We start from the raw sequence: 54,074 nt of genomic DNA on the forward strand, positions 1-54,074 counted from the left end.
AAAACGAACAACTTTAATTGTAGGTATCTTTACTGTAGTTATTGCATGCTTCCCTTTTGTTTTCTCTAAAATGCTACCTATGCTTACCTATGCAGGATTACTTGTTGTACCTGTAGGAGCCATTGTTTTTGCGGAACACTTTATTTTTCCAAAAATCGGATTAACCAGATACTGGGCATACTACCAGAACATGATAACCAGTAAGCCAGCAATTATTGCCTGGATAGCAGGACTTACAGTAGGTTTTGGCTTAAATGCTCTGGATATTATATCATTCTATTACCTGTTTATTCCGACCTGGTTCTTTACACTTATCCTATACACTTTTATGGCAAGTAAAAGTGGAGCCCGAGAAGAGTACACTCAGGAAATTAAGGAAGAAAAACAATTACAAGAGGACATCAGAATTTTTCAGGAAGAAAAAGCCAAAACAGAAAAAGTTCAATACAAAGACGAATCTATATTTTCAAAAATACTCAACACTTTATCTGTAATATGCCTTATAATTATTACGGCCTTAGCAATTAACACCATGTTTGCCAGCCCCAATTTGGAAATTTACAATGTAAATAAAGCACTTTTCCATAAATACGCATTCATTTGCACCATTGGCTATTTTGCTTTTGCCTACTGGAGTCTTCGCAGAAAAAAAGCATTAATTAAATAAACCTGAACATTTAAATTCAGCACAAAAAATTTAGGATTGTGCCATTAAAAAATATAAACATGAAAACATCAGTTGCTTTAAATCAAGAGAATCTAAATATCATGCCCCCTAACGTAAAAACACCATCATACGACAGGGATAAAGTAAAAACAAGCATCGTACACATCGGAGTTGGAAATTTTCACCGATCACACGAGGCTTATTATACCAACGAATTAATGGAACGTTATGGTATACTAGATTATGGAATTTGCGGAATTGGACTTCTTGATTACGACCGTAAAATTTATAATATATTAAAAGATCAGGATGGACTTTACACTCTTATTACCAAAGAACTTGACGGATCGCTTAGTGCTAATATTATTGGATCGATTGTAGAGTACATTTTTGCTCCTGAGAATCAAATTGCCGTAATCGAAAAAATGACAAATCCCGATATCAAAATAATTTCTCTAACCATTACCGAAGGAGGTTACAATTTGAACGAAGCCACAGGCGAATTCGATTTCAGCAATCCGGTAATTATCGAGGATATGAAAAATCCAATGTCCCCTAAAACTGTATTTGGATATCTGGCTCAAGCCATGAAATTAAGAATGCAGCGCGGTATTGGCGGATGCACCATTCAATCGTGCGACAACATTCAAGGGAATGGAAATGTTGCTAAGAAATCTCTATTAAACTACGTCGAAAAAGCAGAACCTGAATTAATTTCATGGATTGAAGAAAATGTATCATTCCCTAATGCTATGGTAGACAGAATTACACCAGTAACTGTTGCCAGCGATATAGAAAAACTACAAGAAGAATTTCTAATCGACGATCAATGGCCAGTAGTATGCGAGCCTTTTATTCAGTGGGTAATTGAAGATAAATTTGCCAACGGAAGACCCGAATGGGAAAAAGTTGGTGCTCAGTTTACTGATAATGTTGTACCATTTGAAAACATGAAGTTACGTCTATTAAATGCCGGTCATACTGTTTTAGGTATGCTTGGTGCTCTTCATGGCTACAAAACAATTGATGAAGCTGCTCGCGACCAGGATTTTAGTACCTTCCTAAGAGCATTTATGGACCAAGAAGCTACACCTACACTTGGAAACCTAGGCGATATTAATCTGGAACAGTATAAAATGAGTTTAATTGAACGTTTCCAGAACATTTACATTAAAGACCTTGTGGCAAGAATTTGCCTTGAAAGCTCGGCAAAAATCCCAATTTTCCTGCTAACAACTGTTAAAGCACAACTGCAAGCAGATAAACACATCGAAAGAGCTGCATTTATTGTTGCTGCCTGGTGTAAATACAACGATGGAGTTGACGAAAACAACAACACTTACCCTATTGAGGATGCAATGAGTAACGAACTCATCCGCATGGCTGCATTATCGCATCAAACACCTATTCGTTTTCTTGAGATAGAGCCAATTTTTGGTGATTTGGTTAACAACAAAACTTTCGTTGATGCTTTCTTATCGTCTCTTGAAATGCTACGAAGTAAGAAAGTAAAAGACTGTGTAAAAGAAATGAACGAAAAATTAGCTTAGATATGAAACAGATAATATGCTTTGGTGAAGTATTATGGGACATACTACCAACAGGTAAAAAACTTGGTGGAGCTCCATTAAACGTAGCACTCCGAGCACAATGGTTCGGAAATAAAGCAAGCGTAATTAGTAGTATTGGCAAAGATAATATAGGCAAAGAACTTATCGGAGAAATGGAATCACATTCTGCCAATCTGGATCATATTCAGGTAAGTAAAAATTTTGAAACTAGTCAGGTATTGGTTCATCTTGACAGGAATGGTTCTGCCACTTACGAAATAAAAATGCCATGTGCCTGGGATGATATTGTATTATCAAAAAATGATTTAGATGCAGTAAAAAAATCCGATGCGTTTATTTACGGTAGCTTAGTTGCACGCAGCAATACTTCTCGACAAACACTTTTCGAGCTGCTTAACAATTCAAAGTTTAATGTTTTTGATGTGAATTTACGCCCTCCACATTACTCACAAAAAATTATTGAAAGCCTAATGCAACTGGCAGATTTTATAAAATTTAACGACGATGAAATTTTTGAAATTTGTGCAAACATGGGATGCAAGGATAAATCGCTAGAAGAGAGTATTCGGTTTATTTCCGAACGGACAAACACAAACCAAATTTGTATTACTCTAGGTGAAAATGGAGCTGCATTCTTTCACAGTAACAAGCTCTACTATAACAAAGGCTATAAAATTACAGTAGCAGATACCGTAGGAGCCGGCGATTCATTTCTTGCTTGTTTAATCAGTAAACTGGTAAACAATGCCAGTCCGCAGGAAGCAATCGATTTTGCCTGCGTAACGGGAGCCCTTGTTGCTTCAAAAGATGGTGCAAACCCTACTATTACAATTGAGGAAGTTGTAAACATGATGCAAACATCATAATTCTTTCATTAGGATATCAAAAACAAAGGCAGCCTAAACAGGCTGCCTTTATTTTATATTTAAATTTATATTTATTTCTCAATTTTCTCAAGCTCAACAGCCAGTTGATCCACCAACTGATCTAACTGATTGATGACGGCTAAAATTGGTTCTGGTTTAGACAAATCAACACCAGCTTTTTTCAATAGCTCCATTGGAAAATCATTACCTCCCGATTTTAACATTGTAAGATATCTTTCTAAAGCTTCTTTTTTCTCTTTCTTGCTACCTTCCGTTACATCTTTATACAATTTTGCCGACGAAGCAAAACAGGTTGCATATTGATATACATAGAAAGGCGAATTATAGAAGTGAGGAATACGAGTCCATGGATAGTTAGAATACTTTGTTTTCTCAGTTGCATTACCATAGTATTTGTCAGCAATATCACCCCAAATTTTAGTTAAAACTTCTGCATTTACTGGTCGTCCCTGCTCAGCCAATGAGTGTGCCTGATATTCGTAATCGGCAAACATAGTTTGAGCATAAAAAGTCCCGATAATAGCTTCGATAGACTGAGTTAACAAGGCAATACGTTCTTTAGGATCTTTTGTGTTATTCATCATGTAATCCAACAACAAACGCTCGTTAAAAGTAGAGGCTACTTCGGCAACAAAAATAGTATAAGCATGAGTTGCAAATGGCTGATTCTCGTTCGCTAAAGTTGTATGCATTGTGTGTCCCAGCTCATGAGCCAAGGTAAATACATAATCAAGCGTTCCATTATAATTTAAAAGCATATATGGATGTACTCCATAAACACCAGCAGAAAAAGCTCCACCTCTTTTACCAGGATTCTCATAAACATCTAACCATCCGCTTTCAGTAGCTTTCTTTAATTTAGCCTGATAATCTTTTCCTAGTGGAAGAACCGACTCTATTACCTCTTCAACAGCATCTTCGTAAGGATAGTTTTTAGTAAAATCAGTTAAACTAACAGACCCATCGAAACCATAATATTTATCAAGTCCCAACACTTTTTTACGAAGTTCGATATATTTTCGAACAGGAGCTGTATTCTCTTTAACAGTGTTAATTAAGTTCAAATATACATCCTTAGGAATATTATTTCCTTCCAGCTCTGCATCTAAACACGATTCATATTTTTTGGCACGAGCACCAGCCCAATCGGCCTGTACAATTCCATTATAAATGGCTGCGTAAGTATTTTTATTCTTATAATATACATCGTACATTGCTTCGTAAGCTTTTCTACGATCGTCCTGATTAGGATTATTTGTAACAATTTGAGAATATACGCCCGGAGTAACTTTTACTTTTTTGCCATCGGATAATACTATTTCCTCAAACTCCATATCGGCAGTTGATAACGCTTTAAAAACATTACCTGCTGTTCCGCTTACTTGTGAATAGTAAGAAAGCAATTTTTCCATTTCCTCTGATAATACATGTTTCTGAAGACGATACATGTCCATTAGATCGAATTTATGATCTTTTAAAGCTGGATTTGCAGCCACCCAATCTTTCATGGTTGCTTCGGGTATCTTAATCATTTCTGGAGATATCCATGCTGTTGTAACACCAAACTGTGCAAACATTAATTGTACCTTTTGTAATCTGGCCATCAAATCCATATTTTTCTGGTCGACCGTACTCTGAAAAGAAACAAACTGATAAACTTTGTAGGCTTTTTTCATTAAATCTTCCTGAATACTCAATAGTCCTGCAAGATTTTCTGAACTCTCTCCCAGCTTGCCTTTAAAAGTTTGAATTTTTTCCATATCCACCGATATGGCTTTAAAATCTGCTTCCCAAGCATCCCAACTTGTGTAGATATCGCTAAAGTTCCATTTGTATTTAGCAGGAATTTCATCTCTTGTTTTATAATTTTCCTGAGCTATAGCTTGTAAGCAGGAACATACAATAATAAGAGCTATTGCAAAAATTTTACTCATCTTTCTAATTTTAGTATTCATGTTGTTTAAAGTATTTATTAATTTACTTCTACAAATATATACGCATTACAAGTCAAATCGCACAAAATACAATCTATTCTAATAAAAATTAGATCAATTTTTAAAATTGCTCCTTATACATACCTATTCAACGGTTATACTCAAATCAATAACAATGGGGCTATCTCTATAAGATTAGTGTAAAAAACTGAAATTTAAAATTATAAAACAGGCAAGACTTAACTTCTGAAACAAAACATGCTAATAAACCTATAAAATAATAAACAAATTAGCCATCAAAAACTTAATATTGTAACAAAATCTACAATATTAAAATAAAATTATGTCTGAAAACTATAAATTTGTTCAAAATAGAAAATGTGAATACTTTCCATGTCATAAAGTAAAAAACGAAGATGAATTTAATTGTCTATTTTGCTTTTGCCCTTTATATATGCTTGGCGATAAATGTGGAGGAAATTTTACATACACCGAAAAAGGAATAAAAAACTGTAGCGAATGTACTCTTCCTCATTGCAAAGGTGCTTACGAACATGTAATGAGTAAAATGAAATTAGTTATGGAAATTAGCAGGGAAAAATAGATATTCAAAAACTAATAATATGGAAAAATCACCATCTTTTTCCAATCATTCTTAATTATCAGTATTTTTTTAAACCAAAACATCAAGCTAATCCCCTACTGTTAAAAGAAGTAGTTTGAAAAATAGAATCCAAAGAAAGCGTATAACTAATTTTTAGCCCTGTTAAAAAAGATATTAATTTTGGAAAACTACTTTAAACTGCTGCACCTAGTAATATTCATAACAATTATTCAGAAAAATATCAAAAGTTTTGAAACTAGAAATAGAACAGCATTACCATAAAGATAATTTGTACGAGAAAATTTTAAAAAAACTCTCAGAACAACAAAGCAATCTTAAAAATATTACAAGAAAAGACATTGCCAGCGTAGATGAATTTCACGTAAGAGGTGAAGAGGTAACAAGAGAACTAGCCAATACTGCAAATGTAAATTACTCTAAAGTTTTAGATATAGGATGTGGAATTGGAGGTCCCTGCAGACTATTAGCCGACGAATTTAATTGTTCAGTAACAGGTATCGATTTATCTGAAGAATATATAAAAACAGCAATATCTTTATCGAAACTTGTAGGCTTAAGCAATGCCACCAATTTTATAAAAGCAGACGCAAGCAACTTGCCATTCAACAATAATTATTTCGATGTAGTTTGGACTCAGCATTTACTTGTAAACATAAGCAACAGAGATAAGTTATTCCGCGAAATTGAAAGAGTACTTACTAATAATGGAACATTTGTTTATTATGATATATTTAAAAAAGGAAATAAAAAGATTCGCTATCCTATGCCATGGGCCAAAGAATCGAAAATAAGTTTTGTTGAATACACATCTGAAATGGACATTACTCTTAACCGATTAGGTTTTATGAAAATAGAAAGTACCGATCAAACACAAGTCGGAATTAAGTTCTTTGAAAAATTATTAAAAAGAATAGCTAAACATGGAATCCCCGAAATGGGTTTAAGTATTCTTATGGGCGACTATTTTTTCGAAAAAATCAGTAATTTTTTAGATGCACTAAAAAAAGAAAGTATAATTCTTGAAAGTGGTGTTTATAAAAAACAAATTATTCAGTAGAATTTTACTTAATAAAAGCATGGATTATGAAAGGCGAAAAAGATCTATCAATATTAATAAAAGAAATGACTCCCATATTAAATCAGGGAGAGTATGTTTTTTCAACAGTAAAGGATATAAATAAAATTGACAGAAAAGATACAATATGCGAATTTAAAGAGAAAGAAGGAACAACAATAGTACTAGAAAAAAACACAGCCGATAAATTGAATCTTAAATATGAATATATTGCATCCTGGATTAGCTTGATGATACATTCATCTCTAGAATCTGTGGGTTTAACCGCTTTATTTTCGGCCGAATTAGCAAAAAATAATATCAGCTGTAATGTTATTGCCGGATATTATCATGATCATATTTTTGTTGACAAAACTAATTCAGAAAAAGCAATAAGCGTACTAACAAAATTATCTAAAAACTACAAATGAATTATGATTGAGGAAACAATACTAAAAATGATTCAATATTATGGTAATGATACAAAACGCATCAACCATTCGTTAAAGGTATTTGCTTATGCTAGTAGTATTTCCAATGCCGAAAACTTACCTGAACCTCTTTTACAAACCATAAAACTTGCAGCTATTTTTCATGATATTGGGATTCCTGAAGCAGAAAAAAAATACAATTCCAGCGCAGGACATTTACAGGAAAAAGAAGGTCCTTCTGTTGCCCGAAAACTGCTTGCAGACACAAAAATTCCCAATAATATATTAGAACGTGTCTATTTTCTAATTGGAAATCATCACTCCTATCAAAAAATTGATGGTATTGATTTCCAAATTCTGGTAGAAGCTGACTTTTTAGTCAATATTAATGAAGACGAACTATCGAAAAAAGCAATTATGGCCTCAAAGCAAAATATATTTAAAACCGCTACCGGCATAAAAATGCTTAAAACTATGTATTTGTCTGAATCATAAACCTTGCTTATCAATAAATATTCACTCTATAACAAAGATTTAAAGTCCAGTAATCATAAACGGCATATTTTGTCCGCTTTATTATAAGCTCACAATAAAAGTAGACGTATTTTTACTATTTTAGTCTCATAATTAAAATGGAAATGTGAAAAATCTATATAAATACATAATACTCATAAGCTCCTTTTTTATGCTGAGCCTATATGCATATTCCCAAGAAAAAGAATTGCATCTTATTGATTCTCTTAAACAAGTAAACAGCAAACTTTCTAATACTAATGAACTTATTGATAATTGTAATGAAATAGCGATTCATTATGGAAGTTTAAATATTGACAGCTCTCTATATTATAGTAGTAAAGCAAAAAAAATTGCTACAGATATTGATTACAAAAAAGGTTTAGCAACCTCCTACTCCTATTCTGCTCGTGCTTATATTGACAAATCGGAATTTAAACTTGCCATCTCAAATTTTCACGAAGCACTTAATTTATTTAAAAACTTAAACGATTCGATTAACATATTAGACACCTACCGGGGATTAGGTTATGTTGCCTCATTTAGTGCAAGTCAGCTAAAAACTTTAAATTATAACCTGTCAGCTTTAAATTATGCCGAACAGCTTAAAGACACTACAAGCATATCAATTATTTTAAATAATATCGGATCAATTTATAAAAAACTTAATGACTATGAGTCTTCCCTGAGATATTTCACAAAAGCAATGGAATTCGTTCCAAAAGATAACATTGACGACATTGCTCTTGCTCATTCAAATATTGGTGTTCTAAAAATAGAAAATGGTAAAACTGAAGCTGCCATCAATAATTATCATGAGCTTCTTAAAATTATGCCAAAGGTTCAAAGCTCTTATCTTTTAGCTTACTTTCAACTTTCTATTGCAGGATATTACAATGCTATCAACGATTTTAAATCTTCGAGATACTATTTCGATAAAGCTTTTAAAATTAGCGATTCTCTTAATTACCAGCACATAAAAGTCAGGCTTCTGCGTAAGGAAGCAGAAATGTATCTTAAGCAAAAAAAATACAGAAACTGTGTAATAAATTTCAATAAATGCATCGCACTTTCTAACAAACTTGGCATAAGAGAAGAGTTTCCCAGGATCTATAAAATGAGAGCACAGGCCTATTTTAATCTCAATCAACCAGCTAAAGCTTATGCATCATCTATGCAAGCAATTAATTTTACCGATTCATTGCAACTCTCTAAAGTTTCAGGCTTTTTAGATGAGTTTGAAGAACAAAGAACTAAAGATGAAATGGAGCGTCTCCAATTACAGGAAGCACTTAAGGATCAGCAAATAGAAAATGGAGCCTACAAAATGAAAGTAAGAAGTTGGTTGGCTTTTATTGCAATTGTTCTGCTCATTTTAATAATTTGTCTTATTGCCTATTCTTTTTTTAAGAGTAAAAAGAAAAATAAAATATTAACAAGTCAACACGCAACCATTAAACAGCAAAAATTATTACTCGAAGAAAACATCCAAAAATTAAAAGTGAGTGAAATTAATCTTAAAAAACTAAATGCTACGAAAGATAAGTTTTTTTCAATTATTTCACACGACTTAAAAAGTCCATTCAACTCTATTATTGGCTTTAGTTCGGAGCTATCGGACTACTACGACTCTTACGACAATAAGGAGCGCAAAACAATGATAGATATGATAAAAGACACATCTCAGGCAACCCTAACCTTGCTTGAAAATTTACTAAGTTGGTCACAATCTCAATCGGGACACATAAAATTAAAACCAGAATCGTACAAATTAAAATCTTTAATTAAAAATGGAATATCAGCTTATCTTGGTTCTGCTGATATTAAAAATATAAAAGTAACTAACAATATTAATAAGGACATAAATGTTTTCACCGATAAAGAAACTGTAAAAATAATTATCTCTAACCTGTTTAACAATGCTATTAAGTACAGTAAAAATGGAGGAGAAATTACCCTTTCGAGTAAAAATATCCAAAATCAAAAAATTGAGGTTTGCATAGCAGATTCAGGAATCGGAATGAATGAATCTATTCTTAAGGGGCTATTTAATATCGAAGATAATGTTAGCCGCCCGGGAACAGCAGAAGAAAAAGGAACTGGTCTGGGTTTAATTTTATGCAAAGAATTTATCACCAAAAATGGCGGCGAAATACGTGTAGAAAGCGTTGTTGATAAAGGAAGTAAATTCTACTTTACTTTACCAATTAATAAAGCGTAATCGTACTTTCCTTATAGTTTCCTCGATTGATTGGACCAGAAAACCTTATTCTTTAGTTGAACTTAAGCAGCATTACAATAGATTAATGCTGGTTTGTTTCTACCGATTCATTGATGGTCACGATTGTGGTACCGTTCCATCCATTTTTTAATTCCTTAATAGAAATCTAAGCCATTATCTGAAGAATTAAAATAAATGTACTGGTATTCTTATTAATTCCGGGTATAGCTTTAAGTGTAAGAAGATTGCATGATACTGGTCGTAGTGGCTGATTTTTACTTTTAGGAGTAATACCTTTTGTAGCTGCTATTATTTTATTCGTTTTCTTTGCTACCGATAATGATACTTCGGATAACGAATACGTTACAAACCTAAAACTTGTAGCTTCGGCTGTATAATGCAGAAATATCTTCTATTTCAAATTAAGGAATCTTTAAGATTCCTTTTTTTTGCCATCGAGAAGAATTAGGTAAAAACCTCTAGACCTAAAAAACTAAAACAGACTCTATATTCTCTCCCCTCAACTCATCGAATAGCTTTGTTTCCTTCTTAAAATTTTCCCACTGTTTGCTAAGATCATCACTTAACATATACTGTTCACATTCTTTAAATTGGCTAATTACTGATTGTGGAATATTCTTTTTTTCAGCCCAATCGTAAAATCTATGGTATTGTGCTATTACCTTTTTTTTGTAGCTTTTAGGCAATGCTTTTGTATTGTAATGCAAAGGCCTATCGAGCATATTAATGTATAATCCTTTAGCTTCTATAATCTGCTCGAGCAAACAAGTTTGATACAACTGTGGCAAATTAAAAATCGAAAATACCGATATGGTTGGCGCAATTAAAAAGCGAATGTGCTTATGCGGGCGAATGAGCTCTCTGTTCGCTAAAAATTGCTCCCAATTAAAGCCTTTACGAATATACTCCCCCAATTTTCCTTGTGCATCGATACTTGCCAAAATTTCTACTTCGGAAAAATGCTTCCAATATTCTAAAACATCATAATCTCCCATTTTTAACTGTGAAAAATTAGTGTTGTACCTCAATCGCATATTCCTTGATTTGTTTTTCACCAGCCAATCGAGCAAAAGATAATGCTCTTTGGTTGCTAGTGGTTCACCACCAGCAAAATATATCTCCTGGGCCTGCAGCAATGCTTCGCCCATCTGATCAATAAACTGATCGAAATTGGTAATATTTTGAAGTAAAGCCTTTTCGCCCAAGTTCCTTTTTAACTGCCTGGCTTCAGGAAACCATGCCGAACTAGCCCCATGCCAACAAGTACGACAAGCAAAATTACAAGCATTAGAAAAGCGAATGTCGAAATAAACAGGCATAGGATTTTCCATTCGTGCAAAATAGGCTCCAAACTTCTCGTGAGTTTCTTGTCGAACACTCTTCCCTCCTGCCTTCTCTAATCGCTCACAAACTCCACATCTGGTATCTTTTTCGCCATTAGCAAATTTCAATCTAAGCTGATTAATGGCCTCACCATTCCAAATCTCGTTAAAAGATTGTGTATTACAATCGCCAAAAGGAATATTGGCAAGACAACAGGCTTTTACTTTTCCGGCATTTCCTACGTGGTAATGTATCCACGGCATTAAGCAGTATGGGGTTTGTTTTGGCATACTGCAAATATATAAATTAGATGCTAATGATTGGTTAGAATTAGGTATGCTATAAATACACAATCCCAAATATTAATCTGATTATACCGAATCTGGAAGAATAATTGATTGTTCGAAAAAATGCATTCGATTAAACTTATTTTTCACCAAATGTAATTTTTAATCGATTATTTTAAAAAATCCCTAAGTGTTACTCATAAACTACTATTTTTCATTTAAGGCAAAATCGCTTAATTGCAATAAAGAGATACGATAGGTTCGCATCTCTTTCATTATTCATTTATAATTCTTAATTGTTTTAATCTGCCATTAAAACAGATAAAGCAATACAATAAAATTTCGATTTTTCGCTTTCACTTCTCGACATTACCACAACTGGTTTTGTAGTTCCCTGAATTAGTCCGCCAAGCTCGCCACCGGCAAATAGCATTAATCCTTTATAAAAAGAATTACAAGCCTCCAACGATGGAAAAATTAAACAATCTGCTTCACCATTAATTGGAGTAGAAATCCCTTTTATCTCTACTGAGGCAGGATCGCAGGCTAGAAATACATCCAATGGTCCATCAACAATGCAATTTTTAATCTGACCGCGATCGGCCATTTTACAAATAATAGAATCATCAACCGATCCCTGAAAAGCAGGATTTGGCTTTTCTGTTGCCGATATCAAGGCCACTTTAGGTTTATCAATCCCAAATTTCCGTGCCATTTTTACCGAATAATTTACCATTTCAATTTTCTGATTCAAATCAGGATAAGGCAATACCGCAGTATCCGACACAAATAATAGTTTATTGTATTTTGGTAAATCCAGAGCGCAAACATAACTCATTACTGCTTTGGGAGGCAACAAACCTTTCTCTTTATTAAGTACTGCTTTCAGAAATTTATCGGTTCCAACTAAGCCTTTCATTACCACATCGGCCTCATTTTCACGAGCCAGACGAACAGCTTCTGCAGTTGCCTCTACATCGTTGAGAATGTGCACTATGGTAAAAATATCAGGATTTATTCCTTCGGTCTCGGCTTTAGAGCGAATTTCCTGCTCATCACCAATCATTACTGCCTCAACAAAACCTTCGTTTATGGCTTTTGCAATGGCACCAATAGTATTGGGATCCTGGGCGTAAGCAACAGCAATTTTCTTTTTCTTTCCGCTTTGGCGAAGATGATCGACCATTTGATCGAGAGAACAAATTGGGGACATATATTTTTTTATTAGGTATTGAGTAAAAAAGACGCACAAAAGTACGTCTCTTCAGGTATATTTATTTTGATGCAACAAGAGCAGCTAAAGCAATAGAATATAATTTTGTTTTAACACTATCGCCACGAGAAGAAAGTATTGCCGGACACTTGGCACCAACAACCATAGCTCCAAGCTCCGATTTAGCTAATTTTGTATTTGTTTTATAAAATACATTTCCCGATTCGATATTTGGAAATACCAGGCAATCGGCATCGCCAGCTACTTTAGAGTCTAATTTCTTAATTTCTGCTGATTCTCTATCAATGGCTACATCAATTGCCAAAGGACCATCAACAAAAGCATTTTTAATTTGTCCGCGATCGGCCATTTTAGAAATTATTGAAGCATCGATACAAGCCTGCATTTTTGGTAATACCTGCTCCGAAGCAGCTATCATTGCTACTTTTGGGGTTTCAATTCCTAAAGCACGTGCTACCGAAACAACATAATTAGTTAATGCAATTTTTTGATTCAAATCGGGCTGAGGTATAACTGCAACATCACTACAAACCAGTAATTTATGGTAATTTAAATTCTCCATAACAGTAACATGACTTAAAACAGCTTTTGGTGGCATTAATCCGCTTTCTTTATTAAGAATGGCTTTCATGTACTTATCGGTACTTACCAACCCTTTCATAATCATATCACCTTGTCCATTATTAATTAGCTCTACTGCCTTTTGAGCTGCTTTTAACTCATTGGGTTCATGAACAATTGTAAATTTGTTCACGTCAATATTATGATCGGCACAAGTTTTTCCTATGATATCCTTATCTCCCACCAAAGTAGCTACAACAATGTTTTTTTCTACTGCATTATTCACAGCCTCAATAGTATGAGCATCGTTAGCATAAGCAGCTACCAGACGTTTTTTATCGTTATTTTTAAGAACTTCAATGATTTGCTCCAAACGTGTAATCATTACTTTTTTATGTTTTAGTGTTTGTTTCAGGAAATAAAAATCCTGTTTTATTTAGTTGTAAGGCAAAAATATGAAATAATTACGAATCGTCTCTTAAACAAGACACAAAACTTTCATTTATTCACTAAATAATCAATAATAATTACAATGTGGAATTTTACGAATTAAATTAAAGAGCTAAAATTTGAGAAAATAATTAATGAAAATTAGCTACCAATAGAAAATGAAAAGCATCTACTTTTTAGAGAGAGGAATCGTAAAAAAGAAAGAAGTACCCTTATTCTTCTCACTTTTAACATAAATTTCTCCACCATTAAGCTCAACAAACTCTTTACTTAACATTAAACCAAAACCTGTTCCTGTTTCGTTTGCTGTTCCTTCGCTGGTAAATATACTATCTATTTTAAATAATTTATCGACTTGTGCTTTTGTCATTCCCATACCAGTGTCTTTCACTTCAAGTGTAGCAAAATCATCATTTTTAAAAACTAATAACTCAATCGTTTGTCCGGTAAAGGAATATTTAATTGCATTTGATAATAAATTTCGAATTATAGTATCTATCATTGCTTTATCGGCATCAACCAAAACTTTTTCAATCTTTCCAATAACTTTTATTCCTTTTAGCGAGGCAAGACTTTTATGAAGTTCTAAGTTACTTTGAATAACAACTGACAAATCAAATTTTTCCTTATTAATCTTAAAATTACCTTTCTGTACATTGGCCCATTCTAGCAAACTTTCTAAAAGCTTAAAAGTATCATCCGAACTTTTATAAATAGTTTCGAGCAGTTCTTTTTGCTCTTCTTCGCTTAGCATATCTGTATCATGAATCAGCATTTTAGAAAATCCCCTAATGGCGTTAAACGGATTTCTTAAGTCGTGACCTATTATCGATAAAAATTTATCTTTTGCTTTATTAGCCAATAATAAATTCTCATTTGCATTTTGTAACTGAACAGTACGCTGAGAAACTAACTCCTCTAACTTAAGCATTTGTTTTTTAGCTCTTTGCTTACTATAAATATTAGTTAAAAATATTAGAATCAGAACAATAATAAGTTCGCTTAATAAAATATACCATCGCAAATACCAAATCTGATTTACTTTTAAAGGAACAATTTTATGATTACTCCATAAATAATTTCCTTCATGCTTGCATCGAATACAAATTTTATAGTTCCCGGGCTCTAAATCTGAAACGATAACCTGATTTTTATTGGAAATATCATTCCAGTCTCTAATTTTTTCGACTCCACGAATAATACAATATTGAAATTGATTTTGTTTTTGCGGATAAATACTCGCTGTTACATCCAATAGTAACATAGAACCCTTAGTAACCTCTAACTGAGCATTTGGAGTAATAAAATAATTATTTTCATTTGCAATATGCACAAGGGGTTTTGGTGTAGTAGGAATAGAATCTCTTACTTTAGCAAAAGCAAGTCCATTAGATGTACCAACCCATAAAAAACCTCTGTTATCAACCACAAGATTCCCAACAGTAAATGTTTTTGATGGCAAGCCCTGATCCGGTGTAAACAAAGAAATATCATTTTTCCTTTTTCGGATTACTCCTTTACTCGTTGTTAACCAAATTGCATTATACTGATCGACAGCAACAGCACCTATCTCACCCTGACTTAATTCACCTAAATCTACTTTCTCAACTACTGAATCGTGATATTTATATAAACCTAAAGAGCATCCAATAAACAAACTGTCCTCAACAGGTTCTAGATCTCGAATCCAAAAATCACCCACATTTTCAAAAGGGCTTTCATCACTTATATTCCGAAATTTATTATTTTCTCTATCGTATTTATAGAGATACGAATGTTTATACTCACCTCCCACAAACAAGGTGTTCTTTTTATCTAGGCAAATATCCTGTACAATTCTTCTATTTTTAAACTGATCAAAATAGCTTTTAAGCTTAGCATCGTTCAAATCTAATTTAAACAATTCCTTATTAGCTACAAGCCATATCTCCTTTATGGATACTATTTCAATATCACTTATGGGTTGTTGACAAACAGGTATCTTTTTAATCAATTCATCAGCTACGTAAACGAGTAAGTTCCCCTGCTCTGTTCCAATAAATGTATAATTTTTAAAAGTTTTAATTACGTTTAAAGTTCCTGTAAAACTTATATTTTGTTTTTTTAAAGAATATTGATCTATTGATTTGTAAACATGATTTCGACTGGCCGAAATAAGCTCTCCTTTACTATTTTTTCGAATACAAGCTACATATTCCGAGTTTGTTGTTAAAAATTGAGAAGTGAAAAATTTAGGTTTCATTACAATTGCACCAGAATTTGTAGATACCCAGAATTTTCCAAATTCATCTTTAATTATTTCATTTACTGTAAAATAAGGAAATCCTCCTACAGGATAAAAATTATTTTTATCACCCAATTTTATTTCTACAAGCCCCTGATACCAGGTACCAGCTAAAATTCTATTCTGACTCAATCTTTCAAAACAAGATGCTATAACTCCTTCCGAAATCATTTCATTATGCACCACTCTTCCATTAAAATCTACTATTATTTTTATGATCCCAACTGAAGTGCCCAATAAAAATTCATTAGCCCCAATCTTAAAGGATGAATGAACCAAGAAATCTTGTTTGAAATTACACTCTTCAAATGAGTTAGACTCACTTTCAAATTTGTAAAACCATCCTTTTTGAGAAACAACAATTAAATTTCCATTATCGCACTCTAAAAATTGAAATGATCGGGCATAAGAACTAGTAAGGTTCTTTTCATCCATAACATATTTTTCAAGCACTTTTCCATTCATTCGAAAAATATGATTGTAATCGCTTATCCAAATTCTATGCTGTTTATCTTCATATACATGCTTTGGATACTTCGGTGCCGCAGGATCTTTATTACATTCTATTAATAATTCAATTTCATTTTTTTCAAATGATGGATTGATCTTGTATATTGCATCATCAGAAACAGCTAACAAACTACCATCATGCAGTCTGAACAACTCCTTAAAATACTTAGACTTACCCTCGGGCAATTGAAACAAGTTAAACTCATCATTTATTAAGGAAAAAACACCGCCATCGGTTGCAAAGTAATAAGTCCCATTAAAATCCTGATTTATAGACTTTACCAGCTCCTCACTTAATTTATTTTGTTTATTATATTCATGAATACGAAAATCGGTTCGCTGTGCATTTGCAAAATTCCCGAATGCAGATAACAGTATAAATAATAATATGGGCTTGTATATAGAAAATAATGTAAGCATAGTTAGTATCTTATATGATTCACGCTGATATGGTAAATCTTAGCAACTAAACGATAATAAAATATTTTTGTTACATCAAAATACTTAAAATACCTTATTATACAAACACAATGATCGCTTAATGATTAATTAAAATGCAAATAGATTATTTATATGATTAGAAAAACTAAAATTAATCCATAAAAAAAGGTCTGATTACAATGAGAACCAGACCTTTTAAAAATATTTACTAAACCTAAATTAGTACTTTTTTTTATTTTATTTCACTAACAATTCTCTGAGTATCAGAAGCAATCACCAACTCTTCGTTAGTTGTAATTACCATTGCCTTAACTTTTGAACCTTCTTTAGAAATCAGAGCATCCTTACCTCTTAAACCATCATTCTTTTCAGCATCAAAATCTAATCCTAAGTATCCAAAATCTTTAATAATTTTTTCACGAGAAGCACAATCATTCTCACCAATACCTCCAGTGAAAAGAATCAAATCAACTCCTCCCATTGAAGCAGAATATGAACCTACAAATTTTTTCACTCTGTAAGCAAACATATCCAAAGCCAATTGAGCTCTTTGATTGCCTTTTTCAGCAGCTGTTTCTAAATCTCTCATATCAGAAGAAATTCCAGAAATTCCAGACAATCCACTCTCCTTATTTATTAATTTATTAGCTTCTTCGATAGAAAGGTTTTTCTTTTCGGAAATATAAAGTAATGCACCTAAATCAAGGTTACCAGTACGAGTTCCCATTAATAAACCTTCGTTTGGAGTAAAACCCATTGAAGTTTCAACAGACTTACCGCCATTAATAGCACAAACCGAAGCTCCATTACCTAGGTGACAGCTAATAATTTTCTTATCAGCAATATTCCATCCTAAAATCTCACAAGCTCTATTTGCAACGAATTTATGACTGGTTCCGTGAAATCCATATTTACGTACACGAAGATCCTCATAACAATCATAAGGTAATCCATACATAAATGCTTCAGCAGGAAGTGTTTGATGGAAAGATGTATCGAAAACAGCTACCTGAGGAAGACCTGGAAGCAACTTTTCAATTGATAAAATTCCTTCTAAATTTGCTGGATTATGAAGAGGAGCCAACTCGCAACAAGTAGAAATATTTTCTTTTGCTTTTTCATCGATAAATGCAGAATCCTTAAAGAATTCGCCGCCATGAGCCACACGATGACCTGCAGCGTCAATTTCTTTTAAATCGCTAATCACACCATGATCAGCATCAACCAAAGCTTTTAGTACCAAATCGATACCTACACTATGATTAGGAATATCCTGAGTAATTTCGTATTTATCTTTACCTTCTGGTTTATGAGTTAAGATACCATTTTTTAAGCCAATTCTCTCAACAAGACCTTTTGCCAATAAAGTAGCTTCCTCACCCATATGTAATAACTGATATTTTAAAGAAGAGCTACCGCAATTAAAAACTAGAACGTTCATCTGAATTTTATTATTTAGTTTGGATTATTTATTACATGCCTGCAGCCTGGTTTGCAGTAATTGCAACCAAGTTTACAATATCACTAACTGAACAACCTCTCGAAAGATCGTTAATTGGAGCAGCCATACCTTGTAAAACCGGACCTACAGCCTCGGCTCCTGCTAAACGCTGTACCAATTTATATGAAATGTTACCTACCTCTAAAGTTGGAAACACCAATACATTTGCTTTACCTGCTACCTCGCTACCTGGTGCTTTCTTAGAACCAATAGCTTCAACAATAGCTGCATCGGCTTGCATTTCACCATCAATTTGAAATTCAGGAGCCATTTCTTTAGCCAAACGAGTAGCTTCCACAACTTTATCAACCATTTCGTGCTTACCAGAACCCTTAGTTGAGAAGCTTAACATTGCTACTCTTGGCTCCATTTGTGCAATTGCTTTGGTTGTTTTTGCAGTAGCTACAGCAATCTCTGCTAATTCACTCGCAGTTGGATTTGGATGAACAGCACAATCTGCAAATACCATCATTCCATTATCTCCGTATGATTTATCTTTCATAATCATGATAAAAGCACCGGAAACAACAGAAATACCAGGCATTGTTTTCACAATCTGGAAAGCAGGACGCAATACATCGCCAGTTGCATTTAAAGCACCTGCAACTTCTCCATCAGCATCTCCAGCCTTAATCATTAAAGTTGCTAAATAAAGAGGATCCTGTACCAAACCCATGGCTTGCTCCATGGTCATTCCCTTCTTTTTTCTTAGCTCTACCAAAATTTCAGCATAAGCTTCCATTTTTTCATGACTTTTAGGATTAACAATTATAGCTTTGTCAATATTTTTTAATCCTAAACGAGTAGCTTCGCTTTTAATTACTTCGGGAGCACCAATCAAAATAATTTGAGCTATTCCTTCTTCTAAAAGAATATCAGTTGCTTGTAGCGTTCTTTCTTCTGTTCCTTCAGGAAGAACAATTTTTTTGTTGTGCAATTTGGCGTTTGCCTTAATTTTCTGCAATAAGTCCATTGTGAATCAATATATTAATCTATTTTGTAATCTCGACATTGCAAATCTAGGAATAAATCGTAAACTTTAGATTCCTAAATTCAATATTTTTTTCAGTTTTAGATCTAAACTTTTAATAAATATTCATTCTTGATAAGAATAAGTATAAAAATAAAAGCGTAATTTCATCTGTAGAAAATTTATTTTCCAGTAATCAGAAAGCCAATCTCATTTTTTATAAGAAATGTTAAGGTAAGTTTCATCAGTATCTTGTTTTTGAATCTGGACAATAAAAACATCATAATCATTTCGTATACTTTCGAGTATTATTATTGATGCATCACAGCTATAACTTTTACTTATTCTATGAATTCAACTCAACAAAACAATCGTTTCGCTGTATTACAGGAAAAATTTGAAGGAGAAATTCTTTGCGACTTAACAAGCAAATTGATTTATGCAACCGATGCTTCTGCCTATAAGGTTATTCCTCTGGCCGTTGCATATCCTAAAAATGAAAACGATTTGAAGGAATTAATACAATTTGCCAGCAAAGAAAAATTATCACTTATTCCTCGCGCAGCAGGAACCTCTTTGGCCGGACAAGTAGTAGGTAATGGAATTGTTGTGGATATTTCTAAATACTTTACGAAAATTATAGAACTAAACACCAAAGAAAAATGGGTAAAAGTTCAACCTGGTGTTATTCTAGATGAACTTAATCAATATTTACAGAAATACAATTTGTTTTTCGGACCGGAAACCTCAACTAGTAGCCGATGTATGTTGGGAGGTATGTTGGGCAATAATTCCTGCGGTTCGCACTCGCTAATATATGGAAGTACACGAGATCATACTTTAGAAGTAAGTACAATTTTAAGCGATGGTTCTAAAGTTGTATTTGGGGATTTAAACAAAGAAGAATTTATTAAAAAATGTAATTCTAATCTGGGTTTAGAGTCTAAAATATATAAAAACATTAGAGATATTCTTTCTTCAGAAGAAAATCAGAAATCCATAAGAAAAGAGTTTCCCGATCCAAAAAACAAACGTCGCAATACAGGATATGCAATTGATTTACTAATAAATTCGGCACCTTTTACCAATAGTAATAATTACTTTAATTTTAGTAAACTACTGGCAGGTTCGGAAGGGACATTGGCCTTTACCACAGAAATAAAATTAAATTTGGTTCCTGCTCCGCCTAAAGAAAAAGCCTTGGTTTGTGCACATTTCGATAGTTTAGAAGAAGCTATTAAAGGCAACTTAATTGCTCTAAAATATAAACCCGGCGCAGTTGAACTGATGGATGATCAAATCCTAAAATTAACAGAAGGAAATATTACACAGGCAAAAAATCGTTTCTTCTTAAAAGGAAACCCGGGGGCTCTTTTAATTATTGAGTTTGCCCGCGAAAACATGGAAGAAATAGAATCTTTAGCCACTAAAATGGAGCGTGAATTCAAAAATAAGAACATCGGTTTTCACTTTCCATTGGTCACCGGAGCCAGTAAGATAGCTCAAGTTTGGGATTTGCGTAAATCTGCTTTGGGCGTTTTATCAAATATGAAAGGAGATTCTAAACCCGTTTCTTTAATTGAAGACACATCGGTTTCGCCCGAGGTTTTATACGATTACATTATCGAATTTAAAGATTTAATGAAGAAACATGAGATCGAGTGTATTTTTCATGCACATATTGGCAGCGGAGAAATTCATTTACGTCCTGTTTTAAATTTAAAACTTGAAGCCGATCGAAAAAAATTCCATGCCATAGGTTTAGATTCTGCTAAATTGGTTAAAAAATATCGTGGCTCGCTTAGCGGCGAACATGGTGATGGCCGATTGCGTGGCGAGTTTATTCCAGTAATGATTGGAGAACAAAACTATCAGCTTTTACGCGATATTAAACATGCCTGGGATCCTGATAACATTTTTAATCCCGGCAAAATTGTTGATACGCCAAAAATGAATACCCATTTGCGATACGAAGCCAATCAGCAAACCAGAGAAATAGAAACTTATTTTGATTTTTCTGCCGATATGGGAATTGTTCGCGCCACCGAACGATGTAACGGTTCTGGCGATTGCAGAAATTCTCACTTAACAGGAAAAGGCTTATGCCCTAGTTACCAGGCAAGCCTAGATGAAAACCTAAGCACTAGAGCAAGAGCAAATTTATTTAGAGAATTCCTAAGCAATTCAGACAAAATTAATCCATTCGACTACAAAGAATTATATGATATTTTAGATTTATGTTTGTCGTGCAAGGCCTGCAAATCGGAATGTCCGTCGAATGTGGATATGGCTAAACTTAAAGCTGAATTTCTGCAACATTATTACGATTCCAATCCAATACCTCTTCGTACTAAATTAATTGCAAATATCAGTAAAATTAATAAATTGGGTAGCTATGCTCCTTCCCTTTTCAATTTTGTAAATCAGCATCCTACAATAGGTAAACTTGTAAAAAACAATTTAGGATTTGCTAAAGAAAGAAGCATTCCCAAACTACACAAAACAAGCTTAAAAAAATGGTTTAACAAAGAACATCCTCAAAAACAAAATGGTACGCAAAAATCAGATAAACTTGTATATCTTTTTGCAGATGAATTTACTAATTATAACGACACTCCTATTGGCATAAAAACGGTTCAATTATTAGAAAAATTAGGCTATCAAATTATTATCCCTAAACATGTCGAAAGTGGAAGAGCCTATTTATCGAAAGGCTTCGTAAAAAAAGCAAAATACCTAGCCATTAAAAATATAAATTTTCTTAAAAATCTGATCTCAGAAGAAACACCTTTAGTGGGAATAGAGCCTTCGGCAATACTGACTTTTCGTGATGAATATATTGATTTAGTTCCTGAAAACATGAAAAAAGATGCAAAAACACTAGCTTCGAACACTCTTATGATTGAAGAATTTATTTATCAGGAAATGCAAAATGGAAACATTACCAGTAAACAATTTACAAAAGAGAAAAAGGAAATTAAATTTCATGCCCACTGCTATCAAAAGGCTTTGGCATCGTCTGCTCCAATACAAAAAATACTTAGTTTACCTGAGAATTACTCAGCCATAGAAATAAAATCGGGCTGTTGTGGAATGGCTGGTTCGTTTGGATACGAAAAAGAGCATTACGATTTAAGTAAAAAGGTTGGAGAACTAATTCTCTTACCCGAAGTACGAAAAACTCCACAATCGGTTTTAATTGCTGCTTCAGGAACTTCCTGTCGCCATCAAATTAAGGATGAAACAGAACGGGAAGCCTTGCACCCAGTTGAAATTTTGTTGGAAGCTTTAGCTTAATTTGCACATAAAAAACAGGATATTCCTTTGGGAATATCCTGTTTTAATATTGAGATATTTGAAATTACATTTTAAAATAAGTAATTTTTATTTCTTAACATCAATTACAATTTTAGAAACGATACCAGGATTTTCGTCCCAGAATTTAAATGCTTCTGCAGTTTCATCTAAAGGAAAAATCTTGGTAATTAATTCCTTAAACGGACCTGTTTTTTTCTCGAACATATTAATTACAGAAGGAAAAACACGAAGCGCATTTCTCGATCCCATAACATCCAGCTCCTTGCGAACAATTAGGTTGGTATCTACCTCAACCTGACTTTTAGCATAACCAATAAAAGTCACTCTACCAGCAAAGGAAACCAAATCGATAGCCATTCCGATTGTTTGTGGTAATCCAATTGCTTCAATAACCGCATCAACACCTCTGTTATTAGTTAGTTTGGCAATTTCCTGTTTGATATCCTGAGTCATTGAATTGATGGTATAATCGGCACCAAACTTTTTAGCACGGTCCAATTTTGAATCATCAATATCGGCGACAATTACTGTTGCACCTTTACGATGAGCAGCACATAATGCACCCATTCCAATTGTACCACATCCTAAAATTAAAACGGTATCAATTTCTGAGATTCTAGCACGATTTGCACTGTGATATCCAACACTTAAAGGTTCTACTAATACCAATTCTTCTAATGATAGAATATCGCTTGCAAATACTTTCTCGTAAGGAACCGCAACCTTTTCGGTTAATGCACCTTCGCGCTGTACACCTAAAGTTTCGTTAAACTCACAGGTATTATCGCGACCTTGCATACATGCAGGACATACACCACAATTAGTGTATGGAGATAATGTTGCATTTGAACCAATTTTAATACTATCAGGCACATCGGCACCTTTAGCAACTACTACACCACTAATTTCGTGTCCCGGAATACGAGCTCCAACTACCAATGGCATTTTTCCCCGGTAAGTACTTAAATCACTACCACATAAACCAACATATTTAATGTCTATTAATACATCGGTTGATTTTAGTTCTGGTTCCGATATTGTAACCGGACTCACAACTCCTTGTTTTTCTATTGTATATGCTTTCATTTTAGTATAATTTATATTTTTAAACCGTATACCTTAATGGCATTAGCACCCAATACGGCTTCTTTTTCTTCTTTTTTTAACTTATCGATATAACTAATTACAATATTCATTACCTCATCGTAAGTAGCTGCCAGTTTACAAACCGGCCAATCAGAACCTATCATTAACCTTTCTGGTCCAAATGCATCAAAAATCACATCTAAATAAGGTTTTAAATCTTCGGCAGTCCAGTTTTTCCAGTCTGCTTCAGTCACCATACCCGAAAGTTTACAATGCACATTCGAACACTTTGCCAAATCGCGAATTCCCTGCTCCCAAAGAGTAATTTCACCATTTTTAATATCAGGTTTGGCAATATGATTTAATACAAACACCTGATTTGGAAATTGTTTTACAAATTGAACAGTATTAGGCAAGTGCCTGGCAAAAATCAGAATATCATAAACTAAATTGTATTTCTCTAAATAAGAAATACCCCGTTTAAAATCTTCACCCAAAATAAAAGCGTCGTCAGGTTCATCCTGAATTACGTGACGTATTCCTACCAATTTTGGATGAGAAGAAAATTCTTTTAATTGCTCTTCTATCTTTTCTGATCGCAAATTGAGCCAGCCAACAACTCCTTTCACCACCTCGTTATTATCGGCCAATTCTAATAGCCAACGGGTTTCTTCAAGGCTTTGTCTTGCTTGAACAGCCACTGATCCGTTAAATTGAAGTGTTTCCTGCTCTTTTTGTAAATCTACAGGAAGATGATCGGATTTAATCACTCCCATATTTTCATCCATCCAAGCATATTCTTCCTTACTGTATTTCCAAAAATGCTGATGACAATCTATTTTAAACGCCATAACTACTCTCCCATTTTATAGATTTTCTCCATTAATTGCCATTTTTCATCGGCACTGGCTGAACTGGAACTATTCTGAAACCGAGAAACATATTCTTCCCATTCCGATTGTCTTGGTTTAGTAGCAAGTTCCTGCATGGCTTTGTCGTGATCAAAATCAGCAAGCGTATCCATAATCATGAACAATTGGTTTTTCAACAGATAAATCTCCATATCTAAAATACCAACATCTTTCATGCCCTGAGTAATTTCCGGCCATGCCGCACCAGGAGCGTGAACTTCTTTATATTTTTTTATAAGCTCAGCATCATTTTTTAATGTCAGAGCTTTACAAAATCTTTTAATCTCCATAGTTTTCAGATTAATTCATATGATACTTAACAGTTCTAAATCCGAATATCGCAATTAATACAAAACAGATTAATGGCAATATAAACGAGACATTTACTGCAGGCATTGAAAATACAGTATCCATATCGATAATGGCTGCCTGAATTTTAGGTAAAAATGTTCCTCCAACAATTGACATGATTAATCCGGCTGCACCAAATTTTGCATCATCGCCCATTCCTTCCAGTGCAATACCATAAATGGTTGGGAACATTAAAGACATACAAGCAGAAATTCCAATCAAACAATATAAACCTTCAATTCCTTGCAAGAAAATTGTTCCTGTAGCCAGGGTAATTCCTCCAATAGCTAAATATTGCAGCAATCTTCCCGAGTTAATATACTTTAACAGATAAGTACAAACAAAGCGAGCAATTAAAAAGAATCCCATTGCTAAGATATTGTACAACTGAGCAACATGAGCAGCATAACCAGCCGCCAAACCATTTGTTGCTTCGCCCGACATTATGCTGTTAGCAGCATCCTGAGAAAGGAATCCCATACTGTTCATTATACTTAACCATCCACTTTGTAAATGATCTGGAGTTAGTCCATCGCGCATAAATATTCTCTGTCCGTACTGAACAATAAATGTCCAACACATAATCTGGGCACCTACATAAAATAACTGAGCAATAACACCTTCTCTGTATTTAGGAATGGCAAATAACTTTTTAAGAGTACCGAATAAATTCATACTGCGATCTGCATCTTCACTTTTAGGCATTTTCATTAAAGCAATAACCACAAAAACAGCAATAATCACCAAACTGATGTAAATATAAGGAGTGCTTAATATTCCAAGGTCATGAGCTTTAACCGCTTCAAAATCGGCTGCAGAAAGCTGAGCACGCTGGGCCGCATCTCTAACATCTAATTTTGCCTGAATAACAGTGGTAGCCACAAACATACCTGTAAGCGATCCCATCGGATTAAAGGCTTGAGCAAAATTTAATCGTAAAGTTGCTGTTTCCGAGTCGCCCATTGAAAGAATGTACGGATTGGCACTTGTTTCCAGAAATGACAAACCACATGTCATCACAAAATATGCAATTAAAAATGGATAATACATTCCAATTGCTGCTGCTGGCATAAACAATAAACCACCCGTTGCATACAATCCTAAGCCCAAAAGAATACCCGATTTATAAGAATATCTGCGAATAAATAAAGCTGCAGGAAAAGCCATTGCGCCATATCCACCATAGAAAACAACCTGTACCCAGGTTCCTCCACTTGCTCCCATATTAAAAATACGCGAGAATGCTTCAACCATTGGGTTTGTAATATCATTGGCAAATCCCCATAAGGCAAAACAACTGGTAATAAGAATAAATGGAATCAGATATTCTTTCGAAATTACTTTTTTCTTAGTTTCCATATTTAAGATTTATGAGTTCTCCCATGTTAAACGGTGAACTGGTTTCAGGATTTCTTTAACATCTTCTAAAAGCTCTAAGTTAATAGGTTCGTTTGCCCATTTAATATTCTCCAAAATATTTTTTGGTTTTGCTGAACTTACTAAAGTAGTTGTAATATCAGGATGAGCAATAGAAAACTGAATAGCTAATTTTTCAATTCTCTTTCCTTTACTTTCGCAAAAATCTGCAGCTTTTTTACAGGCATCTAATAATTCTTGTGGCGCTGGATGCCATGCTGGTGCACCTCGGTGAGATAATAATCCCATGCTTAATGGCGATGCATTAATTACTCCAACATTATTTTCTTTAAAAAATGGAACATAATCCAACAAAGCATCATCGTTAATAGAATAGTGACAAAAGGAAAGAATTGAATCGACAACTCCTGGTCCCACCTGTTTAATTACTTTTTGTAATAAATCTAAAGGAAGTCCGGTAATACCAACATATCTAGCTTTTCCCTGCTCTACAATTTTCTGCAAAGTTGGAAGAGTTTCATTAATCACCTGATTAACATCACTAAACTCAACATCATGAACATTTAAAATGTCCACATAATCAACATTCATTCTTGTTAAACTTTCGTCGATACTCTCCATTGTTCTTTTAGCCGAATAATCCCAGTGGTTTTCGTTATTAAGACCAAAACGCCCCACTTTAGTAGACAGGTAATAAGAAGAACGATCCATTGTTTTTAAAGCCTTTCCTAAGACAGTTTCAGCTTTTGTATATCCATAATATGGCGATACATCAATAAAATTCATTCCATTATCAACAGCAACGTGCACCGTTTTTACTGCTTCGCTCTGATCGATATCATGAAACACACCACCCAATGAAGAAGCTCCAAAACTTAAAGTGGATAATTCCATGTCTGTTTTACCTAATTTTCTTTTTTCCATTTTATTATAATTTGTAGTTTATTTTATGCATACGTGTGCACAAGTGTGCAAATTTTTTATTTATGATGATTCTCTTTCAATTAAAGAGAAATCGAATACAGATGAATTGTTTTTAGTTGTTGAATTTTCCAATTTTATTCTGCTTAAAAGAATTCGAAAAGATGTTTCTGCTAAATCTTCTATGGGTTGTTCCAAAACTGATTGTGCTGGCTCCACCAGATCACAAAATCGTTCATTAGAAATTGTTAGTAAGCCCAAATCCTGTGGAATATGGATTCCCATTTGTTTACACTCCTTTAAAATTCCTGCTGTCAGAATAAACGAATCTACAAATAAAGCATCTGGTTTTTCCTCTTCATCCCATAGCTGCTTTAACAAAAAAGCTCCATCCTGCTCTTCAAATTCTTTTTTAATTTGTAAACTTTTGTGAAAAGATAAACCTAATGCTGCCAATGTATCTTTGTATCCTTTATTTCTCTCACCAAATACATTTATTTCGGTATTTCCTGTTAAGTGAGCAATTCTGGAAAACCCCTTATTTTTTAAGTACTTCACAGCTCTGGCAGCACCCTTATAGTTATTAACCTCTACTTTAGGAGCATTCACATCTTTACAATAACGATCGAAAAACACCAATGGAATTCCATAATCCATTAATCGATTAAAATGTGCTCCTTCTTTTGTATTTATTGATATTGATGCAATAACACCACCTACTCTGTTTCGAATTAGAGTCTGTACAATTTCCTGTTCCAGTTCATAGCTTTCTTTGGTCTGAAAAATAGATACTGTAAAACCTTCCTTACTCGCATGATCGGTTAATAAACTTACAAAACGAGCAAAAATCTCATGACTAATGTTAGGAATTATAATTGCTATGGTGTTTATGGTACGATTACGCAGATTTAGCGCATTTTGGTTTGGCTCATATCCCATTTTTTGTGCACAATCGAGAACCTGCTGTTTGGTAGTTTCACTAATTCTACTATCGCCACGTAATGCTCGCGATACAGTAGTATGGTGAACCTGAATTTTCTTCGCAATGTCTTTTATGGTTACTTTTGTCTTCATATCACATGATTTGTGCACACGTGAGCAAAAGTAGATCTTTTATTTGAAATACCAAGAAAATTATTGGAAAAATAAAAAGGCTAAATCCATTTTATGAAATCGTTTGTACTGATAACACGAGCAAATTCGCCATGTAAACTGGCTAAAGCTGTATCATGAATTAGTTGTGCCGAAAACTTTTCACCCTTAACGCCAATTTTATCAAAAGTTGCCGTGGCATCGCCAATTAAATAAGTTTCATATCCAAAATTACCCGCCATTCGTGTTGTTGTAGATATACAATGATCGGTGGTTAAGCCCACAATCACCAACTTTTTTATTCCATTACTATCCAGTTGTTCTTTTAAATCTGTACCAATAAATGCCGAATTTACATTCTTCTTTATAATAATCTCTCCAGCCCGCGGTTGGGTCAGTTCTAAAAATTCATTGCCTGAATTCTGAGGGTGTAAAGGAGATTCCTCAGTAGTTGAACAATGTTGAATATGATACAAAGGCCATTCATTCTCTCGCCAAATTTCCAGAATTTTTCCTGCATTCTCTTCTGCCTGCAAATTATTTCTTCCTCCACCCCAGTACGCAATATCATTAAATCCTTTTTGAAGGTCGATTAAAAGTAAGGCTGTATTCTCTGATATTTTCATGATTCCTGATTATTAAATAGCATTGATTCCTGAAATACATTTAATTCATGTTGTGTAGCTAAAACAAATGCTTCAATCATCTTATTTTTATTGCCTGAAAATACAGAATTTCTCTCAACTATTTCAATAAATTGATTGGTGTAAAATTCATATTCTTCTCCCACATAGGTATCTATAAATTTTTGATATGGATTATGATCCACATTCTGTTCTGATATACTGCTTCCCACAGCAGCATAAATCCAAAAACAAGGTAGCAAAGCAGCACAGGCCACTTCATAAGTTGATTCTTGAGAATGCTTTAACAGAAAGTCAGAATAATCAGCGAAAGCTGGTGACTGATTATTAACCTCCTTCAATTTATAATAGGATAAATATTCTTCTCTTACTATTTGTTCAATCTCCAAACCATCTGTTTGTAATTTTTTAAAAAAAGATTTATCCTCATTTGTGATTGCCAGATGACATAAATTTCCAAGAGCTTCGGCATCTTTTTTCAGATACAAAACATCCTGAGTTAAATAGTGAGCAAAACAAGCCTGAGACAAAGTTCCTGCCGCCAGTTCGGAAACAAAAGGGCAGGAAGTTATTTGCTTACAAATGGGATTTGCAAATTCCCAAATTTCTTGTGTAAAAGGCCCTGCAGCTTTCATTGTTTCCAATATTTATAAAAATGATTTACAGGTCCGTGGCCATCTCCAATTTTAAAATTGGCACCAGCCAAAATCGCTTTATCAATATATTTTTTTGCTAAACCAGCTGATGATTTTAAATCGAATCCCCTGGCCAAAAATGCAGCAAATGCCGATGACATTGTACAACCTGTTCCATGTGTATTTTGCGTATCTAATCTCTGCGATGCCATTTCCATAATTTCTTTATCCTCAAAACTATAAAAAATATCAATCAATTTTTCCTCGCTTAAATGCCCTGCTTTTAATAATACCGAAACACAAAATAAATCTGCTAATTCTTTAGCACAGGAAAACAATTCCGATTGATGCTCAATTTTTCTTCCCAATAGAATTTCTGCTTCAGGAATATTAGGTGTAAGCACACGAACTCTGGGAATTAATACTTCTTTAAGCGTATCAATTGCATCGGTTTGAAGCAATACATCACCCGAAGTTGCAACCATAACCGGATCGAGCACTATATTTTTGATTTCATATTTATCTAAAGCTCTGCAAACCGCATAAATTGTTTCTGAAGAATGTAACATGCCAATCTTTATGGCATCGGCACCAATATCGGAAAGTACCGATTCAATTTGTTCCTGCAAAATATTATTGGGAACAGGATGCACATTTGTCACGCCCAAAGTATTTTGAACTGTAATGGCTGTAATTGCTGTACTCGCATAACATTCACATGCCGAAATGGCTTTTATATCGGCCTGAATCCCTGCTCCTCCACCCGAGTCACTTCCTGCGATAGTTAACACCCTATTGTACTTCTTCATTGTATTCTAATTTTGAATTCACACTCCATTCCTCTCTTTTATAAGCACTATCCCAAAACATCCATTCCATTTTCGATGCCAGCACAAAAGAGTCTATCATTTTATTCTGCACAACTGGTGTAGCTTGGCCTGCTAATTCATTACAGATATTAATTGCACAATGAACGGCCTGATTAAATTCTTCGCTTCCATAAGTATTAATCCAGTTTTGATAAGGATTCTCTTGTGAAAATTGATGCGCGAGAATATAATCCCCAACTTGTTTATAAATCCAGAAACATGGCAATATTGCTGCTACCGCCTCCTCAATAGGTGCTGTAGCTAATTGTTTGTGAATAAAACAAGTATACAATAAACAAGAAGGAGAAGCCTCAACAACACTTTCTAAATTATTTACATAAGACCGATGAAGAGCCTGTTCCACCGCCACAGTATCTTTAGCAAAATTTAAAAATGATTCACGATGTTCGGCTTTTTCTAATTTACAGGCAATACCTGCTAACACTTTCCCAAATTCGGCCAAATACAAAGAATCTTGTTTTAAATAGAATTTGAATGTTTCCTGATTCAAACTACCATCAATTAATTCCTTTAAAAAAGGCAAATCTAAAATTTGAACATAAATCTCATTAATCGATGCCCATGCTTTCGTACTCCAATTCATTTTTCTATTTCCTTTAATAATTTACTAGCTGCAACTTGAGGATTATTACTGGAAATAACAGCAGAAACAACGGCAATACCATCGGCACCAGCTTTACATACAGCATTTGCATTTTGCTGGTTAATTCCTCCAATTGCCACCATCGGATGTCTTGAAAAGGATGCAATTTCTTTTACGCCTTCCAACTCCAATGGCATTGCAATATCACTTTTTGTTTGAGTAGAAAAAACCGGAGATAAACCAATATAATCAACATCTAAATTATTGGCTTCTTTTGCCTGTTCAATATTCTCAACCGACAAACCAATTATTTTATCAGTCCCTAAAATATTACGAGCCTGTTCATAAGGCAAATCGCTTTGCCCAATATGTAAACCATCTGCATTAACAGCCAAAGCAATATCTAACCTGTCGTTTATAATTAAAGGTACTTTATATGACATCAGAATTTTCTTGATACGAAGTGCTAAATCATAAAAATCCCTTGTACTTGACTCTTTATCGCGAATTTGAACCATACTAACACCACCTTTCACGGCAGCCTCAACAATTTCTTCAAGTGGTTTGCCCTTAGCCAGTACTTTATCTGTTACCAGATATAATTTTAAATCTTCCTTTATCATGATAATTTACAAATTGCCTGTTCAATTTCCACTGCCGATAAATTATAAAGGCAATCCAAAAAATGCATTTGCATGCTCCCTGGACCATCTGATTTAGCCGTTGCTAATTCTCCGGCAATTCCCATAAGCAGCATGGCATTGGTAGCTGCCTGAAGCGAATTTTTATTGCACGCTGCAAATGCACCTATAACAGCTGTGGCCGTGCATCCCATACCTGTAACTTTCTCCATCATAGATGTACCAAACTCAACCGATTCAAGTTTGTCACCATCGGTTATGTAATCTACCTCGCCACTAACAACAATCACACATTTAAGTTTTTTTGCCAAAAGCCTAGCCGAATCGATAGCAGAGCTTGTTGATGCAGTACTATCGACTCCTTTTGTGCACATTTCCTGATTTACCAAAGCCATAATTTCCGAGGCATTTCCTCTTATGATATTTGGACTGCAGATTTTTATTAGTTTATGTGCCGATTCGGTTCGATAAGGAGTTGCTCCTACTCCCACAGGATCAAAGACAATCGGAATGTTTCTTTCGCGAGCTTTTAGACCGGCTATAATCATTGCCTCAAACCAATTTTTCGATAAAGTTCCCATATTTAACACCAAAGACGAAGCAATTGCAGCCATATCCTCTACTTCGTTTATAGCATGCGCCATTACGGGCGAAGCTCCTATTGACAAAAGTGCATTTGCCGTATTATTCATCACAACATAATTGGTGATATTATGCACTAATGGAGAGTTTTCTCTAATTCGTTTCAGATTATCAATAATTTCTTTTGGATTTTTCATTTTTCCTTAGTTTTTAGTGGCACAAATTGCTACATAATCTCCACAATCGTATCCTTCAATAGGTTCTTCGGCAAGAGCATTAGAATACAAAGGATGTTTGGTTAAGGTTTGTGCAAATTGCAGATTCTTAAAATTTGCATTTTTTATCATTTTTATCTTCTCAGCAGTAGTTCTCCAATTGGCAACTTTTACCAAGTCAATAGGGTAAGGATCTCTTGGCTGAACACCTCCCAGCAATTCATGATCCCAGCTCCCTACAGCTTTAGCCAGATTATACAAAACACCATAAGAACTCTCTTTAGGCACATCTATTACAACAAGTTTTCCTCCCAGACGCAGTGCTTCATAGGCTTTGTTGAGTGCTTTCTGCAAATCGGTAATATAACTTGGTGTGCCATTAAAAAGAATGGTATCATAATTCTCTTTCTCCAATTCCATTTCTTCAGCTGTCGTAATACTTACCTTCAAGCCTCTTTTGCGGGCTATTGCTGCCATTTCTTTGGAAGGCTCAATTCCATTTTTTACCAAAATACCAAACTCCTTTTTCAATATGTTTTCAAATAAACCACTTCCGCAGCCCACCGAAAAAACCTCTCCAGCATCTTTTAAAAAGTGAGCTACCAATTTTACTTCGGAGTACAAAACGTTTTCGTTTTCGAGAAACCATGCATCATAGTCCGATGCATATTCATTAAATTTAGAACTCATTTTATCGATTTTATACAATTAATTATTTACTAATTATCTGCACACCAAACGATTCTAAACAAAAAAAACCGTTTCGTACATAACGAAACGGTTCAATCTATATAAAAACTAAAGTTATATTTCAGATGAGTCGTTTCCCTACGCTACTATTATGCAGATCAGGTTAAAGGGTAAAATCTCAGCCTGAGTATAATCTCAAGCACCCCTAACGGTAAAACAAAGGTATAATTATTTTACAAAATAGTTCAAATCAATTAATAATATCCATGAAGAAAATACTTTGCCGGATCTTTCCAGATTTCGTTTCTATATTTAGCATTTTCATGAATTGCTGCAGTTACATGCAAATCAACACCAATTATTTCCTGTCCTATAGTAAACGATTCTCTCTTATATTTTAAATCACCTAAACGAATTTGTTTTTCACTATTAAGTGATTCAAACAAGAATAAATCAGGTTTTTCCTGATTGAATGGAGCATTCTCTTTTTTAAATTCTTCCCACAATTTAAAATAATCGCCTTTTTTTTGCTGAGCAAACAAAGAAGAAGTAATAATCAACAATATTAAAACACTAAATATCTGTTTCATAATATTCTGAATACATAAAACAATTAACTCTCAAGTTAATAAACATATTTACAAGCTAAATGTAAATTAACTTTTTTTATCAACAAAAATAAAACAAAGCACATTTACTTTAACTTTGCAGATTCACACAATAAAATCATGCAAACAATACAAGAAATACTGGAAATTTATACTGGACGAATTCTGTCCACAAAAAAATTACCTGCACGAAAAGCCTCTTTTGCTGCACTTCCCGAGGAAATGAATTCTGAATTAAAAGAGTGCATTCAGCAAATGGGATATGAGCAATTGTATTCACACCAAGCTGAAATGTATAATCGTGCAATACAAGGCAAATCAGTGGTTATTACCACAGGCACTGCCAGCGGTAAATCACTTTCTTTCTATCTTCCGGTAATACAACGAATTCTTGAAAATCCCAGCCGAAGAGCTCTTTTTATTTATCCTACCAAAGCACTCACGAAAGATCAACTTCGAAATATAGTTGAATTTGTAGAGTATTTTGGCAAACATCGCATACAAGCAGGAATTTACGATGGTGATACTCCCGCATCGGAACGATCGAGAATTCGCGAAGAAGCCAATATTATCCTTACCAATCCTGATATGATTAATGCAACTTTTTTACCTAATCATAACCGATATGGATTTCCTCACCTGTTTGCTAATCTCGATTTTATTGTAATAGATGAATTACATGCCTATCGCGGTGCATTTGGTTCGCATGTATCGAATGTAATGCGTCGCTTGTTGCGAATCTGCAACTACCATGGCAATAAACCACGTTTTTTATGCAGCTCGGCAACCATTGCCAATCCTGCCGAACTGGCCGAAAATATATGTCATCAGCCCTTCGAACTAATTGATCAAGACGGATCTCCGGCTCCTGAAAAAGAAATTCACTTCTGGCAACCCGAATACATAAAAGAAGCACAACGAAAAAGATCGGTTACCGAAGAATTAAAAGGTCTTCTTCCCGATTTAATTGAAAACTGCATCCGAGTAATTACTTTTTGCATGTCGCGGCGCGAAACAGAAGTGGTAACCAAAGAATGCAGAGATATTCTAGCTCAGGATCCTTTAAAATTAGGTCCCGATTTCTCAGATAAAATATCGGCTTACCGAGGTGGATACACCCCTTTGGAAAGAGCCAAAATTGAGAAAGATCTGGTAGAAGGGAAAATATATGGTGTTGTTTCTACATCGGCACTGGAATTGGGTATTGATATTGGGGCTTTAGATATGGTTGTAATGGGTGGATTTCCAGGAACACGAGCCAGCTTTTGGCAACAGCTTGGGCGAGCCGGACGAAAAGGAAACAAAGCTCATGCTGTTTTAATGCTAAAAGAGAAACCTATGGATCAATATGTAGGTATGAATCCAAACTGGTTACTACAGTCGAAATCGGAAAATGCTGTAATTGATAAGAACAATTTATACATTCAATTGGCACACATAAGAGCAGCCTCGGCCGAACTGCCATTAAGCATTGATGATATTGCCAGCTTTCCAGATCTGGGAGAGATCATTCCTCTTCTGCAAAAAGAAGGAGAATTGAGCGAGCACAATGCTCAATATCAATGGAGTGGCCAAATATCACCTGCCCATGAAATCAGCCTGAGAAATATCACCAGCGATACCATTAAAATTGTAGACCAGGAAAAAGAGAAAACAATTACAACAGTAGATCTGGTTCAGGCCAAAAAAGAATTCTATCCGGGAGCCATATATCTTCACGACAGTGTACAATACAAAAGTTTAGATCTTGATTTGGAAACAAAAACTGCCTGGGTAAAAGAGGTAGAATCGAACTACTATACCGAACCACACAAACCTGGAACAATAGATATTTTAATGGAGCACGAGCAAAATGAGAAACATCGTATCTATTCTTGCTTTGGCGATGTTAGAGTTAGCGTACTGGTTTCGGGCTACAAAATGATTCAGTTTAATAGTCATCAGAATTTGGGATATGAAGGATTACAACAAATTTTGCAAACTCAAATGGAAACAGAAGCTTGCTGGATACAAATTCCCGATAATGTAGTACGTGTTTTTGTGGCTACAGGAAAAGCACCCAGTTTAGAACCTCCAAAACCAATGGGAGAAGACAAAAGCATTCCCCGTTTCGACTACACCGAAGGCTTGGTACATTGCTTAAAAGCAGCTGCTTCTATGCGTGTAATGGCTACTCATTCCTATTTAGGTGGCGATGTATTTGGTTTTGCTCACCCAAAATCGCATCAGCACAAACATGCTATTATTTTATTCGACGAATATCCCGGAGGATTGGGTTTCTCGGAAAAAGCCTTTGAGTTTATTGCCGAAATTATTCAAAGTGCAGGAAATCTGGTAAAAAATTGCTCCTGTAAAAATGGATGCCCTGCCTGTGTTGGCGATCATAGAATAAACAAACACCTTATTTTATGGGCACTACGATCGTTCTACAAAGAACTCGAATTGCCCCAAAATATTCACATTGATGGATTAACAAATTTTAAGAATACCAACAATTTAAAATTAAATTGGAATTTAATAAAAGAAAACTGGCATGAGGTACTAAAACGATTTGAAAAAGAAAACTTATTTGGAAGTAGATTCCTAAAACAAAGCAGTGATATTGAAATTAAGGATTCAAAGCTAATTTTATACTTTGCAGACAGTAGTTTAAAATTAGCTCAAAAACCTGATGTTATTGAAGGAATTAAATCTGAGCTTGCAAAAATAGTTGAACTGCCTGATGATTTTGAACTTCTGCTTCGCGCCGACAATGGAGAAGTTAACCTAAAAAATCGATTGAAATTGCAAAGAATGATGAATAATGGAAAAGGCTTCCTTAACAATTAAGATTTTAATAAAATTTATAATTTTAAAAATAATACATATCAGATAAATATTCTGGACATTACGAGTTTTAAATCATATTTATAAAGATTGAGTTTTAAAAACCTACATAGAAAATTTAAGAATACCGAGTTCTCGGATAAGGAATTTGATCCAATAAGTGCCTTCGAAACCGAAGGCACAAAGGAAAATACCTACTTAATTCCAGAGGAACGCTTTAGCGAACCTATTGCTGATTATTCTGAACTTTTAGCAGAAGTGAATTCGCTTAATTCGGCACTTGCAAAGGCATTGAGTAATTTAAATTTATATCAGCAACAAGCCATTTTTTCGAAAGATAAAAAACTACTTTTAAGTGCAATGGTAGGAAGTGGTAAAACAACAGTATTAACCTACAAAATACTCTATCTTCATTTTGTAAAAAGAGTTCCTTTATCGCAAATGGCTGTACTCACATTTACCAATAAAGCTGCCCGGGAAATAAAAGAAAGAATTCTATCTTTTTATACACAAAGCGTTATTCCTGAGAGTACAGAACTAAGATATTTTGGCACTTTTCACTCCATAGCACGCCAATTAATAAAAGAGCATCCCATGTTGGAAAAACTTGGTTTTACCAACTCCTTTTCCATTATGGATCAGGAAACAAAAGATGATTTTTTGCAGCGACTAATCCTTAGCAACGAATTAGACATAAAATATCGTAACAAACTTGATAAACGACTGAAACTATATAAACACGAAAAGCAGATTTTATATGGAAACATGAAAAATACAGATGATCTGCCAGAACTTTTAAAACTATCGCAAAAAGAAAAACAGACTAATAATTTAATGGATTTTGATGATTTGATATCTGTAGCCAACTGGTTGTTAAAGCGACAACAAATCTTTTTACCCGATTGGATTGTTATTGATGAGTTTCAGGATTGTAATGAAGATCAGCTACAGCTTATTAATTATTTAAGCAAAGAAAACACTCATTTCTTTGCCGTTGGTGATCCAAACCAGAGTATTTATGCATGGAGAGGAAGTACCAATAAAATTTTTCAGCAATTTGTAGAGGATCTTTCTTGTAAAATTATGCGATTACCTTTTAATTATAGAACTTCGGGCAGATTGCTCGAAGCTGCAGCAAGTTTATTGCAGCACGAAGGCAATAATTTACATGCTACTCGCCCAAAAGGGAATAAACTGATCATTAAAAATCATTTCGATGATAATCAGGAAGCCTACTACTATGTTCAAAAGTTTAAAGAATTACACAAACAGGGAGTCCCCTTTGAAGAAATAGCAATACTTTTTCGCACACGTCAGCAAATTGCAATTTTCGAATCTATTTTCGAGATGGAACACATTCCCTGTCAGGTGATTCGAAAAATTTCGCTACGAGAACAAACAGCCTTATTCTGGTTGCAAAAGCTCTTGCTATCAGCACTTCATCCTAACGATATAGATAGTATTCTTCAGGTTTTTACTTCAACAGATTTTGGGTGTTTAAAATCAGGAAAAAGAATGCTTACTAAATTTTATAAATTTAGCGAGGCAACAGAATATAAAACAAAACTAGAAGCCTTTGCAGATTTTCTTAAATGCAAGTACCCTGAACATGAACAATATATTATTCTGGCTTATCAATTAATACAATTCCCTTCCTTTTTACAAAATAAAAAACAAAAGGATATATATGATTTCTTAGCTCTTGATGTATTTTTAAAGCCAACATCGGTTCATTACAAAGAATATTCTACTGATATTAAAAATGCACTTTATGAGCTAAATTATTACTCAAACAAAAATTATTTTGGAAATTGGCTCGAAATTTATCAGGCCGCTATGAGCCAGGTTAACCTGGAGGGACATTTTCAAATTAACACGGGGCAGGATAAAACAACAAAAGGAGTTCATTTATTGAGCATACATACTGCAAAAGGACTCGAATTTGATTATGTATTTTTAAGTGGTGCAAATACTGGCATTATTCCACTGGAACGCAAAAAAGCAGCCTACGATCATTTAAAAGAAGAAAAACGACTACTTTTTGTTGCTTTAACCCGCGCCCGAAACCATATTGAAATTTCGTGGCATACACAAAGCAATGCCTGGAATGCACAGGAAGGCCCTTCTTATTTTCTAAATTCGATACCCAGTTCTCTGATTGAACGAATTGAGAATAATACAGAAAAGAATGTAACTAAGAATATCAAAAAAGAAATACAAAATCGTTCGGAAGAGAAATGGACTAAAGGAAGTAAAGTAAAACATCCAAAATATGGAAAGGGAATAATTGTATCATGTAATAATCAGGACGTAGTCTGTGATTTTGGAAAGTTTGGTGAAAAAAGTTTTGCCTCTGCCTGGGCTCCGTTGATAAAAATATAAATTACAATTCTCTAAAATTAATAAATAACAATAATATGTATCAAAAAGATTTTATTCTGCGAATGATAGAAATGATAGCCGAAGTAATTGCCCGAATTATTGGTTTAATAAAAAAAGGAGATCCAGAAAAGGCTTCACAATTACTGGAAAATGCATATCATGATTTTTTAAAAAAAGATGCTTCCTTTTTTAGGAGTATCCCAAAAGAGGAACTTAGCGAAAGCCTTCTCTCTCAACACAATTATACCAATGGTCATTTACAGATATTAGCAGAACTATTTATTGCTGAAGCAGAGTTGCAAATTTCTAGAAATCAAAATCAGGCTGGTATAGAATATTTCGAAAAATCATTAATCTTATTACGCTTTATTGAGCAAGAATCTACTGATTTTTCGTTGAGTTTAATACAGAAAATAAATGGACTTGAAAAAAGACTTGAACTTATCAATAGCTAAATATCAACACACATTAATAGTTTTCGCTTTTATCAAAAGGTAATACGTCTTCCATTAAAAAAAAAGCAAAAAAAAAGGATACACAAGGTATCCTTTAAAATTATTCAATTTAAAATTAAAACTTATACGCACTAATTAAATGATTTTTCTCATTTATTAAAACCACTTCATCAATTTCATCAATTACGTAGTTTGGTGTTTTATCCATCAATTCAATTTTAACGTCGCTTTCTCCTGTTGCTTTATTTACTTTGTTAATAAAATGCTTTGTAGGCATATCTTTACCAGAAACTTTCTCAACAATAAATTTATGTGATTTAATTGATTTCGAATTAGAATACCTTGTTTTTGTAATTTCAATAACGGGTACCATATCACCACTTGTCGATTCAAGATATAAACCACCAACCACACTTGTTTCTGCTGTAGCATCTGTTTGATCAGCAGAAGATCTGTATGCTCCATTTGAAAGCATAGATAACATTTTTATATTGTCAAGACTACCTTGAATATCAAAATCAACTCCTGCAATATACAATCCTAATTGAGCTGCTTTTTTAATTCCCCCCATTGTTGATGCTGGCTCGAAATACTTACTGTAAACAAGCTTACCCGAAGGAGATAACAATGACATGTGCTGCCCTGTATTTAATAAATATCCAGCACCATCAATGTACTCTGCAACTAATGGAGTTTTCTTTTTTACATGTTCTAATTGTACATCTTCGGCAAAAAGTTCAATTTCAGCAGTATTTAAATCGAATTTGTATGCTTTTTTATTCTCAAAAAGAATAATTTTTTCTTCTTTATTGTCATAAGTAACTGCAGGTATCGATTTAAATTTCACATCTCTATCCCAAACATCTTTTCCTTTTTTATAATCAAGAATGTTCGATCTCTCGGTAGAAATATATAAAATACCACTCGATGTTGGAGTTACAAAATAAGAATAACCTTTAATTTTACTTTGCCACAAATCATCACCTTCTTTATTTACCAGCGCTACAGAACCTTCTTTTTCATTTTTACCAATTGCAATAAATCCTTTTTCATGTGGAATAACTTCTTCTAAATAATCAATTTTAAAACTTCTTTTCCATAAGAAATTATTCGTTTTAATATCAATAATATTAAAACCTTCAGTTTCTACAAGAATTAAGTTTCCATCTTCGTTAACTCTTACATCAACAAGAGTACCTTTTAACTTTAATTTGCCCGGTGTAATATCCGATCCGTTATTAGGGTCAAGAACTAAAAGTTTTTTCGATTTTTTAATCCCTACATATAAACTATTGTTGGCCTTTGAATAAACAAGCGCATTAATCTTTTTATTTGCCTCATGTTTCCATAAAACACTACCATCAGTCAAGCTAATACAATAAATTTCATTTTTTAATCCAATAAGCATATTATTCTCACTATTGAAATAAGGTCCATGATCTATAAAACTAACTTTTGAATACTTTTTGATAATTCCTTTCGATTCTCCAACTGCAGAAATCCATTCTTTTTTCCAAGTTTTTAAACTAAAACTCATTAAGTTTCGTTCATTCCCTTTTAGAAGTTCAAATAAAATAATTCCCTTTTCATAAATTAAAGTAAAATCTTTAATTCTAAAACCCTCATCTTTTGTATCAAACAAAACCTCACCTGTACTCGAATTCATAAGTATACCTCTTACTTTTCCAACTACAGGAGTATAATCAAAATAAATTATCGGTAAACCATCAATTGTCATAAAAGAATTTTTATCTACAGATTTGAATTCTTTATTGTGCCATATCGTAGCTCCTGTTTTATTATTCATGGCCAAAAGTCCTTTAGCTCCCGAAGCAATTACATATCCCTCATTTGATTGCTTAATCCAACCTACCTCATATAAAGCCTCCTTTAAATCTACCTGCCACAACTTATCTTGTGCACTAGCAGTCAACAACATTATCATCATTAAAAATGACATTATAATACTTCTCTTAATGTGTAATTTCATAATTGTTTTTTTGTCTTTAAGCATTAAACATAGATTAAAAAAATAATGATTTAGTTTAGGAAAAATTAAATCAATTTCGTTAAAGATATACAAACCCTATAGAACATAGCTAACATATAATATTAGAATTAATATAAATTATACAACAATATTTTTTGCATATTATGATTAATTGTGCAGAAAAAAAATAAATACCTATTTTTTTAAAAGGAAAACCATACTTTTGTCTGTCACCAAGCCAAACAATTCAATGAATTTTTTCAACAAAAAATCCAAAGCCGATAAGGCACTAAAATATTTTCGTCAAGCTCCTGCTTACCACAACTGTGCACAAACTATTTACAAAATATTCCAGGATGAATATGGGATTACCAACGATCAAATTTCTGAACTTTCAAAACACGGAAATGGAAAAGCTCCCGATGGTTTATGCGGTGCCTATTTTGCTGGCATGGAATTACTAAAAAATAATCCTGAACTAAGAGAAGAATTTAGTAAACGCTTTAAGGAAAGATCTCAATATTTAAGCTGTTTTGATATCCGTTTAAATTATAGTATGTCGTGCAAAAATCTGGTATTTTTGGCAGCTAATTTATTGGAAGAGCTTACAACTGAGCAAGAGAAAAAAAATGAATAAAGTTGAGGTTACTGCTGCAATAATTAGAAAAGGAAATAAAATTCTGGCCGCTCAACGCAGCCATGCTGATGAACTTTCGGGCAAATGGGAATTCCCAGGTGGAAAAATTGAAGCAAATGAATCGCCTGAGGAATGCATTGTTCGCGAATTAAACGAAGAATTTGGAATAAACACTAAAGTTAGCGGCTACCTAGGAGAAAGCGTTTACGATTATGAGAATAAACTTATTTTCTTAAAAGCTTTTTATGTAGAACATATATCTGGAGAATACCAAATTCGTGTTCATGAAAATATTCGATGGATAAAAATTTCGGAACTAAAAAATATCGATTGGGCCCCTGCCGATATTGCCTTGGTAAAACTATTACTTCAAAACCTAAAATTCAAGTAACTGATCTACCGATTCACGAATAAAATCTCTTGTGTAATAATCATCATCTTTTATTTCTCCATTCCAAACCACAATATCTAAATCGATAACCCGCGGACCAAATTTTGGTAGACTTCTATCTCTGCCCATTTTATCCTCCAATAGTTTTAGATATCTGGTAAACTCCTCAATTCCATGATGCGTTTTTACATGAACAGCACCATTAATAAAATCATCCTGATCTTTTATACCAAGCGGAGCTGTTTTAAGCCAGGATGAATGTCGCCCAACCCAATGATCTTTATTCAGCACACATAACATTTTGCGAATATTCTCTTCTGGATTTATATTAGAACCTATTCCTATAATACATTCATTCATTGCTCTAATTTATTAATTTCTATTTGCTTCCAATTCAACAGAAACCGATTCTGCAAAACGCAAGGCATGAGGTTTATCAACCTCTACTCTAGCCCATTCAACCTGAGGATTTAAAAGAATCAGATTTAAAATTTGCTGAGTTAAATTTTCCAGCATTTTAAACTTTCCTTCCTGAACAAGTGCTATCACTTTTTTAGTTATCGTTTTATAATTATACGAATTATCAACATCATCGTTTCTAATTGCTTCATCAACATTAGCCCGTATTGTCATGTTAATAATAACATCTTGTTTGTTACGTATTTCATCGGGATTAAACCCAATATATGTCCTTATTAAAAGATTTTTTACACGAATAATCGCCATAAGCAATAATTTATAAAAGCTGTTCTCCCCCGTCGCAATATAAAATTTGACCGGTAAGATTCTTATTGTTTAAAATATAATCTACTGATTGTAAAATAGGTAGTATTCCACCTGGTACTTTCATTGGAGTATTTTCAGCAATTCTATTTAAATACTCATTTCCTTTGCCTTCAGGCGATAAACTTGCGCCTGGAGCAATGCCGTTTACACGAATATTAGGAGCAAATTCTATAGCAGCCATTTTTGTTAAGTGAGCTAAACCAACCTTAGATATATTATAGGCCGAATGAGAATTTCCATTTCCTGAAATTCGTGTATCTAAAAAATTAATAATATTCCCTCTAGTATTATTTAAAACAAAATCTCTACTCAAAACAAACGGAGCCTTTAAGTTTACATCAATCTGTTTACTAAATAGTTCCAAATCAGTCTCTCTAATTATCCCCTTATCAAAAACCGAAGCATTATTAACTAAAACATCAATTTTATCGAAATGCAACATCACTTTATCCATTAAATTCTCAAGCTGCCATTCGACCCTTAAATCACATCCGAATATTTTAAATTTTCCTTCCGGATATTTTTCCTGAAGCTCTGTCTGCAATTTTAAGGCTGGCATTTTTGAAATATTATAATGAATTGCAATATTGTATCCCCTTTGAGCCAAATGATTAGCAATATGCATCCCAATTCGTTTTGCAGCACCAGTAATTAAAGCGGTTTTATTTTGCATTAAATAAATAGTTTAAGGGTTTCATATAAAGTTATGCAATATCTTTCTGTTTTAAAATTTATGATAAAACTATTTTTAAGCTTAAGAACTTCTCTTCATAATTATTTTTAATTTTGCAGTTAATTATTACCCATAGCAACACTCTTACCAATATGATTAAAATTGAGATTGAAAATAAATTAAAATCAGCCTGTCCAAAACTACAATTAGGCTATATTCAGTGTAAGGTAAACACTCATGAAAATTGTCCTGAATTGTGGGTTGAAATTGAGAAAAATATTCTAACAAAAGAAAAAGACTTAAACATCGAAAAAATTTGGGCCATACCTACTATCGAAAGCTCAAAAAAAGGCTACCGATCAGTTGGTAAAGACCCAAGCAGATATCGCTTATCGGCAGAAGCACTTTTACGACGAGTGGTTAAAGGTAAAGGTTTGTATAAAATTAACAATGTGGTTGATTTGTTGAATTTAGTTTCCATAGAAAGTGGTTTTTCCATAGGAGGTTATAATGCCGATAAAATTGACGGAAACATAAAATTTGGAATTGGAAAAACAGAGGAAGAATATTATGGAATCGGACGAGGCAAATTAAATATTGAATATTTACCAGTATTTCGCGATTCTATGGGGGCTTTTGGAAGTCCTACCAGCGATTCTATGCGTACATCGATAAACAGCGAATGTACCAACTTTCTGATGCTTATTATTAGCTTTCAGAATGATGATGACAATAAGCTTAGCGAAGCCATGCAATTTGCACAAAAATTATTATTACAGTATGCAAATGCCTCGAATATTGAGACTAAAATTATACAATAATATCTCTTACTAATTAAATAGCATGAAAAAGTCCGCAGTAGTTTATGCGGACTCTATTATTCTAGTCTAATAAAATTGCTTATTGCAATACAAAATTAATCATCGAGGTATAGGAAACTTTAACCGGCTTACCTCTCTGCATTCCGGGTTGAAATTTAGGAAGATGTGAAATCACCCGAATAGCTTCCTTATCTAAAGAAGGATCGGCACCTCGAATCACTTCTACATTGTAAACTCCTCCATCTTTACCAACCACAAATTTTACAAAAACTCTACCTGTTATACCATTTTCCTGCGCAACAACAGGATATTTAATACTCTTGTTAATATAACGATAAAGCTCTTGGTCTCCCTCCTGTCTTGTTTTACATATATCGGGTCGGAAAATTGGCATTTCCTCAACAATTACAAAAATTTGAGCTTCATCCTCCTCCTCTTCATCAACAAAAATTTCGCGAGGAGCTTGAATCTCAACTTCAGTTTCCTGATCGATATTGTCTTCAACAATTTCTAATTCTTCGTCTATCTCAACATCGTCATCAACAATGGTAATTACATCGGTTACCCTGATTTTGGGAGGTAGTTTTGGCGGAGCCTTTATTTCTTCATCCTGTCGAGTAATAGGAACTATTTCCTCATCAATGGTAAATTCAGAAGTCTCAGTAAAATCGTTTACTTCCTTCACATTCGATTTCCATTCGAAAGAAATAAAAGTTATCGCCAGAGCCACGACCATCCCAATTTCAAAGAATAACGATTTACGCTTCTCCAAATCGGCATTTGGATTTTTCTTGGGAATCATAGCTAAAATTTTTTAATGGTAACATGATGTTAATAGCAGTGACCATTAATCGAACACTATATTCCTTATTATAATGCCCGATTACAGTCCTCGTGAGAGGATGAGTTCAAGGAACATTTTTCTTATTTAATAATACGAAAATTCTCTATTATTGTTTCGTAAACTTAATTCATAGTTAAAATCTGGATTAGTGAATATTATTAGAATTAATATTCACAAAACAAAGATTAACAATCTAGTTTACAAGTATAATTTACTACTTTTTTTTGAATTTAAACGAATCAAAATCAATTGGAATTTTACAATTTATGAAACAATAATTTACTCGCCAATACTATTTTTAAAAATCTTTATTTTTATAATTAGAACCTGCAACAACTAAAAGCTTAGTTATTGCAGGTAAAAAAATATTATTGCAAAACGAATGAGATATATCCACTAAACCAAACACTTACTGGTTTATTTCTCTGCATACCCGGTTTAAATTTAGGCAAGTTGCTAACTACTCGAACAGCCTCTTTATCAAGATATGGATCGACCGATCGTACAACTTGAATATTTGAAACTTCGCCAGTTTTGCCAACTACAAATTTCACGAATACTTTACCCTGAATACCATTTTCCTGAGCAACAACAGGATATTTTGTCATTTTTTGCATCGTAATAAACAAATCTCTTTGCCCATCTTCATAAGTTCTGTTTTTTTTAGGATTAAATATTGGCATATTTTCAACCCTTACAAAAGGTACATCTTCCTCCAATTCCACGTCCTCGGTTACTTCTCTAAAATCAATAGCATCATCTTCAGAAACATGCGAATCTATAATTTCTAAATCGATATCTTCTTCTTCATTTTCGGCAATAATAATTTCCATCAAATCAATCTGCTTAATTTTTACTGGCTCTTTAGGTTTTTCCTGTTTCTGAACAGTAACAGGAATTAGTTCATCCAACTCCTCTAAAGGATCATAACTTAAATCACTAACTTCCTCAACAGGCGTTTTATATTCAAATGCCACTAATACAATCATGAAACTTAAAAGAAAGCCTATTTGTAAAAACATTCCTCTTTTCTTCTCGAGGTCTTGGCGGGGATTTTTCTTTACTTCCATAACATTCATTTTTTTGGTTAGACAATAAATTGGTTTCTGTTATACGACTAAGGAGTTAGTTATATAACTAATCTTTTAGTTAATATACGTAAAAAAATTTATTAATTCAAAGAAAATCGAATAGGAATTGTATAACTAACATCAACTTTAGTTCCATGCTGCTCTCCTGGAATCCAATTTGGCATTGAATTTATTACTCTTAAGGCTTCATCATTTAACTCAATATTAGCACCTTTAATAATATGAGCATCGCTAACACTACCATCTTTATTCACCATAAATCTAACATACACTCTGCCTTCATATCCCTGTTCAACAGCAAGGACTGGGTATTTAACACTTCGTGCAATAAACTTTTTAAGGCCCATTCTTCCACCAATAAATTGAGGCATCTTCTCAACCACAACATATTTATTATGCTCTGGTCTTACATCTCTTAATTTCAAAATATTTTCCAGGTGATAATCCGATGCATTTTTGATTTCAGAATAGACAGGCTCTGGCACATTTAAAGGTTCTACAATTAAATTAGCAAGTTCAAAATTAATGGGTACCGTATATGCTACATTAACTAAATTATTCTTGTTTTCGCCAGGTTTCCATTTTCCCAAACCCGATACTACTCTTTTTGCTTCTTTATCCAAACTTGGATGTACACTACGAACAACATTCACATTTTTCACCTCGCCTTGTTTACCAACAACAAAAGAAACAAATACTCTTCCCTCTATTCTATTTACTGCAGCATCTTTAGGATAATTAGTATGTGTACTAATGTACTTTCTTAAAGCATTTATTCCTCCCGGATATTCAGGCATAACATCAGCAATACGATATACCTGATTAGGATTTATATTTTTTTTATGTTCCAAACTCTTAATTCCCTGTCCAATCTGATCAGTGGTAAACTTAAATTCATTCTGTTCTCCCAACAAATCTATTTTGCTGGAAAAAGCATAAAAGTGTTTTAACTCACTAGGAATAAATTCATCAAGTGATAGATCGTATGATAATCTTTCTTCCTCCTCTATAGTAAAAGCAAAAGCCGAAAACAACAAAATAAAGATTGGAAATAGTAAGAGAAGTTTAATCAATGCAATTTTTGGAGTTTTAATTTTCCCTAGCATAGAAATTCTCTTTTTAAGTGTAGATTGTCCAAAGTTATTGGCTAAACGGAACAATTCACCTCCTGCAAATTGATTTACAATGTGCATTTTATACTCATTTGCATTTACCGAACCATTTACAACTTTATCATCTGCCAAATACTCATGAACTTCCTGTAAGGATGATTTATACATCCAAACAAATGGATTAAGCCAAAACAAAACGCTTAATACTTCCAGAACTATTAAATCGAAGGTATGCATTTGGTCAACATGTACCCTTTCGTGAGCCAAAATAGAGGTAAACTGAGGATTTGCAAAATCATTATTACTAATATAAACCGCATTTAGGAAAGAAAAAGGCGGGTAATTATCTTTCATAACCACTAGCTTTATACCATCCTTTACGATTCTCTTATTTTTACGGCTCCAATTTAATAACTGCAATAAGTTTTTTATGAATCGAAGGGATAATACAAAAGTCCCCAGAAAATAAATAATTCCAATATAATGGTACCAGGAATATGATTTCTCATCGGCAGCAGTAACGACAACTTCTTCGAGCATGTTTCCATTAAGATACTGTTGAGAAGTTAATACGAGAGCATCCAACATTGCAATATCAGATGAAACGGAATTTGTTTCGGGCTGAAAAGGAATTTTTAATGAGGGAATAAGTAAAGAAGCAGCTAGAGTTAGTAACAAAAACACACGATTAACCCTAAAGAAAGTATCTCTCTTTAAAAACAACCAATACAAAGCATAAAAAAATGCCATGCAGATTGCTGTTTGAAAAAAATATAGGATTAAAACTGTCACCATTCTTCTTTGCTAATTATTAGCTTGTTTTTTAATTTGTTCTTCAACCATGCGTTTCACCTCCTCCAACTCCGATAGACTTACTTTTTCTTCTTTTGCGAAAAAAGACACCATATCACGATACGAATCTGAAAAATAATTGCGAACAAAACCCTTCATAAATTTACGCGTGTATTCTTTTTTTGTAATTAGAGGGTGATAACGATGACTCTTACCATAGGCAACATGCCCAACAAAACCTTTCTTCTCTAAAATTCTTACTATTGTTGATACTGTATTATATGCAGGCTTTGGTTCGGGAATTCGCTCGATAAGCTCTTTTACAAATGCACTTTCCAATGCCCATAAAATTTGCATTACCTGTTCTTCTGCTCTGGTTAATTCTTTCATTTTTAGTTTTGTATAAATGTGGGACATTGATCCTTAAATAAGATAACTTTAAATATAGAGATCATTGACATAAATATAAAACTATCTTTTTAGTTTTACAAACTGAAAAAACAAATCTTATACAATACACAAATAATCATCTATTAATCAATAGAATAAAAAAGATTTATTCCTCTATTTGAAATAAATCTGCATCGAATAGTACCGGAAATTTCATTCTAAAATCATTAAGTTCCTTACGATCAATTACACAGAAAATTATTTCAGATTCATTTTCTTTAGCCTTCTGCAAAATTTTACCTTTCGCATCTATTAAACAAGAGTCGCCTGTATAGGTAAGATTTTGGGCATCTGAGCCAACTCTGTTTACTCCAACTACATAAGATTGATTTTCTATCGCCCTTGCTTGTAAAAGGGTATTCCAGACCGCTCTGCGCGCCGAGGGCCAATTGGCAACATATATTAAAAGATCATACTCATTGCTATTACGGCTCCATACCGGAAAACGCAAATCATAACAAATTAAAGGACAAATTCTCCATTTCCCGATTTTAAAAATACTTCTTTGATTTCCAGCTGCAAAATGCAGATGTTCCTCTCCCATTCTAAATAAATGCCTTTTATCGTAAGTACAAATTACTCCAGAACTATCGATCACATATAAGCGATTAAAGTAGTCCGTATTTTCTTTAACAATAATACTTCCCAGTACAACAGCTTCTAATTTAGTTGCCTGATTTTTCATCCAAGCTAAGGTATAATTGGCTTTTTGAGCAATAGCTTCCTTATTTTCCATTAAAAAGCCTGATGTAAACATCTCAGGAAGAACAAGTAAATCGGGACTCTCTTTAAGTTCATGAAACAAATTTGAAAAGTGATTTAAATTTGCTTCAACATCTCCCCAAACTAATTTTGTTTGAACCAGACAAATTTTTAATAAATCGGACATTTTTATAGAATTATAATCCTGTAGAAAACTTTTCGGGATATTTCGGTTTACTATTAAGATATTTGCTTTTTATGTAATGCATATCTTTTTCAGCATCACCAGTTGGATAAAAAGCTTCGCCACAAGTTAAGGTTTTTTCTTCGTAATTTATCTCCGCTAAATAAATAGGTACATTAGCCTTTAGGGCGATATAATAAAACCCTTTTTTCCATTCGGTTCTCAAACTTCGACTTCCTTCAGGCGCCAAAGAAAGATAAAGAGAATCTCTTTTTGCAAACTCTTCGGCCAACTGATCAGTCATATTTCCCTTTGTTGATCTATTTACAGGAATTACACCCCACGATTTTAACACATAATTAAAAGGAAAAACAAACATTTCCTTTTTCATTAATATAGTTGTTTTAATTCCATAAGATAAAAATGAGAGTTTTCCCCACACAAAATCCCAATTCGAAGTATGCGGCACAGCAATAACTACCGCTTTCTTAACCTCCGGAATGCCTCCAATATATTTCCAGCCAAACATTTTCATGATTAGTCTGCTAATTCCTGCTCTCATATTAAAATCGTATAAATGTGTTGCAAAAAAATCAATTCTTTACCTGTAAAACAAACTATCAGTCCGCTTTTTATTAAAAATATCATAAATCGATAAACTAATCCAAGGAAAATTATTATTTTATATTTAATCTTATTATTCTTACAATTTATTAGCAACCACAAAATTTACATACTTTGGCATTTATACAAAAAGACACACTTTTTTCGGGAAAATGGTTTTACAATTACTCCCTTATTGTGGCAGGTGCATTTATTATGGCCGCCGGATTTGTTTTTTTCATTATACCTCATAATTTAGTTCCAGGTAGCATTTATGGTATCGGAATTGTAATTAATAAATTAACATTAGGCTTATTTCCACACGGAATTTTTGGAGTACTAAATCCCGATGATTATACTGGTTTTTTCTCTGGATTACTTTATCATTTTATGGATTACTCCAATGACTTATTTAGAAAGTATGGTGGCGGAATTCCTGTTGGTATAGCCAGTTTGGCCATAAATATACCCCTTAGCTTTATTGGTGTTAAAATTTTAGGCCCTCGTTTTGGTATTAAAACAATAATATCGTTTATTTTATGTGCTCTTTTTATTGATACTGTTACTGCTTGGTGGGGCGTAATCCCTTTAGTTGATGATGTTTTACTTGCCTGTATTTTTGGAGGTATTTTAATCGGATTTGGCTTAGGATTAATTTTAAAAGCCAGAGCCACTTCTGCCGGATCGGATATATTGGCCATGATAACAGCTAAATATGCAAAAGTTCCTTTAGGCCAAATGGTAATCTATATTGATTCTCTTATCGTATTAAGTAGTTTGTATATAAAACCCGATTGGCAAATTCCATTGTACTCCTGGATTGTAATTTTTGTAATTGGAAAAGTTACAGATATTACTTTACAAGGATCATCTTACGAAAAAGCTTTGTTTATTGTATCGAATAAACATGAAGAAATAAGAAACAAAGTAATTAAAGACATGAATAGAGGTGGAACTTTTATAAAAGGAAGTGGTATGTTCGATGGAAGTGAAAAAAATATGATTTTTATGGTTGTAAATCGAAGGGAGCTTTCTATGCTCCAAGATTACATTCACTCTATCGATCCGGAAGCTTTTGTTACCGTAATGGAAACCAACGAGATTTTAGGAAAAGGTTTTAAATCGCTTAAAGACGATAAATTTATCTCTTAACAATAACCAAGAACAAATTACATATTATAAATCGGAGGAAACCTTTTTCTTCCGATTTTATTTTTTAAAAAACAAGCGATTTAAAAAACTTGTTTTTTGTATATTCTTAAGAGTTTCTCTTAAAATTTTAAAGTACTCGGTAGGCATTTCAGTTTGACTTATCTCAACAATTAATCTCATCAACTCACAATCCGGATTATGACAATCCACCATTTCCTTACGCAAAAAATAAAGTCGTAACTGATCTTCATCTTCAATGCTACTTACTCCGTTATAATATTTTACCAAGCGATAATCATCAACAAACTGATCCTCCACAGATCCTATTCTATCACGAATTAATCTTCTCACATTACCCAAAATAGATTGTATACTATTAATTCCCAATCCTACAATTATAGAGATATCATCAACGTTTAACCTAGAAAAAACACGCAAAGATACAACCTCCATCTGCACAGATGATAATCCCTTAGTTAACTCAAAAAATGTTTTTAAATTATTATCAGGATTATCAAAATTATTCTCTTTTCCGCTTTGCTGAGCAATTTTGCTATGCGAAAAATCGCGGACCTTTTTAAATACCGAATTTAAATTAGAAAGAGACATTTTCTTATGATCCTTATACGATAAATGAATCGCATCAGAAACAACTTGAAAAGCTCCATCTGCATTTTTAACAATACAATACGCATACAAATAAAATTTATCTGCCGACGATAATATAAAGGTGTTAAAATGAGATTTATCCATTACTTTAATGGCGAATTAGGCTCTTTGGCCATGTGATTATAAGCTAGTTTATCTAACAAAGAAGGAAACCATTTTTTTAACCATACAGTAAATTTTCCTTCTATAAAAGTCATAATTAGTTCACGCTTGCGTTTAACAACTGCATTTGTAATTAATCTTGCACATTCTTCTGCACTCATCATTTTATCTTCTTCACGAGGTGTTTCTCCTTGCGACGATCCATCAGCAGTTAAGGCAACACTTCTTACATTAGAAGCAGTAAAACCTGGAGCTGCCACCAAAACATGAACACCGGTTTTTAAATTCTCTACTCTAAGTGTATCTAAGAAGCCACGTATTGCATATTTCGATGCAGAATATCCGGTACGAGCAGGTAAACCAATATATCCGGCAATAGAAATTACGCCCACAACCGAACCTTTAGATTTTGTAATAAATGGCATAGCATATTTGGTACAATAAACTGTTCCCCAGAAATTAACATCCATCAGCTTCTTTAATACCGACAATTCCAAATCTTCGAAAAGCGCTCTCATCGATATTCCGGCATTATTTATTAAAACATCTATTGCCCCAAATGTTTCTACAGATTGTTTAATCAGATTTTTACAATCTTCCTCAATACTTACATCCGTTGTAACCGATAAAACTTCTGTTCCCTTGGCTCGTAATTCATTTTCCACCTCATTTAACTTCTCGGTATTGCGAGCTGCCAATACTATTTTCGATCCGCGAGATGCAAACTCAAATGCCAATGCCTTACCAATTCCGGAAGATGCTCCGGTTATAATTACAACTTTATTATTCATAAAGAAAAGAGTTAACAGTTTAGTCTATTTTTAATCGAATTTCACCTGGAAATAAAATATTTTAATTTTCCAATCGAAAATTCGAACACAAAATTAGAATTATTTTCCTTAATATCTGTTTTTTTCTAATTCCAGATATAGTTCTCAAATAAACCATATCGGCAAATAAAATCTATAAGCAGTCTTTTTCTCAATAAAAAATCCCCGTTATCATAAGCAAAACAAGAGCTTTTCACCGATTAATATTTTTTTTTACTTTTTTTTTATTTTTATATCAAATTGCCCGCCAACACAATAAAGTAAATCCACCTTGTATGTTCAAGAAAAAAACATGTATTTCAACAAATTTGAGTTTGCGATTTAAATTTAATCGCTCTATATTTGCATCGCTTTAAAAAACAAAGCATACACAATGATTCCTTAGCTCAGCTGGTAGAGCACAACACTTTTAATGTTGGGGTCCTGGGTTCGAACCCCAGAGGGATCACTTTTAAAGACAGCCTTAAGTCTTTCATAAAAAATTAGGATGATTCCTTAGCTCAGCTGGTAGAGCACAACACTTTTAATGTTGGGGTCCTGGGTTCGAACCCCA

At 33.6% G+C, this 54,074-nt stretch carries 50 protein-coding genes, 1 tRNA gene and 1 riboswitch (1 of these 52 only partly in view); of the genes, 18 read left to right on the plus strand and 33 right to left on the minus strand.

Features of this window, described 5'->3' with window-relative positions; genetic code table 11:
* The 3 genes in view from ACT3CE_RS16010 to ACT3CE_RS16020 are tightly spaced (at most 59 nt apart) and all read left to right on the plus strand, a layout consistent with a single transcriptional unit that may run on beyond the window.
* Positions 1-667: the end of a purine-cytosine permease family protein gene (locus tag ACT3CE_RS16010; protein ID WP_444710780.1), read on the plus strand. 1,046 nt of this gene lie to the left of the window's left edge; only the last 667 of its 1,713 coding nucleotides appear in the window; the start codon falls outside the window, past its left edge; the stop codon is at positions 665-667.
* 59 nt (positions 668-726) lie between these two features.
* Positions 727-2,217 (plus strand): mannitol dehydrogenase family protein, encoded by a 1,491-nt coding sequence (locus tag ACT3CE_RS16015; protein ID WP_444710781.1) that lies wholly within the window; start codon positions 727-729, stop codon positions 2,215-2,217.
* A gap of 2 nt (positions 2,218-2,219) precedes the next feature.
* The gene (locus ACT3CE_RS16020; protein WP_444710782.1) at positions 2,220-3,104 is read left to right on the plus strand and encodes a carbohydrate kinase family protein; all 885 of its coding nucleotides are present in this window, start codon (positions 2,220-2,222) and stop codon (positions 3,102-3,104) included.
* A gap of 71 nt (positions 3,105-3,175) precedes the next feature.
* Here ACT3CE_RS16020 and pepF read toward each other — a convergent pair whose 3' ends face one another.
* On the minus strand, positions 3,176-5,059 hold the full coding sequence (pepF, locus tag ACT3CE_RS16025) for an oligoendopeptidase F (protein ID WP_444710783.1): 1,884 nt from the start codon (positions 5,057-5,059) through the stop codon (positions 3,176-3,178).
* 343 nt (positions 5,060-5,402) lie between these two features.
* Between pepF and ACT3CE_RS16030 the strand changes: the two genes are divergently transcribed.
* The 6 genes from ACT3CE_RS16030 to ACT3CE_RS16055 all read left to right on the plus strand — a co-directional run bounded on the left by ACT3CE_RS16030 (position 5,403) and on the right by ACT3CE_RS16055 (position 10,175).
* On the plus strand, positions 5,403-5,663 hold the full coding sequence (locus tag ACT3CE_RS16030) for a cysteine-rich small domain-containing protein (RefSeq protein WP_444710784.1): 261 nt from the start codon (positions 5,403-5,405) through the stop codon (positions 5,661-5,663).
* A gap of 250 nt (positions 5,664-5,913) precedes the next feature.
* On the plus strand, positions 5,914-6,741 hold the full coding sequence (locus tag ACT3CE_RS16035; RefSeq protein ID WP_444710785.1) for a class I SAM-dependent methyltransferase: 828 nt from the start codon (positions 5,914-5,916) through the stop codon (positions 6,739-6,741).
* Between the two features lie 26 nt (positions 6,742-6,767).
* Positions 6,768-7,169: an ACT domain-containing protein gene (locus ACT3CE_RS16040; protein ID WP_444710786.1), complete on the plus strand. Its 402-nt coding sequence runs from the start codon at positions 6,768-6,770 to the stop codon at positions 7,167-7,169.
* Between the two features lie 3 nt (positions 7,170-7,172).
* Positions 7,173-7,664 (plus strand): HD domain-containing protein, encoded by a 492-nt coding sequence (locus ACT3CE_RS16045; RefSeq protein ID WP_444710787.1) that lies wholly within the window; start codon positions 7,173-7,175, stop codon positions 7,662-7,664.
* A gap of 190 nt (positions 7,665-7,854) precedes the next feature.
* The gene (locus ACT3CE_RS16050) at positions 7,855-9,903 is read left to right on the plus strand and encodes a tetratricopeptide repeat-containing sensor histidine kinase (protein ID WP_444710788.1); all 2,049 of its coding nucleotides are present in this window, start codon (positions 7,855-7,857) and stop codon (positions 9,901-9,903) included.
* Between the two features lie 200 nt (positions 9,904-10,103).
* On the plus strand, positions 10,104-10,175 hold the full coding sequence (locus ACT3CE_RS16055) for a DUF805 domain-containing protein (RefSeq protein ID WP_444710828.1): 72 nt from the start codon (positions 10,104-10,106) through the stop codon (positions 10,173-10,175).
* Positions 10,176-10,388: 213 nt separating this feature from the next.
* On the opposite strand, the gene ACT3CE_RS16060 is transcribed toward ACT3CE_RS16055, so the two are convergent.
* The 6 genes from ACT3CE_RS16060 to pta all read right to left on the minus strand — a co-directional run bounded on the left by ACT3CE_RS16060 (position 10,389) and on the right by pta (position 19,488).
* Positions 10,389-11,537, minus strand: a complete 1,149-nt coding sequence (locus ACT3CE_RS16060) for a twitch domain-containing radical SAM protein (RefSeq protein WP_444710789.1) — start codon at positions 11,535-11,537, stop codon at positions 10,389-10,391.
* A gap of 298 nt (positions 11,538-11,835) precedes the next feature.
* Complete coding sequence (locus ACT3CE_RS16065) at positions 11,836-12,747, minus strand: phosphate acyltransferase (protein ID WP_444710790.1); 912 nt, start codon at positions 12,745-12,747, stop codon at positions 11,836-11,838.
* Positions 12,748-12,808: 61 nt separating this feature from the next.
* A complete protein-coding gene (locus tag ACT3CE_RS16070; protein ID WP_444710791.1) occupies positions 12,809-13,714 on the minus strand; it encodes a phosphate acyltransferase in 906 nt (301 codons plus the stop codon).
* A 234-nt stretch (positions 13,715-13,948) separates the two neighbouring features.
* Entirely contained in the window at positions 13,949-16,993 is a 3,045-nt protein-coding gene (locus ACT3CE_RS16075; protein ID WP_444710792.1) for a sensor histidine kinase, read from the minus strand.
* A 253-nt stretch (positions 16,994-17,246) separates the two neighbouring features.
* Complete coding sequence (locus tag ACT3CE_RS16080) at positions 17,247-18,455, minus strand: acetate/propionate family kinase (RefSeq protein WP_444710793.1); 1,209 nt, start codon at positions 18,453-18,455, stop codon at positions 17,247-17,249.
* A 31-nt stretch (positions 18,456-18,486) separates the two neighbouring features.
* Positions 18,487-19,488 (minus strand): phosphate acetyltransferase, encoded by a 1,002-nt coding sequence (gene pta, locus ACT3CE_RS16085; protein ID WP_444710794.1) that lies wholly within the window; start codon positions 19,486-19,488, stop codon positions 18,487-18,489.
* 345 nt (positions 19,489-19,833) lie between these two features.
* Here pta and ACT3CE_RS16090 point away from each other — a divergent pair, with 345 nt between their 5' ends.
* Positions 19,834-22,782 (plus strand): FAD-binding and (Fe-S)-binding domain-containing protein, encoded by a 2,949-nt coding sequence (locus ACT3CE_RS16090; protein ID WP_444710795.1) that lies wholly within the window; start codon positions 19,834-19,836, stop codon positions 22,780-22,782.
* An 87-nt stretch (positions 22,783-22,869) separates the two neighbouring features.
* Here the strand turns inward: ACT3CE_RS16090 and ACT3CE_RS16095 are convergent, their stop codons facing one another.
* The 14 genes from ACT3CE_RS16095 to ACT3CE_RS16160 form a co-directional block, all read right to left on the minus strand.
* Complete coding sequence (locus tag ACT3CE_RS16095) at positions 22,870-23,889, minus strand: zinc-binding alcohol dehydrogenase family protein (RefSeq protein ID WP_444710796.1); 1,020 nt, start codon at positions 23,887-23,889, stop codon at positions 22,870-22,872.
* Positions 23,890-23,900: 11 nt separating this feature from the next.
* Complete coding sequence (locus tag ACT3CE_RS16100; protein WP_444710797.1) at positions 23,901-24,740, minus strand: amidohydrolase family protein; 840 nt, start codon at positions 24,738-24,740, stop codon at positions 23,901-23,903.
* 2 nt (positions 24,741-24,742) lie between these two features.
* Complete coding sequence (locus ACT3CE_RS16105; RefSeq protein ID WP_444710798.1) at positions 24,743-25,090, minus strand: L-rhamnose mutarotase; 348 nt, start codon at positions 25,088-25,090, stop codon at positions 24,743-24,745.
* 10 nt (positions 25,091-25,100) lie between these two features.
* Positions 25,101-26,510, minus strand: coding sequence for an L-fucose:H+ symporter permease (gene fucP, locus ACT3CE_RS16110; RefSeq protein ID WP_444710799.1), 1,410 nt, complete (start codon positions 26,508-26,510; stop codon positions 25,101-25,103).
* Positions 26,511-26,519: 9 nt separating this feature from the next.
* A complete protein-coding gene (locus ACT3CE_RS16115) occupies positions 26,520-27,452 on the minus strand; it encodes an aldo/keto reductase (protein WP_444710800.1) in 933 nt (310 codons plus the stop codon).
* 60 nt (positions 27,453-27,512) lie between these two features.
* A complete protein-coding gene (locus tag ACT3CE_RS16120) occupies positions 27,513-28,523 on the minus strand; it encodes a LacI family DNA-binding transcriptional regulator (protein ID WP_444710801.1) in 1,011 nt (336 codons plus the stop codon).
* A gap of 80 nt (positions 28,524-28,603) precedes the next feature.
* Complete coding sequence (locus tag ACT3CE_RS16125) at positions 28,604-29,167, minus strand: cysteine hydrolase family protein (protein ID WP_444710802.1); 564 nt, start codon at positions 29,165-29,167, stop codon at positions 28,604-28,606.
* The gene (locus tag ACT3CE_RS16130; RefSeq protein ID WP_444710803.1) at positions 29,164-29,820 is read right to left on the minus strand and encodes a TenA family protein; all 657 of its coding nucleotides are present in this window, start codon (positions 29,818-29,820) and stop codon (positions 29,164-29,166) included. Before ACT3CE_RS16130 ends, ACT3CE_RS16125 begins: the two co-directional genes overlap by 4 nt.
* Positions 29,817-30,629 (minus strand): bifunctional hydroxymethylpyrimidine kinase/phosphomethylpyrimidine kinase, encoded by an 813-nt coding sequence (thiD, locus tag ACT3CE_RS16135; protein WP_444710804.1) that lies wholly within the window; start codon positions 30,627-30,629, stop codon positions 29,817-29,819. The genes ACT3CE_RS16130 and thiD overlap by 4 nt, the downstream gene beginning before the upstream one ends.
* The gene (gene tenA / locus ACT3CE_RS16140) at positions 30,613-31,293 is read right to left on the minus strand and encodes a thiaminase II (RefSeq protein ID WP_444710805.1); all 681 of its coding nucleotides are present in this window, start codon (positions 31,291-31,293) and stop codon (positions 30,613-30,615) included. Before tenA ends, thiD begins: the two co-directional genes overlap by 17 nt.
* Positions 31,290-31,916 carry a thiamine phosphate synthase gene (gene thiE / locus ACT3CE_RS16145; protein WP_444710806.1) on the minus strand — a complete coding sequence of 209 codons (627 nt, stop codon included), beginning with the start codon at positions 31,914-31,916 and terminating at the stop codon, positions 31,290-31,292. Before thiE ends, tenA begins: the two co-directional genes overlap by 4 nt.
* Positions 31,913-32,713, minus strand: coding sequence for a hydroxyethylthiazole kinase (gene thiM / locus ACT3CE_RS16150; protein WP_444710807.1), 801 nt, complete (start codon positions 32,711-32,713; stop codon positions 31,913-31,915). Before thiM ends, thiE begins: the two co-directional genes overlap by 4 nt.
* A gap of 6 nt (positions 32,714-32,719) precedes the next feature.
* A complete protein-coding gene (locus tag ACT3CE_RS16155; protein ID WP_444710808.1) occupies positions 32,720-33,421 on the minus strand; it encodes a class I SAM-dependent DNA methyltransferase in 702 nt (233 codons plus the stop codon).
* Between the two features lie 118 nt (positions 33,422-33,539).
* Positions 33,540-33,638, minus strand: a riboswitch (TPP riboswitch).
* A gap of 37 nt (positions 33,639-33,675) precedes the next feature.
* Complete coding sequence (locus tag ACT3CE_RS16160) at positions 33,676-34,011, minus strand: hypothetical protein (protein WP_444710809.1); 336 nt, start codon at positions 34,009-34,011, stop codon at positions 33,676-33,678.
* Between the two features lie 138 nt (positions 34,012-34,149).
* Here ACT3CE_RS16160 and ACT3CE_RS16165 point away from each other — a divergent pair, with 138 nt between their 5' ends.
* The 3 genes from ACT3CE_RS16165 (at position 34,150) to ACT3CE_RS16175 (ending at position 39,692) form a co-directional block, all read left to right on the plus strand.
* Positions 34,150-36,858: a DEAD/DEAH box helicase gene (locus ACT3CE_RS16165; RefSeq protein WP_444710810.1), complete on the plus strand. Its 2,709-nt coding sequence runs from the start codon at positions 34,150-34,152 to the stop codon at positions 36,856-36,858.
* Positions 36,859-36,945: 87 nt separating this feature from the next.
* Positions 36,946-39,237 carry an ATP-dependent helicase gene (locus ACT3CE_RS16170; RefSeq protein ID WP_444710811.1) on the plus strand — a complete coding sequence of 764 codons (2,292 nt, stop codon included), beginning with the start codon at positions 36,946-36,948 and terminating at the stop codon, positions 39,235-39,237.
* Positions 39,238-39,272: 35 nt separating this feature from the next.
* Complete coding sequence (locus ACT3CE_RS16175; protein WP_444710812.1) at positions 39,273-39,692, plus strand: hypothetical protein; 420 nt, start codon at positions 39,273-39,275, stop codon at positions 39,690-39,692.
* Positions 39,693-39,807: 115 nt separating this feature from the next.
* Here the strand turns inward: ACT3CE_RS16175 and ACT3CE_RS16180 are convergent, their stop codons facing one another.
* A complete protein-coding gene (locus ACT3CE_RS16180) occupies positions 39,808-41,682 on the minus strand; it encodes a hypothetical protein (RefSeq protein WP_444710813.1) in 1,875 nt (624 codons plus the stop codon).
* Positions 41,683-41,932: 250 nt separating this feature from the next.
* Between ACT3CE_RS16180 and ACT3CE_RS16185 the strand changes: the two genes are divergently transcribed.
* Both ACT3CE_RS16185 and ACT3CE_RS16190 read left to right on the plus strand, forming a co-directional pair.
* Positions 41,933-42,319 (plus strand): C-GCAxxG-C-C family (seleno)protein, encoded by a 387-nt coding sequence (locus tag ACT3CE_RS16185; RefSeq protein WP_444710814.1) that lies wholly within the window; start codon positions 41,933-41,935, stop codon positions 42,317-42,319.
* Positions 42,312-42,710, plus strand: coding sequence for a (deoxy)nucleoside triphosphate pyrophosphohydrolase (locus ACT3CE_RS16190; RefSeq protein WP_444710815.1), 399 nt, complete (start codon positions 42,312-42,314; stop codon positions 42,708-42,710). The genes ACT3CE_RS16185 and ACT3CE_RS16190 overlap by 8 nt, the downstream gene beginning before the upstream one ends.
* Here the strand turns inward: ACT3CE_RS16190 and folK are convergent.
* The 3 genes from folK to ACT3CE_RS16205 are packed head-to-tail and all read right to left on the minus strand — an operon-like array spanning position 42,696 to position 44,169.
* On the minus strand, positions 42,696-43,070 hold the full coding sequence (gene folK, locus ACT3CE_RS16195; protein ID WP_444710816.1) for a 2-amino-4-hydroxy-6-hydroxymethyldihydropteridine diphosphokinase: 375 nt from the start codon (positions 43,068-43,070) through the stop codon (positions 42,696-42,698). The genes ACT3CE_RS16190 and folK overlap by 15 nt on opposite strands.
* 12 nt (positions 43,071-43,082) lie before the next feature.
* Positions 43,083-43,436, minus strand: a complete 354-nt coding sequence (folX, locus tag ACT3CE_RS16200) for a dihydroneopterin triphosphate 2'-epimerase (RefSeq protein ID WP_444710817.1) — start codon at positions 43,434-43,436, stop codon at positions 43,083-43,085.
* A gap of 10 nt (positions 43,437-43,446) precedes the next feature.
* Positions 43,447-44,169: an SDR family oxidoreductase gene (locus ACT3CE_RS16205; RefSeq protein WP_444710818.1), complete on the minus strand. Its 723-nt coding sequence runs from the start codon at positions 44,167-44,169 to the stop codon at positions 43,447-43,449.
* A gap of 152 nt (positions 44,170-44,321) precedes the next feature.
* On the opposite strand from ACT3CE_RS16205, the gene ACT3CE_RS16210 reads away from it, so the two are divergent.
* On the plus strand, positions 44,322-44,990 hold the full coding sequence (locus tag ACT3CE_RS16210; protein WP_444710819.1) for a B3/B4 domain-containing protein: 669 nt from the start codon (positions 44,322-44,324) through the stop codon (positions 44,988-44,990).
* 79 nt (positions 44,991-45,069) lie between these two features.
* Here the strand turns inward: ACT3CE_RS16210 and ACT3CE_RS16215 are convergent, their stop codons facing one another.
* From ACT3CE_RS16215 to ACT3CE_RS16240, 6 genes are all read right to left on the minus strand, one after another.
* Positions 45,070-45,792 (minus strand): energy transducer TonB, encoded by a 723-nt coding sequence (locus ACT3CE_RS16215; protein ID WP_444710820.1) that lies wholly within the window; start codon positions 45,790-45,792, stop codon positions 45,070-45,072.
* 410 nt (positions 45,793-46,202) lie between these two features.
* Entirely contained in the window at positions 46,203-46,904 is a 702-nt protein-coding gene (locus ACT3CE_RS16220) for an energy transducer TonB (RefSeq protein ID WP_444710821.1), read from the minus strand.
* 101 nt (positions 46,905-47,005) lie between these two features.
* The gene (locus ACT3CE_RS16225) at positions 47,006-48,787 is read right to left on the minus strand and encodes a TonB family protein (RefSeq protein ID WP_444710822.1); all 1,782 of its coding nucleotides are present in this window, start codon (positions 48,785-48,787) and stop codon (positions 47,006-47,008) included.
* 54 nt (positions 48,788-48,841) lie between these two features.
* Positions 48,842-49,186, minus strand: a complete 345-nt coding sequence (locus ACT3CE_RS16230; protein ID WP_444710829.1) for a BlaI/MecI/CopY family transcriptional regulator — start codon at positions 49,184-49,186, stop codon at positions 48,842-48,844.
* A gap of 199 nt (positions 49,187-49,385) precedes the next feature.
* Positions 49,386-50,168 carry an amidohydrolase gene (locus ACT3CE_RS16235; RefSeq protein WP_444710823.1) on the minus strand — a complete coding sequence of 261 codons (783 nt, stop codon included), beginning with the start codon at positions 50,166-50,168 and terminating at the stop codon, positions 49,386-49,388.
* Between the two features lie 10 nt (positions 50,169-50,178).
* On the minus strand, positions 50,179-50,727 hold the full coding sequence (locus ACT3CE_RS16240) for a 1-acyl-sn-glycerol-3-phosphate acyltransferase (protein ID WP_444710824.1): 549 nt from the start codon (positions 50,725-50,727) through the stop codon (positions 50,179-50,181).
* Positions 50,728-50,903: 176 nt separating this feature from the next.
* Here ACT3CE_RS16240 and ACT3CE_RS16245 point away from each other — a divergent pair, with 176 nt between their 5' ends.
* On the plus strand, positions 50,904-51,920 hold the full coding sequence (locus ACT3CE_RS16245) for a YitT family protein (protein WP_444710825.1): 1,017 nt from the start codon (positions 50,904-50,906) through the stop codon (positions 51,918-51,920).
* Between the two features lie 57 nt (positions 51,921-51,977).
* On the opposite strand, the gene ACT3CE_RS16250 is transcribed toward ACT3CE_RS16245, so the two are convergent.
* Together ACT3CE_RS16250 and ACT3CE_RS16255 are read right to left on the minus strand one after the other, a co-directional pair.
* On the minus strand, positions 51,978-52,673 hold the full coding sequence (locus ACT3CE_RS16250) for a hypothetical protein (RefSeq protein ID WP_444710826.1): 696 nt from the start codon (positions 52,671-52,673) through the stop codon (positions 51,978-51,980).
* The gene (locus ACT3CE_RS16255; RefSeq protein ID WP_444710827.1) at positions 52,673-53,482 is read right to left on the minus strand and encodes an SDR family oxidoreductase; all 810 of its coding nucleotides are present in this window, start codon (positions 53,480-53,482) and stop codon (positions 52,673-52,675) included. The genes ACT3CE_RS16250 and ACT3CE_RS16255 overlap by 1 nt, the downstream gene beginning before the upstream one ends.
* A gap of 414 nt (positions 53,483-53,896) precedes the next feature.
* On the opposite strand from ACT3CE_RS16255, the gene ACT3CE_RS16260 reads away from it, so the two are divergent.
* A tRNA-Lys gene (locus ACT3CE_RS16260) sits at positions 53,897-53,969 on the plus strand.
* The last annotated feature ends 105 nt before the right edge of the window (positions 53,970-54,074 follow it).

Source organism: Marinifilum sp. RC60d5 (assembly GCF_052400665.1).
Taxonomy (GTDB): domain Bacteria; phylum Bacteroidota; class Bacteroidia; order Bacteroidales; family Marinifilaceae; genus JBQTGK01.

Excerpts from the sequence above, each read along its gene's own strand:
- ACT3CE_RS16015 (WP_444710781.1), top strand. The coding sequence starts at position 727 with ATGAAAACATCAGTTGCTTTAAATCAAGAGAATCTAAATATCATGCCC.
- ACT3CE_RS16020 (WP_444710782.1), top strand. The coding sequence starts at position 2,220 with ATGAAACAGATAATATGCTTTGGTGAAGTATTATGGGACATACTACCA.
- pepF (WP_444710783.1), bottom strand. The coding sequence starts at position 5,059 with ATGAGTAAAATTTTTGCAATAGCTCTTATTATTGTATGTTCCTGCTTA.
- ACT3CE_RS16030 (WP_444710784.1), top strand. The coding sequence starts at position 5,403 with ATGTCTGAAAACTATAAATTTGTTCAAAATAGAAAATGTGAATACTTT.
- ACT3CE_RS16040 (WP_444710786.1), top strand. The coding sequence starts at position 6,768 with ATGAAAGGCGAAAAAGATCTATCAATATTAATAAAAGAAATGACTCCC.
- ACT3CE_RS16045 (WP_444710787.1), top strand. The coding sequence starts at position 7,173 with ATGATTGAGGAAACAATACTAAAAATGATTCAATATTATGGTAATGAT.
- ACT3CE_RS16050 (WP_444710788.1), top strand. The coding sequence starts at position 7,855 with ATGCTGAGCCTATATGCATATTCCCAAGAAAAAGAATTGCATCTTATT.
- ACT3CE_RS16060 (WP_444710789.1), bottom strand. The coding sequence starts at position 11,537 with ATGCCAAAACAAACCCCATACTGCTTAATGCCGTGGATACATTACCAC.
- ACT3CE_RS16065 (WP_444710790.1), bottom strand. The coding sequence starts at position 12,747 with ATGTCCCCAATTTGTTCTCTCGATCAAATGGTCGATCATCTTCGCCAA.
- ACT3CE_RS16070 (WP_444710791.1), bottom strand. The coding sequence starts at position 13,714 with ATGATTACACGTTTGGAGCAAATCATTGAAGTTCTTAAAAATAACGAT.
- ACT3CE_RS16075 (WP_444710792.1), bottom strand. The coding sequence starts at position 16,993 with ATGCTTACATTATTTTCTATATACAAGCCCATATTATTATTTATACTG.
- ACT3CE_RS16080 (WP_444710793.1), bottom strand. The coding sequence starts at position 18,455 with ATGAACGTTCTAGTTTTTAATTGCGGTAGCTCTTCTTTAAAATATCAG.
- pta (WP_444710794.1), bottom strand. The coding sequence starts at position 19,488 with ATGGACTTATTGCAGAAAATTAAGGCAAACGCCAAATTGCACAACAAA.
- ACT3CE_RS16090 (WP_444710795.1), top strand. The coding sequence starts at position 19,834 with ATGAATTCAACTCAACAAAACAATCGTTTCGCTGTATTACAGGAAAAA.
- ACT3CE_RS16095 (WP_444710796.1), bottom strand. The coding sequence starts at position 23,889 with ATGAAAGCATATACAATAGAAAAACAAGGAGTTGTGAGTCCGGTTACA.
- ACT3CE_RS16100 (WP_444710797.1), bottom strand. The coding sequence starts at position 24,740 with ATGGCGTTTAAAATAGATTGTCATCAGCATTTTTGGAAATACAGTAAG.
- ACT3CE_RS16105 (WP_444710798.1), bottom strand. The coding sequence starts at position 25,090 with ATGGAGATTAAAAGATTTTGTAAAGCTCTGACATTAAAAAATGATGCT.
- fucP (WP_444710799.1), bottom strand. The coding sequence starts at position 26,510 with ATGGAAACTAAGAAAAAAGTAATTTCGAAAGAATATCTGATTCCATTT.
- ACT3CE_RS16115 (WP_444710800.1), bottom strand. The coding sequence starts at position 27,452 with ATGGAAAAAAGAAAATTAGGTAAAACAGACATGGAATTATCCACTTTA.
- ACT3CE_RS16120 (WP_444710801.1), bottom strand. The coding sequence starts at position 28,523 with ATGAAGACAAAAGTAACCATAAAAGACATTGCGAAGAAAATTCAGGTT.
- ACT3CE_RS16125 (WP_444710802.1), bottom strand. The coding sequence starts at position 29,167 with ATGAAAATATCAGAGAATACAGCCTTACTTTTAATCGACCTTCAAAAA.
- ACT3CE_RS16130 (WP_444710803.1), bottom strand. The coding sequence starts at position 29,820 with ATGAAAGCTGCAGGGCCTTTTACACAAGAAATTTGGGAATTTGCAAAT.
- thiD (WP_444710804.1), bottom strand. The coding sequence starts at position 30,629 with ATGAAGAAGTACAATAGGGTGTTAACTATCGCAGGAAGTGACTCGGGT.
- tenA (WP_444710805.1), bottom strand. The coding sequence starts at position 31,293 with ATGAATTGGAGTACGAAAGCATGGGCATCGATTAATGAGATTTATGTT.
- thiE (WP_444710806.1), bottom strand. The coding sequence starts at position 31,916 with ATGATAAAGGAAGATTTAAAATTATATCTGGTAACAGATAAAGTACTG.
- thiM (WP_444710807.1), bottom strand. The coding sequence starts at position 32,713 with ATGAAAAATCCAAAAGAAATTATTGATAATCTGAAACGAATTAGAGAA.
- ACT3CE_RS16155 (WP_444710808.1), bottom strand. The coding sequence starts at position 33,421 with ATGAGTTCTAAATTTAATGAATATGCATCGGACTATGATGCATGGTTT.
- ACT3CE_RS16160 (WP_444710809.1), bottom strand. The coding sequence starts at position 34,011 with ATGAAACAGATATTTAGTGTTTTAATATTGTTGATTATTACTTCTTCT.
- ACT3CE_RS16165 (WP_444710810.1), top strand. The coding sequence starts at position 34,150 with ATGCAAACAATACAAGAAATACTGGAAATTTATACTGGACGAATTCTG.
- ACT3CE_RS16175 (WP_444710812.1), top strand. The coding sequence starts at position 39,273 with ATGTATCAAAAAGATTTTATTCTGCGAATGATAGAAATGATAGCCGAA.
- ACT3CE_RS16180 (WP_444710813.1), bottom strand. The coding sequence starts at position 41,682 with ATGAAATTACACATTAAGAGAAGTATTATAATGTCATTTTTAATGATG.
- ACT3CE_RS16185 (WP_444710814.1), top strand. The coding sequence starts at position 41,933 with ATGAATTTTTTCAACAAAAAATCCAAAGCCGATAAGGCACTAAAATAT.
- ACT3CE_RS16190 (WP_444710815.1), top strand. The coding sequence starts at position 42,312 with ATGAATAAAGTTGAGGTTACTGCTGCAATAATTAGAAAAGGAAATAAA.
- folK (WP_444710816.1), bottom strand. The coding sequence starts at position 43,070 with ATGAATGAATGTATTATAGGAATAGGTTCTAATATAAATCCAGAAGAG.
- folX (WP_444710817.1), bottom strand. The coding sequence starts at position 43,436 with ATGGCGATTATTCGTGTAAAAAATCTTTTAATAAGGACATATATTGGG.
- ACT3CE_RS16205 (WP_444710818.1), bottom strand. The coding sequence starts at position 44,169 with ATGCAAAATAAAACCGCTTTAATTACTGGTGCTGCAAAACGAATTGGG.
- ACT3CE_RS16210 (WP_444710819.1), top strand. The coding sequence starts at position 44,322 with ATGATTAAAATTGAGATTGAAAATAAATTAAAATCAGCCTGTCCAAAA.
- ACT3CE_RS16215 (WP_444710820.1), bottom strand. The coding sequence starts at position 45,792 with ATGATTCCCAAGAAAAATCCAAATGCCGATTTGGAGAAGCGTAAATCG.
- ACT3CE_RS16220 (WP_444710821.1), bottom strand. The coding sequence starts at position 46,904 with ATGGAAGTAAAGAAAAATCCCCGCCAAGACCTCGAGAAGAAAAGAGGA.
- ACT3CE_RS16225 (WP_444710822.1), bottom strand. The coding sequence starts at position 48,787 with ATGGCATTTTTTTATGCTTTGTATTGGTTGTTTTTAAAGAGAGATACT.
- ACT3CE_RS16230 (WP_444710829.1), bottom strand. The coding sequence starts at position 49,186 with ATGCAAATTTTATGGGCATTGGAAAGTGCATTTGTAAAAGAGCTTATC.
- ACT3CE_RS16235 (WP_444710823.1), bottom strand. The coding sequence starts at position 50,168 with ATGTCCGATTTATTAAAAATTTGTCTGGTTCAAACAAAATTAGTTTGG.
- ACT3CE_RS16240 (WP_444710824.1), bottom strand. The coding sequence starts at position 50,727 with ATGAGAGCAGGAATTAGCAGACTAATCATGAAAATGTTTGGCTGGAAA.
- ACT3CE_RS16250 (WP_444710826.1), bottom strand. The coding sequence starts at position 52,673 with ATGGATAAATCTCATTTTAACACCTTTATATTATCGTCGGCAGATAAA.
- ACT3CE_RS16255 (WP_444710827.1), bottom strand. The coding sequence starts at position 53,482 with ATGAATAATAAAGTTGTAATTATAACCGGAGCATCTTCCGGAATTGGT.